The organism is Mesorhizobium album (assembly GCF_033977205.1).
Lineage (GTDB): Bacteria > Pseudomonadota > Alphaproteobacteria > Rhizobiales > Rhizobiaceae > Mesorhizobium > Mesorhizobium album.
Genome location: NZ_JAVIIW010000038.1, coordinates 1 through 57,671, shown reverse-complemented (window position 1 = coordinate 57,671; position 57,671 = coordinate 1). Strand labels below are relative to the sequence as shown.

50 protein-coding genes and 1 tRNA gene (1 of these 51 running past the window's edge) are annotated in these 57,671 nt (G+C 61.7%); 35 read left to right on the top strand and 16 right to left on the bottom strand.

Going from position 1 to position 57,671, the window contains the following annotated elements:
• The 9 genes from RFN28_RS25985 to RFN28_RS25945 all read left to right on the top strand — a co-directional run.
• Window positions 1-800, top strand: the 3' portion of a protein-coding gene (locus RFN28_RS25985; RefSeq protein WP_320290034.1) for a carbohydrate ABC transporter permease. 139 nt of this gene lie to the left of the window's left edge; 800 of the gene's 939 nt are visible here — the last part of the coding sequence; its start codon lies beyond the left edge, outside the window; it ends in the stop codon at window positions 798-800.
• Entirely contained in the window at window positions 801-1,622 is an 822-nt protein-coding gene (locus RFN28_RS25980; RefSeq protein ID WP_320290033.1) for a carbohydrate ABC transporter permease, read from the top strand.
• 37 nt (window positions 1,623-1,659) lie between these two features.
• Window positions 1,660-2,718, top strand: coding sequence for an ABC transporter ATP-binding protein (locus RFN28_RS25975; RefSeq protein ID WP_320290032.1), 1,059 nt, complete (start codon window positions 1,660-1,662; stop codon window positions 2,716-2,718).
• A 485-nt stretch (window positions 2,719-3,203) separates the two neighbouring features.
• On the top strand, window positions 3,204-3,740 hold the full coding sequence (locus RFN28_RS25970; RefSeq protein ID WP_430678882.1) for a sigma-70 family RNA polymerase sigma factor: 537 nt from the start codon (window positions 3,204-3,206) through the stop codon (window positions 3,738-3,740).
• Window positions 3,727-4,665 carry an anti-sigma factor family protein gene (locus RFN28_RS25965; RefSeq protein WP_320290031.1) on the top strand — a complete coding sequence of 313 codons (939 nt, stop codon included), beginning with the start codon at window positions 3,727-3,729 and terminating at the stop codon, window positions 4,663-4,665. The genes RFN28_RS25970 and RFN28_RS25965 overlap by 14 nt, the downstream gene beginning before the upstream one ends.
• A 234-nt stretch (window positions 4,666-4,899) precedes the next feature.
• On the top strand, window positions 4,900-6,219 hold the full coding sequence (locus RFN28_RS25960; protein WP_320290030.1) for an NAD(P)H-dependent oxidoreductase: 1,320 nt from the start codon (window positions 4,900-4,902) through the stop codon (window positions 6,217-6,219).
• 3 nt (window positions 6,220-6,222) lie between these two features.
• Complete coding sequence (locus RFN28_RS25955; protein WP_320290029.1) at window positions 6,223-7,254, top strand: thiamine pyrophosphate-dependent dehydrogenase E1 component subunit alpha; 1,032 nt, start codon at window positions 6,223-6,225, stop codon at window positions 7,252-7,254.
• The gene (locus RFN28_RS25950) at window positions 7,254-8,252 is read left to right on the top strand and encodes an alpha-ketoacid dehydrogenase subunit beta (protein ID WP_320290028.1); all 999 of its coding nucleotides are present in this window, start codon (window positions 7,254-7,256) and stop codon (window positions 8,250-8,252) included. Before RFN28_RS25955 ends, RFN28_RS25950 begins: the two co-directional genes overlap by 1 nt.
• Window positions 8,252-9,598, top strand: coding sequence for a pyruvate dehydrogenase complex dihydrolipoamide acetyltransferase (locus tag RFN28_RS25945; protein WP_320290027.1), 1,347 nt, complete (start codon window positions 8,252-8,254; stop codon window positions 9,596-9,598). Before RFN28_RS25950 ends, RFN28_RS25945 begins: the two co-directional genes overlap by 1 nt.
• An 87-nt stretch (window positions 9,599-9,685) precedes the next feature.
• Here RFN28_RS25945 and RFN28_RS25940 read toward each other — a convergent pair whose 3' ends face one another.
• Together RFN28_RS25940 and RFN28_RS25935 are read right to left on the bottom strand one after the other, a co-directional pair.
• Entirely contained in the window at window positions 9,686-10,369 is a 684-nt protein-coding gene (locus RFN28_RS25940) for an HAD family hydrolase (protein ID WP_430678888.1), read from the bottom strand.
• 20 nt (window positions 10,370-10,389) lie between these two features.
• Window positions 10,390-11,028, bottom strand: a complete 639-nt coding sequence (locus RFN28_RS25935) for a hypothetical protein (RefSeq protein WP_320290025.1) — start codon at window positions 11,026-11,028, stop codon at window positions 10,390-10,392.
• 200 nt (window positions 11,029-11,228) lie between these two features.
• Between RFN28_RS25935 and RFN28_RS25930 the strand changes: the two genes are divergently transcribed.
• From RFN28_RS25930 to ptsP, 5 genes are read left to right on the top strand one after another with little or no spacing between them, the layout of a single operon-like run.
• Complete coding sequence (locus RFN28_RS25930; RefSeq protein ID WP_320290024.1) at window positions 11,229-11,666, top strand: transcriptional regulator GutM; 438 nt, start codon at window positions 11,229-11,231, stop codon at window positions 11,664-11,666.
• A 52-nt stretch (window positions 11,667-11,718) separates the two neighbouring features.
• Window positions 11,719-12,477, top strand: coding sequence for a PTS glucitol/sorbitol transporter subunit IIC (gene srlA, locus RFN28_RS25925; protein ID WP_320290023.1), 759 nt, complete (start codon window positions 11,719-11,721; stop codon window positions 12,475-12,477).
• 20 nt (window positions 12,478-12,497) lie between these two features.
• Window positions 12,498-13,508, top strand: a complete 1,011-nt coding sequence (gene srlE, locus RFN28_RS25920) for a PTS glucitol/sorbitol transporter subunit IIB (RefSeq protein WP_320290022.1) — start codon at window positions 12,498-12,500, stop codon at window positions 13,506-13,508.
• A gap of 25 nt (window positions 13,509-13,533) precedes the next feature.
• On the top strand, window positions 13,534-13,914 hold the full coding sequence (locus RFN28_RS25915) for a PTS glucitol/sorbitol transporter subunit IIA (protein WP_320290046.1): 381 nt from the start codon (window positions 13,534-13,536) through the stop codon (window positions 13,912-13,914).
• Between the two features lie 47 nt (window positions 13,915-13,961).
• A complete protein-coding gene (ptsP, locus tag RFN28_RS25910) occupies window positions 13,962-15,944 on the top strand; it encodes a phosphoenolpyruvate--protein phosphotransferase (RefSeq protein ID WP_320290021.1) in 1,983 nt (660 codons plus the stop codon).
• On the opposite strand, the gene RFN28_RS25905 is transcribed toward ptsP, so the two are convergent.
• Window positions 15,941-16,864: a hypothetical protein gene (locus tag RFN28_RS25905; protein ID WP_320290020.1), complete on the bottom strand. Its 924-nt coding sequence runs from the start codon at window positions 16,862-16,864 to the stop codon at window positions 15,941-15,943. The two genes, ptsP and RFN28_RS25905, sit on opposite strands and share 4 nt — an antisense overlap.
• Between RFN28_RS25905 and RFN28_RS25900 the strand changes: the two genes are divergently transcribed.
• Window positions 16,864-17,913, top strand: coding sequence for a sugar-binding transcriptional regulator (locus RFN28_RS25900; RefSeq protein WP_430678877.1), 1,050 nt, complete (start codon window positions 16,864-16,866; stop codon window positions 17,911-17,913). The genes RFN28_RS25905 and RFN28_RS25900 overlap by 1 nt on opposite strands.
• Window positions 17,914-17,949: 36 nt before the next feature.
• Here RFN28_RS25900 and bioZ read toward each other — a convergent pair whose 3' ends face one another.
• The 10 genes from bioZ to RFN28_RS25850 all read right to left on the bottom strand — a co-directional run bounded on the left by bioZ (window position 17,950) and on the right by RFN28_RS25850 (window position 27,829).
• Window positions 17,950-18,933: a 3-oxopimeloyl-[acyl-carrier-protein] synthase BioZ gene (gene bioZ, locus RFN28_RS25895; protein WP_320290019.1), complete on the bottom strand. Its 984-nt coding sequence runs from the start codon at window positions 18,931-18,933 to the stop codon at window positions 17,950-17,952.
• Window positions 18,930-20,195, bottom strand: a complete 1,266-nt coding sequence (locus RFN28_RS25890) for an adenosylmethionine--8-amino-7-oxononanoate transaminase (RefSeq protein ID WP_320290018.1) — start codon at window positions 20,193-20,195, stop codon at window positions 18,930-18,932. The genes bioZ and RFN28_RS25890 overlap by 4 nt, the downstream gene beginning before the upstream one ends.
• Complete coding sequence (gene bioD, locus RFN28_RS25885) at window positions 20,192-20,830, bottom strand: dethiobiotin synthase (RefSeq protein ID WP_320290017.1); 639 nt, start codon at window positions 20,828-20,830, stop codon at window positions 20,192-20,194. Before bioD ends, RFN28_RS25890 begins: the two co-directional genes overlap by 4 nt.
• Entirely contained in the window at window positions 20,827-21,969 is a 1,143-nt protein-coding gene (locus tag RFN28_RS25880; RefSeq protein WP_320290044.1) for an 8-amino-7-oxononanoate synthase, read from the bottom strand. The genes bioD and RFN28_RS25880 overlap by 4 nt, the downstream gene beginning before the upstream one ends.
• Before the next feature lie 8 nt (window positions 21,970-21,977).
• Window positions 21,978-22,976: a biotin synthase BioB gene (gene bioB / locus RFN28_RS25875; RefSeq protein ID WP_320290016.1), complete on the bottom strand. Its 999-nt coding sequence runs from the start codon at window positions 22,974-22,976 to the stop codon at window positions 21,978-21,980.
• 140 nt (window positions 22,977-23,116) lie between these two features.
• Window positions 23,117-23,965, bottom strand: coding sequence for a carboxylating nicotinate-nucleotide diphosphorylase (gene nadC / locus RFN28_RS25870; RefSeq protein WP_320290015.1), 849 nt, complete (start codon window positions 23,963-23,965; stop codon window positions 23,117-23,119).
• Window positions 23,962-25,521, bottom strand: a complete 1,560-nt coding sequence (locus tag RFN28_RS25865) for an L-aspartate oxidase (protein WP_320290014.1) — start codon at window positions 25,519-25,521, stop codon at window positions 23,962-23,964. The genes nadC and RFN28_RS25865 overlap by 4 nt, the downstream gene beginning before the upstream one ends.
• A complete protein-coding gene (nadA, locus tag RFN28_RS25860; RefSeq protein ID WP_320290013.1) occupies window positions 25,518-26,492 on the bottom strand; it encodes a quinolinate synthase NadA in 975 nt (324 codons plus the stop codon). Before nadA ends, RFN28_RS25865 begins: the two co-directional genes overlap by 4 nt.
• 66 nt (window positions 26,493-26,558) lie before the next feature.
• A complete protein-coding gene (locus RFN28_RS25855) occupies window positions 26,559-27,527 on the bottom strand; it encodes an NUDIX hydrolase (protein WP_320290012.1) in 969 nt (322 codons plus the stop codon).
• Between the two features lie 238 nt (window positions 27,528-27,765).
• Window positions 27,766-27,829: transfer RNA gene (locus RFN28_RS25850), tRNA-Arg, on the bottom strand.
• Between the two features lie 304 nt (window positions 27,830-28,133).
• Between RFN28_RS25850 and RFN28_RS25845 the strand changes: the two genes are divergently transcribed.
• Window positions 28,134-28,661: a hypothetical protein gene (locus tag RFN28_RS25845; protein ID WP_320290011.1), complete on the top strand. Its 528-nt coding sequence runs from the start codon at window positions 28,134-28,136 to the stop codon at window positions 28,659-28,661.
• 1,080 nt (window positions 28,662-29,741) lie between these two features.
• Here RFN28_RS25845 and RFN28_RS25840 read toward each other — a convergent pair.
• Complete coding sequence (locus tag RFN28_RS25840; protein ID WP_320290010.1) at window positions 29,742-30,098, bottom strand: helix-turn-helix transcriptional regulator; 357 nt, start codon at window positions 30,096-30,098, stop codon at window positions 29,742-29,744.
• A 2-nt stretch (window positions 30,099-30,100) separates the two neighbouring features.
• Here RFN28_RS25840 and RFN28_RS34930 point away from each other — a divergent pair, with 2 nt between their 5' ends.
• The 4 genes from RFN28_RS34930 to dsr1 all read left to right on the top strand — a co-directional run bounded on the left by RFN28_RS34930 (window position 30,101) and on the right by dsr1 (window position 38,249).
• Entirely contained in the window at window positions 30,101-30,574 is a 474-nt protein-coding gene (locus RFN28_RS34930) for a DUF6634 family protein (protein ID WP_430678872.1), read from the top strand.
• Between the two features lie 656 nt (window positions 30,575-31,230).
• Window positions 31,231-33,369 (top strand): AAA family ATPase, encoded by a 2,139-nt coding sequence (locus RFN28_RS25835; RefSeq protein WP_320290009.1) that lies wholly within the window; start codon window positions 31,231-31,233, stop codon window positions 33,367-33,369.
• A gap of 92 nt (window positions 33,370-33,461) precedes the next feature.
• Complete coding sequence (locus RFN28_RS25830; RefSeq protein WP_320290008.1) at window positions 33,462-34,220, top strand: metallophosphoesterase; 759 nt, start codon at window positions 33,462-33,464, stop codon at window positions 34,218-34,220.
• 264 nt (window positions 34,221-34,484) lie between these two features.
• Entirely contained in the window at window positions 34,485-38,249 is a 3,765-nt protein-coding gene (gene dsr1, locus RFN28_RS25825; protein ID WP_320290007.1) for an anti-phage defense-associated sirtuin Dsr1, read from the top strand.
• Between the two features lie 257 nt (window positions 38,250-38,506).
• Here the strand turns inward: dsr1 and RFN28_RS25820 are convergent, their stop codons facing one another.
• Complete coding sequence (locus RFN28_RS25820) at window positions 38,507-39,166, bottom strand: FadR/GntR family transcriptional regulator (RefSeq protein ID WP_320290006.1); 660 nt, start codon at window positions 39,164-39,166, stop codon at window positions 38,507-38,509.
• A 204-nt stretch (window positions 39,167-39,370) separates the two neighbouring features.
• Between RFN28_RS25820 and RFN28_RS25815 the strand changes: the two genes are divergently transcribed.
• The 12 genes from RFN28_RS25815 to RFN28_RS25760 all read left to right on the top strand — a co-directional run bounded on the left by RFN28_RS25815 (window position 39,371) and on the right by RFN28_RS25760 (window position 50,420).
• A complete protein-coding gene (locus RFN28_RS25815) occupies window positions 39,371-40,240 on the top strand; it encodes a fumarylacetoacetate hydrolase family protein (RefSeq protein ID WP_320290005.1) in 870 nt (289 codons plus the stop codon).
• Window positions 40,241-40,324: 84 nt separating this feature from the next.
• Entirely contained in the window at window positions 40,325-41,071 is a 747-nt protein-coding gene (locus RFN28_RS25810; RefSeq protein ID WP_320290004.1) for an alpha/beta fold hydrolase, read from the top strand.
• 24 nt (window positions 41,072-41,095) lie between these two features.
• A complete protein-coding gene (locus tag RFN28_RS25805) occupies window positions 41,096-41,908 on the top strand; it encodes a transporter substrate-binding domain-containing protein (RefSeq protein WP_320290003.1) in 813 nt (270 codons plus the stop codon).
• 77 nt (window positions 41,909-41,985) lie between these two features.
• Complete coding sequence (locus RFN28_RS25800; protein ID WP_320290002.1) at window positions 41,986-42,654, top strand: amino acid ABC transporter permease; 669 nt, start codon at window positions 41,986-41,988, stop codon at window positions 42,652-42,654.
• 12 nt (window positions 42,655-42,666) lie between these two features.
• The gene (locus RFN28_RS25795; protein WP_320290001.1) at window positions 42,667-43,317 is read left to right on the top strand and encodes an amino acid ABC transporter permease; all 651 of its coding nucleotides are present in this window, start codon (window positions 42,667-42,669) and stop codon (window positions 43,315-43,317) included.
• A complete protein-coding gene (locus RFN28_RS25790; RefSeq protein ID WP_320290000.1) occupies window positions 43,307-44,074 on the top strand; it encodes an amino acid ABC transporter ATP-binding protein in 768 nt (255 codons plus the stop codon). The genes RFN28_RS25795 and RFN28_RS25790 overlap by 11 nt, the downstream gene beginning before the upstream one ends.
• 90 nt (window positions 44,075-44,164) lie before the next feature.
• Window positions 44,165-44,848 (top strand): RraA family protein, encoded by a 684-nt coding sequence (locus RFN28_RS25785; protein WP_320289999.1) that lies wholly within the window; start codon window positions 44,165-44,167, stop codon window positions 44,846-44,848.
• A 68-nt stretch (window positions 44,849-44,916) separates the two neighbouring features.
• Entirely contained in the window at window positions 44,917-46,119 is a 1,203-nt protein-coding gene (locus tag RFN28_RS25780) for a pyridoxal phosphate-dependent aminotransferase (RefSeq protein ID WP_320289998.1), read from the top strand.
• Window positions 46,120-46,165: 46 nt separating this feature from the next.
• Window positions 46,166-46,939 (top strand): class II aldolase/adducin family protein, encoded by a 774-nt coding sequence (locus RFN28_RS25775; protein WP_320289997.1) that lies wholly within the window; start codon window positions 46,166-46,168, stop codon window positions 46,937-46,939.
• A gap of 7 nt (window positions 46,940-46,946) precedes the next feature.
• Complete coding sequence (locus RFN28_RS25770) at window positions 46,947-48,065, top strand: LVIVD repeat-containing protein (protein WP_320289996.1); 1,119 nt, start codon at window positions 46,947-46,949, stop codon at window positions 48,063-48,065.
• Between the two features lie 116 nt (window positions 48,066-48,181).
• Complete coding sequence (gene aspA, locus RFN28_RS25765) at window positions 48,182-49,606, top strand: aspartate ammonia-lyase (RefSeq protein ID WP_320289995.1); 1,425 nt, start codon at window positions 48,182-48,184, stop codon at window positions 49,604-49,606.
• A 259-nt stretch (window positions 49,607-49,865) separates the two neighbouring features.
• Entirely contained in the window at window positions 49,866-50,420 is a 555-nt protein-coding gene (locus RFN28_RS25760; protein WP_320289994.1) for a hypothetical protein, read from the top strand.
• Window positions 50,421-50,622: 202 nt separating this feature from the next.
• On the opposite strand, the gene RFN28_RS25755 is transcribed toward RFN28_RS25760, so the two are convergent.
• The gene (locus RFN28_RS25755; RefSeq protein ID WP_320289993.1) at window positions 50,623-51,159 is read right to left on the bottom strand and encodes a hypothetical protein; all 537 of its coding nucleotides are present in this window, start codon (window positions 51,157-51,159) and stop codon (window positions 50,623-50,625) included.
• Window positions 51,160-51,680: 521 nt separating this feature from the next.
• On the opposite strand from RFN28_RS25755, the gene RFN28_RS25750 reads away from it, so the two are divergent.
• From RFN28_RS25750 to RFN28_RS25740, 3 genes are all read left to right on the top strand, one after another.
• The gene (locus RFN28_RS25750; protein WP_320289992.1) at window positions 51,681-53,372 is read left to right on the top strand and encodes a phospholipase D-like domain-containing protein; all 1,692 of its coding nucleotides are present in this window, start codon (window positions 51,681-51,683) and stop codon (window positions 53,370-53,372) included.
• 86 nt (window positions 53,373-53,458) lie between these two features.
• Complete coding sequence (locus RFN28_RS25745) at window positions 53,459-55,765, top strand: Dyp-type peroxidase (protein WP_320289991.1); 2,307 nt, start codon at window positions 53,459-53,461, stop codon at window positions 55,763-55,765.
• Window positions 55,744-57,486 carry a pyruvate formate lyase family protein gene (locus RFN28_RS25740; protein ID WP_320290043.1) on the top strand — a complete coding sequence of 581 codons (1,743 nt, stop codon included), beginning with the start codon at window positions 55,744-55,746 and terminating at the stop codon, window positions 57,484-57,486. The genes RFN28_RS25745 and RFN28_RS25740 overlap by 22 nt, the downstream gene beginning before the upstream one ends.
• Window positions 57,487-57,671: the final 185 nt, after the last annotated feature.

The window sequence follows — 57,671 nt, the reverse complement described above, 5'->3', positions numbered from 1 at the left end:
GGGCCTTCACGCTGTGGATGAGCGTCAACAGCTGGACGCTCGGCCAGTCGCGAAGCTTTGCCGGGATGGAAAACTATCTGCGCCTGGCGAGCGATCCGCGCTTCTGGGAATCGCTCTGGCATACCTTGACCTACACATTCCTGTCGGTGGTCGCGCCGATGTTCTTCGGCACCGTCGCCGCCCTCATCTTCGACGCCGGGTTTGCCTTGCGCGGCCTGCTGCGCGGCATCTTCGTGATGCCGATGATGGCCACACCCGTTGCCGTGGCATTGGTCTGGACCATGATGTTCCATCCGCAGCTCGGCGTGCTCAACTATCTCTTGTCGCTGGTCGGCATTCCGGCGCAGGAATGGATCTTCAACGCCAACACGGTCATTCCTTCACTGGTCGCGGTCGAGACCTGGCAGTGGACGCCGCTGGTAATGCTGATCGTGCTGGGCGGGCTGGCTTCCGTGCCGCGCGAACCGTTCGAGAGCGCCGAGATCGACGGCGCCAACGCCTGGCAGCAGTTCCGCTATCTCACCTTGCCGATGATCGCGCCGTTCCTGATGATCGCGATCATCATCCGTACGATCGATGCGCTGAAGAGCTTCGACATCATCTACGCGATGACGCAGGGCGGCCCGGGCACGGCGTCGGAAACGATCAACATCTATCTCTACAACACCGCCTTCTCCTATTACGACATGGGCTATGGTTCGGCTATGGCTGTGGTCTTCTTCATCGTCATCGTCGCCCTGTCCTTCATCCTCCTGATGCTGCGCCAGCGCTCGCAATGGGTCGAAGCGGAGGGCAAATAGATGAGCTCGCGGCTGCTCAACAAGCTGGGCCTGTTCTTCGCGGCGCTGGTGCTGGTCTCGCCGGCGATCCTGTTCTTCCTCTGGATGGTCTCGCTGTCGCTGAAGTTCGAGATCGATAACGGCGCCTATCCGCCGATCCTGATCCCAGAGCGGTTCGCCTGGTCGAACTATGCGAAGGTGTTCGAGGAGAACAATTTCCTGCTCTATCTCTGGAACTCGGTGCTGGTGACCGGCACGGCGACGCTGCTGGCGCTGGGGGTCGGCGTGCCGGCCGGCTACGGCATCGCCAGGCTCAAGGCGGAACGCTCGGCGATCGTCATCATGATCGCGCGCATGACGCCGGGGCTTTCCTATCTCATTCCGCTGTTCCTCCTGTTCCAGTGGCTGGGCATTCTCGGTACGCTTTGGCCGCAGATCATCATCCACCTGGTGGTGACGGTGCCGATCGTGGTCTGGGTGATGATCGGCTATTTCGAGACCACGCCGATGGAGCTGGAAGAGGCGGCCAATATCGATGGCGCCAGCTCGTGGCAGGTGTTCAGCCTGGTGGCGCTGCCGATCGCCAAGCCTGGCATTGTCGTGGCGTTCATCCTGTCGATCATCTTCTCGTGGAACAACTTCGTCTTCGGCGTGGTGCTCGCCAGCCGCGAGACGCGGACATTGCCGGTCGCGGTCTACAACATGCTGTCCTACGAGCAGGTGAGCTGGGGACCGCTCGCCGCCGCGGCGCTCGTGGTGACGCTGCCAGTGCTGGTGCTGACCATGTTCGCGCAACGGCAGATCGTCGCCGGGCTGACCGCAGGCGCCGTCAAGGGCGGCTGAGCGCCTGATCCGCCCTCATTCTTTTTGGAGAGACGCAATGGCATCGGTAACCATCAACAATGTGCAGAAGGCTTTCGGGAACGCCAAGATCATCCATGATGTCAGCGTCGATATCGCGGATGGCGAGTTCGTCATCCTCGTCGGGCCGTCGGGCTGCGGGAAGTCGACGCTGCTGCGCATGATTGCGGGGCTCGAAACGATCTCGGCCGGCAAGATCGCGATCGGCGAGCGCGTCGTCAACAATCTGAGGGCGCGCGACCGCAACATCGCCATGGTGTTCCAGAACTACGCGCTCTACCCGCATATGACGGTGGCCGACAATATGGGGTTCGCGCTCAAGATCAAGAAGGCCGATGCCGCCGACACCGCAAGCCGGGTCAAGCGGGCAGCAAGCATTCTCGGCCTCGAAAAGCTGCTCGACCGCTATCCGCGCCAGCTCTCTGGCGGTCAGCGCCAGCGCGTCGCCATGGGCCGCGCCATCGTGCGCGATCCGCAGGTGTTCCTGTTCGACGAGCCGCTCTCCAATCTGGACGCGAAATTGCGCGTCCAGATGCGCGGCGAGATCAAGGCGCTGCATCAGCGGCTCGGCACCACCACCATTTATGTCACGCATGACCAGATCGAGGCCATGACCATGGCCGACAAGATCGTCGTCCTGCATGACGGCCTTGTCGAGCAGATCGGTGCGCCGCTCGATCTCTACGACCGCCCGGCCAATCTGTTCGTTGCCGGCTTCATCGGCTCGCCCGCCATGAACTTCATCCACGGCCACATCGAGGAGGGCATCTTCCGCAGTGCCGGCGGGCTGACGCTGCCGCTGCCGGAAGGCATCCAGCCGGCCGAGGCCGCGGGAAGGGAACTGGTCTACGGCATTCGTCCCGAGCACATCCGGGCGACCGGCCAGGGCCTTGCCGGCACGGTCACGCTTCTGGAGGCGACCGGCTCGGAGATCTTCGCCACCGTCGACTGCGGCGGGGAGGTGATCTCCTGCCTTTTCCGCGAGCGGCTTGCCTTGAAGCGAGGCGAGGGCGTGCGGATCGAAATCGACCGCGCCTCAGCGCATCTGTTCGACGCCAAGACCGGCCAACGCGTCTGATCGCTGCCTCGCTGACTAAGCCGGACGGACGGCGCCTGGCCGTTCCGGAGTTCCTCTTGGCAAGGCCCCGGCGACCGTCGATCACGTCAGCGTGATCGAAACCAGCGATCGTTTGGGAATAAACCGACGGTTCCGCCGGTCTTCCAGGCATGCGCCGTTGACGGCGTTGCAGGAGACCGAGATGACCTATGGTGACAATGCGAACGCCGGGAGGCGGGGCGAGGGCATAGGCCGCCGCTGGCCCCTGGAGCGGCTGAGCTGGACCAAAGTGCTTTTGGCCTCGCCGTCCTGCGACCGGGCCTGACACAGCGATGCGCCGCTCCGTTGCGAGGCGCTTGACTCCGGTGACACCTATGCCTTCACCTCCACCAAAGCAGGCGAATTCGCCTGCAGCGATCTTCACCCGCACGAGCAGGGACAGACCGCCGCCACCCGTTGAAGGTGGCCGCAGAGCCCCGGCCGGAGCGCCTGACGGTGGAACGGTGTTGAGCGAGAAAATGCTGGCCGCGCGTTTTGCCGAGGTGGTGCTGCCGCATCTTGGCGACGCGCTGTCGCTTGCCCGCTGGCTGACTGGCAATGCCGCCGATGCCGAGGATGTTGTTCAAGAAGCTTGTCTCAAGGCGCATGCGGGCATTGCCGGCTTTGCCGGCGGCAATGCTCGCGCCTGGCTGCTTACCATCGTGCGCAACGCCTCCTATACCTGGATGGCGCGCAACCGTCCGCGCAACGTGGTCGCCGTCGGCGATCTCGCCGATCTCGACGACGTGTCGCCGCCGCCGGATAGCTCAGACAGCCCGGAGGCGGCGCTGATCGCCAAGGCGAATTCGGCGGCGGTCGAGGCGGCGATCGCGAGGCTGCCGGAGGCGTTTCGCGAAACGCTGGTGCTACGCGACATAAACGGCCTCAGCTATCGCGAGATCGCCGCCATGCTTGGCGTGCCGCAAGGCACGGTGATGTCGCGGCTGGCGCGGGCCCGCAGCCTGCTGATGACGGAACTTGGAGGGCACCATGAGCCCGGTTGAGGACGGATTGCCGCAAGACCCGCAGGATATGAAGCTGATGATCCATGCCCTTGTAGACGGAGAGCTCGATGCCGCGACCGCACTTGCCGTCGAACGGCGCATCGCAGCTGACCCCGAGCTTGCCGCCGAACATCAGCGCATCCTCGCGTTGCGCACGGCTCTCGCCGGCGTGCCGCGGCCTATCGTCAGCGACGACTTCCTGGCGCGCATTGCGGCCATCGCGGGTGCAGGCCGCGCTGAGGAGACCGCGGCAGCACGAGCCGAAGGCACGAAGGGGGAGCCCCAGCCTTCGGCCCAATCTCAGCCTTCGGCCCAACCTCAGCCGCAGCGCGAGGTGATCGAGTTGCGGCCGACGGCGCGGATCTCGGCACGCCGCTTCAGCTCGTTCGACTGGCGCCAGATGGCGGCCTCGATCGTGCTCGCGGCTTTTCTCGCCAGCGGCGCGACGCAGTGGCTGATGGTGGAGAATGCGCCCGACAGCTTTGCGGTCGCCGTCGCCAACGGCCATCGCCGCAGCCTGCTCGCGGCAACCCCCGTCGACATCGTCTCGTCCGACCGGCATACGGTGAAGCCGTGGCTCGACGGCCGGATCGGCGTGTCGCCGCCGGCGCCCGACATGGCCAAGGACGGCTACGCGCTGCTTGGCGGGCGCGTCGAGGTCGTCGGCGACAAGCCGATGCCGGCGCTGGTCTACCGCCATCACGAGCATCTGATCACCCTGGTGGCGGCGCCGCGGCAGAACGAAGCCAAGTCGGTGCCTGTGGCGGACGATCTCTCGGCCGGCGGCTTCCTGCTGGTCCACTGGACCGACGGCGCCTTCTCCTACTGGGCGATCTCGGATGCCGAGCGGCCCGCGCTCGACGATTTCGTCGCCCGCTTCCGTGCGGCGATCATCACCAATCCGGCGGCGGGCAGCCCGGGCTGATCGCCCATTCCGCGACTGGATATCCCAGCTTTTCATCGATCATCCGATGCTCCGGTCGGTGTTGACCCCTGCCGGCTTGGAATCGCACGGGCAACCGTCACGCCCCGCTACGACCGACACCGATCAGGCCGTAGGAGGCGTAGCGCCGAATTTGCGCGAGATTTTGAACATAACGCTTGATTGAAAGACAGATGTTCACTAGTGATGACGAAGACGCAAAGGGAGGAGTCTTCGATGAGTATCAATGTGGCCCCCATCGGGCTCGCTCGCGATTTGAAGGAGCGGCAGGCGTCAGGCAAGCCAATTCGCATCGGCCTGATCGGCTCCGGCGAAATGGGCACCGATATCGTCACCCGTGTAGCTCATATGGACGGCATCGAGATCGGTGCCATTTCGGAGCTGAGGATTCCGAACGCCCTGAAAGCGGTGGACATCGCTTTCCAGGAAGAGGGACACGCCAGGGAGGTCTCGACGGCCTCGGCGATGACCGAAACCATGGAAGCCGGCAAGGTAGCCGTCACCAACGATGCCGGCCTTGTCATCGGCAGCGACCTGATCGACGTGGTGATCGATGCCACGGGTGTACCCGCGGTCGGCGCGGAGATCGGGCTGCGCGCGATGGAGCATGGCAAGCATCTCGTCATGATGAATGTCGAGGCCGATGTCACCATCGGCGCCTATCTCAAGAGCGAGGCCGAGAGACTTGGCGTCATTTATTCGCTCGGCGCCGGCGACGAGCCATCCTCCTGCATGGAGCTGATCGAGTTTGTCTCGGCCATGGGTCACCCCATCGTTGCCGCAGGCAAGGGCAAGAACAATCCGCTCAACGTCGATGCCGTCCCGCCCGACTACGAGGAGGAAGCGCGGCGACGCAACATGAACGTCCGCATGCTGGTCGAGTTCGTCGACGGCTCCAAGACCATGGTCGAGATGGCGGCGATCGCCAATGCCACCGGGCTGGTTCCCGACAAGCCGGGCATGCATGGTCCTTCCGCGACGCTCGGGGAGTTGTCGAAGACCCTGGTGCCGCAAAAGGACGGCGGCGTACTCTCAAAGGTCGGCGTCGTCGATTACTCGATCGGCAAGGGAGTCGCCCCGGGGGTCTTCGTGATCGCCGACATGTCGCATCCGCGCGTCTCGGAACGCATGGAGGATCTGAAGATGGGCCACGGGCCGTACTTCACCTTCCATCGCCCCTACCATCTCACCTCCCTTGAAGTGCCGCTCACTTGCGCCCGAGTCGTGCTTTACGGCAAGGCCGACATGGTGCCGCTGTCGAAGCCGGTCGCAGAGGTCTGCGCCGTCGCGAAGAAAGAACTGAAGCCTGGCGACAAGCTCGATGCGATCGGCGAGTACTGCTACCGCGCCTGGATTATGACCGCGCCGGAAGCCCGTTCAGCCAAGGCCATCCCTTGCGGCCTGCTGCAGGGCGGCTCGGTCACTGCGCCGATCAAGAAGGGTGAACTGATTACCTATGCCAACGCCGCCGTGGCGCCAGGCTCGAAGATCGCCGAGCTGCGGGCACGTCAGGACAAGCTGGTTTACGGAGAGTGAGCCATGGCCACTGCCGGAAAATCGGTCGTCGCCCAGCAGCAGACGAACCTGCCCTTCGCGTACCGTCAATATTCCGCGGCGGAGCTAAAGGAAGCCCTGCGCAAGATGTACCTGATCCGCCGCTTTGAGGAGGGGGCGGAAGACGCCTACATGCGAGGCCTGATCCATGGCACGATGCACCTCTCGATCGGCCAGGAGGCGAGCGCCGTCGGCATCTGCATGCCGCTGACCGAGGACGACCAGATCACCTCGACCCATCGCGGGCATGGCCACTGCATCGCCAAGGGTGCCGACGTGAAGCGGATGTTCGCCGAGTTTTTCGGCAAGACCACCGGCTACTGCAAAGGCCGGGGCGGCTCGATGCACATCGCAGACGTCGCCAAGGGCAATCTCGGCGCCAACGGCATCGTCGCGGGCGGCATCCCGATCGCGGTAGGGGCTGCGCTTTCGGCCAAGAAGCTGAAGACCGGGAAGGTGGTCGTCTCCTTCTTCGGTGACGGAGCCAACAACGAGGGCGCTTTCCACGAAGCGCTGAACATGGCGTCCATCTGGTCGCTGCCCGTTGTCTTCGTGTGCGAGAACAATGGCTACGGCATGTCGACGTCGATCGAGCGCTCGACGGCCGTGAAAAGCATCGCCGACCGCGCTGCCGCATACGGGATGCCGGGCGTCGTCGTTGACGGCAACAATTTCTCGGCCGTGGCCGAGGCCTCCCAAGCTGCCCTCGCGCGCGCCCGGCGGGGCGAAGGGCCGACCCTTATCGAGTCCAAGACCTATCGCTACCGCGGCCATTCCAAGAGCGATCGCAACCGCTATCGCACCAAGGAAGAGATCGAGGACTGGATGACCAACCGCGATCCGATCGCGTTGTTCGAGGCCGAGCTCGTCGAGTTCGGCATCATCGACAAGGCGGGCATCGAAGCCGTGCGCGAAGCGGTCAGGAAAGAGATCGCCGATGGCATCGAGTTCGCGAAGGAAAGTCCGATGCCTGACGTGGCCGACCGCGAGCGGTACGTCTACACGGAGGCCGCGTAATGGACGCGTCCGTTCGCGAGCTGAGTTACGCCCAGGCGATTCAGGAGGCGATGGCGCTGGCCATGGAGGCCGACGAGCGCGTTTTCCTGATGGGCGAAGACATTGGCGTTTACGGCGGCGCCTTCCAGGTCACCGGCGACCTGGTCGAGCGTTTCGGTCCCGATCGCGTGATGGACACGCCGATCTCCGAACTGGGTGGCGCGGGCGTCGCTGTCGGAGCCGCGATGACCGGCCTGCTGCCGATCTTCGAATTCCAGTTCTCCGACTTCGCGACGCTGGCCATGGAGCAGATCGTCAACCAGGCCGCCAAGATGCGCTACATGCTTGGCGGCGAGGTGTCGGTGCCTGTGGTGATGCGCTTCCCGGCCGGGTCAGGCACCGGCGCAGCTGCACAGCACAGCCAGAGCCTGGAGGCCTGGCTCGGCCATGTGCCTGGGCTCAAGGTGATCCAGCCCGCCACACCGTACGATGCCAAGGGTATGCTCCTGGCGGCCATCGCCGATCCCGACCCGGTAATGATCTTCGAGCACAAGCTGCTTTACAAAATGAAGGGCCCGGTGCCGGAGGGCCACTACACCGTCCCGATCGGCAAGGCCGAAGTGCGCCGCGAAGGGCGTGACCTTACCATCGTCGCCACTTCCATCATGGTCCACAAGGCGCTCGAAGCGGCTGCCGCTCTGCAAGGCGAGGGCATCGATGTGGAGGTGGTGGATCTCCGCACGGTGCGGCCGATGGATAAGGCTACGATCATCGACAGCGTGAAGAAGACCTCGCGCCTTCTGTGTGTCTACGAGGCGGTGAAAACGCTGGGCATCGGCGCCGAGGTTTCGGCAATGGTCGCCGAGAGCGAAGCGTTCGACTTTCTCGACGCACCGATCGTGCGGCTTGGCGGAGCCGAGACGCCCATTCCGTATAATCCCGAGCTGGAGAAGGCCACAGTGCCGCAGGTCCCCGACATCGTGGCGGCCGCCCGCGACCTGGTGAAAGGGCGCAGTTGATGCCGGTCGAGGTCATTCTCCCCAAGGTCGACATGGACATGGCGACCGGCAAGATCTCGCGTTGGTTCGTCGAGGAGGGCACCTCGGTCAAGCAAGGCGACGTGCTGTTCGAGATCGAGACCGACAAGGCGGCGATGGAGATCGACGCGCCGGCCAGCGGCATCATTCGTGAAATCACCGGCAAGGAAGGCATCGACATCGCCGTTGGGGCGCCGGTGGCGTGGATCTATGCCGAGGGTGAAGAGGCGATGCCGACGCGGACGTCGGGCGGCTCGCTAACCGCGGAACCTTCCTCAGCATCCGGGGCGACGCCTGCGGCCGGGCAAACCGAGCCGGCCGGCTCGTCCGATGCAGCTCTCCCCAGCGGCCAGGCCGAGCCTTCCCGGCATGCGGATGGCCAGATTCGCGCTACGCCGCTGGCCCGTCGTATCGCACGGGAGAATCGCATCGACCTTTCCGCTGTGGCAGGGTCCGGACCGCGCGGACGCGTGGTGAAGGTGGATGTCGAGGCGGCGATCGCTTCCGGCGGCGCCAAGGCCGCACCCGCCGCCAAGGCGCCAGCCGAGGCACCAGCGGCCGCGCCGGCTGCCAAGCCGATGTCGGACGACCAGGTGCTGAAACTGTTCGCCGAAGGCTCCTACGAGCTCGTCCCGCACGACAACATGCGCAAGACCATCGCGCGCCGCCTGGTCGAGGCCAAGAGCACCATCCCGCATTTCTATCTGACGCTCGATTGCGAGCTCGATGCGCTGCTCGCACTGCGCACGCAGCTCAATGCTGCAGCGCCGGTGAAGAAGACCGAGAAGGGCGAGGTTCCCGCCTACAAGCTCTCGGTCAACGACATGGTGATCAAGGCTTTTGCCGTGGCGCTGATGGCGGTGCCGGACGCCAACGCCTCCTGGACCGACAGCGCCATGGTCAGGCACAAGCATGCCGATGTCGGCGTTGCCGTGTCGATCCCCGGCGGCCTGATCACGCCGATCATCCGCCGCGCCGACGAAAAGACGCTGTCCACCATCTCCAACGAGATGAAGGACCTGGCGACCCGCGCCCGCAGCCGCAAGCTGAAGCCCGAGGAATACCAGGGCGGCACCACGGCCGTGTCCAATCTCGGCATGTTCGGCGTCAAGGATTTTGCCGCCGTCATCAACCCGCCGCACGCGACGATCCTTGCGGTCGGCGCGGGTGAGGAGCGCGCGGTGGTGAGACAAGGCGAGATCAAGATCGCCACCGTGATGTCGGTGACGCTGTCGACCGATCACCGTGCGGTCGACGGCGCGCTCGGCGCCGAACTGCTCGGCGCCTTCAAGCGCATGATCGAAAATCCGATGGGCATGCTGGTCTAGCGGGCCCTCGCCTTCGGGAGGCGGCCGCAGCTACGCTCGCCGCCCTGCAAGACAGGCGGCTGACCGCCCTCATCCGTACCTGAGCAGCTAGGCTGCCATGACGATCCCGCCTAGATGCTCGCCGATTTCCTGCCAGGTTGCGCAGGCGATCGCCGCCCCGTGGGAAACCAGACGCTGCGCGTGCTCGGGATAGCTGTGGCTACCGCCTGTGTACCCGATTGCGGTCATCCCGGCTGCCACGGCGCCTTCGACGCCGAAGTGCGAATCCTCGATCACCACGCACCTGGATGGCTCTACGCCCATCCTCTCGGCCGCGTAGAGGAAAATGTCCGGAGCGGGCTTGCCGCGCTTGACCATCGATGAGGAGAAGATGGCCTCGCCGAAGAACCGGTCCAGGCCTGTCACCGCAAGGCTGTGGCGGATGCGCTCGATCGATGACGAGGAGGCCACGCAGCGCGGCAGCGTCAGCCGCTCCAGGAAGGACGCAAGCTCGCGGGTCGGCAGCAGCGCTTCGCTAAACAGCGCCTTGGTCTCGGCCCAGATGTCGTCATGGGCGTGGTGGGGAAACTGGTGTCCCGTCAGGTCCCGTATCTTCGCGATGATGTCGGCCTGCTTCATGCCGATGCACTGCGCGATGATGCCGTCGTGCACGCCGGGCATGCCGTGCTTCTCATAGACGCGTTCATAGGCCTTCGCGGCCAGCGGCTCGCTGTCGACAAGAACGCCGTCGCAGTCGAATATGATCAGTCCCGTGTCGGTCACGCCGGCAATTCCTTCATTTCCAAATATCGCTACGACTTGGCGATGTCCTGTCTTTCCGCTGCGTCCAGCGCAAGCCGCATCGCCTGTCGCGCGTACGCGTTGTCGGGGAACACCCAGTTCGGCTCGCCGCCGAGAAAGCGGTCGAGAAAGGCCACTGCATAGGCGGGCACCTCGGTGGCGTTCTCGCGATACGACCACCAGGTGCGCAGATCGTCGGCAGAGGCATCGATGGTGGGCGCCTTGCCGAATTCCTGCTCGTATACCGCCGAGATCGCCGCCACACAGAAGTTCGTATAAAGGAACCCCTCGGGCCAGAAGCGCACAATCTCCGCCATCGAAGCGTCCGCAGTCGGCAGTTCGGGGCGCGTCTCCGGGAGCGGAGCCTTGACCGGGTTCTGGCGAATCAGTTCGCGCAGCGCCAGGCCTGCGGCGAAGATGATGAAATCCGCCCGGTCGATCGTGGCCAGGCCCTTTTGTTTGTCCATTATCTCGGCCCAGTCGAGAAACGCCCTTGCCAGCTTGGCGTCGTCGACCTGGAATTTGACCCCGTATGCGGCCGTCACCGACTTGGAAGTGGCGAGAAACGCCGCGCGGAACCAGCGAAGCTGCCGCAATCGGTGACCGAGATCCGGAATCGTCGCCAGTTCGTCCTTCAGCCGTAAATCCATTGCGCGTTCCACCGTGTGTTAGCCCTCCAGGTCCCTCGGCTAGGCTACCATAGCGCGGCACCTATCCAAAAACAGCGGCGTCCGTTTCCGCACCCGCAAAAATTATACATATTGACAGCGAAGAAAACAAATGTTCTCTAACTCGGATACAAATCGCATGTCGGCCGGCAGTTTGCCGGCTGGTTGGGGAGGAGGCCCAAATGGCGATCTGGCAATGGGGATTGCTGCTGCTCGGGCTCGTCTGGGCTCTTCAGTCGTTGGGCGTGTGGCTGCAAATGCGCCATTACTCCGACGTGCTCCGCGGCATCACCGACAAATACAATGACGGGTTCGTCGGCGCCGGCAACACCAGGGGTCGGCTGTCCAAAGGCACCATCGTGCTGATCGTGGTCACGCCTGACCTGATCGTGCGCCGGCTGATCATCATGAACGGCCGTTCGGTGTTCACGAAATTCAAGAGACACGAACCATCCGAGGGAAAAACCCTCGATCAGCTCCGGTCCAATCCTTTGATCTTGGGAGAGGGGGAACCCGGTGTGGCCGAGGCCGTGAAGCGAGCGATCGAACAGATCGACCGTACCCGGTCCGAGCCAGGGAGGCAGCCGGGCTTGTCCGGCTTGAGCGCCGCCAGCGCATAAAAGCAACGCCGCTCGCCGGCTGGGACTCAGGTCGAGCGTGCAAGGAGGAGAAATGTCCATACTTTCATTGTTGGCGCAGCATGCCGACATGGCCGCCCAGCACCTGCACATGGCAGGCGTAACGGCTTCGGATGCTGTATTCCATGGCTTCCAGGCAGGACAGCACGCCGTCGACCACTATGTGGTCCAGGTGGCTGACAACGCCCCGATGACCGTCGATCAGTTCAGGGAGAAGCTGAAGGAGGTGCCAAAGGAAGAGCAGCTCGGCTGGCTTACCGCCGCCGGTAAGTACTTCATCGGCATCTTCCAGAAGGGCGGCGAGGTCTTCGCCGGCTTCGTCACCGGAATCATCCCGACGCTGGTCGTCCTGATGACTGCTTTCTATGCCGTGACCGAGCTGGTCGGCGAGGAGCGCGTCCATGGCGTCGCCCGCGGCGCCGGAAAGTGGTCGCTGACCCGCTACACCGTGCTGCCGCTTCTGTCGGTCTTCTTCCTCACCAACCCGATGGCCTACACCTTCGGCTCGTTCCTGGAGGAGAAGCACAAGCCAGCCTTCTACGATTCGGCAGTGTCGTATGTGCACCCGCCGCTCGGCCTGTTCCCGCACATCAACCCCGGCGAATACTTCGTCTGGGGCGGCGTGCTCGTGGCTTTGCTGGAGCTTGAAAAGAAGGGTGCAGTCGTCGCCGGATACCACATCAAGGTGGCCATCTGGTACGCGATCGTCGGCCTCATCGTCATCTTGTTCAAGGGCATCCTGACCGAACGCATCACCGCCTTGATGGCACGCCGCCAGGGCGTGGAACTCTGAGCAGGCGGGGAGCACGAGTCATGGCATACAAGCCCGTAAAGATCTCCAAGGGCCCCGGTGGCTGGGGCGGCCCGCTGGTCATCGAGCCCACCGACCAGCGCAGCAAGGTCGTCTCCGTCACGGGCGGAGGCATCCATCCGGTGGCGGCGCTGATCGCCGAAATGACCGGGGCCGAAGCCGTCGATGGCTTCAAGTCGCCTCCGATCGAAGGCGAAATGGCCGTGGTCGTCGTCGACTGCGGCGGCACTGCCCGCTGCGGCGTCTACCCGCGCAAACGGATACCGACAGTCAACCTGACACCGGTCGGCCAAGCTGGCCCGCTGGCTCAATTCATCACGGAAGACATCTATGTCTCGGGCGTCAAGCCGGCCAACGTCGTTATGGCCGACGGCTCGGAGCCAACAACAAAAGCCGGAGGGGCGGCAGCAATGAATACAAGACCTACGGATTCGGCAGCGGTCAAAGCCGCTGCGGCGGCACCTGCGGCTGAAGGCGGCGGGCTGGTCGGCCTCATCAGTGCGATCGGCCGCGTCATGGGTCGGGTTGTCGGCATCTTCTTCAACGCCGGCCGTCGCACCATCGACCAGGTCGTTCGCAACGTCCTGCCGTTCATGGCCTTCGTGACCATGCTGATCGGCCTCATCCTCTATACCGGCATCGGCGACGTTCTCGCGCAACCCATGGGCCCGCTGGCCAACAACATCGTCGGCCTGATCGTCATCTCGGCCATCTGCGGCCTGCCGTTCCTGTCGCCCATCCTCGGGCCGGGCGCGGTCATTGCGCAGGTGATCGGCGTGGCCATCATCGGTCCGCAAATTGCCAATGGCACCATCGCGCCCGCGATGGCCCTTCCCGCACTCTTCGCCTACAACACCCAGGTCGGTTGCGATTTCGTGCCTGTCGGCCTGGCGCTTGGAGAGGCCAAGCCCAAGACCATCGAGATCGGCGTGCCGGCCGTGCTCATCAGCCGTCAGATCATGGGCCCCGTGTCCGTGCTGATCGCCTGGGTCTTCAGCCTGTTCGTGCTTTGATAACAACAACAAGGAGGTTCGCCGCATCATGGTTCTGTTGGAAACGCGGGTAACCGCAGTAGGACCCGAAGTGGCGGACCTCGCGGAGGGGGGCGTCGTCATCCTGTTCGCGGATGGCTCGCCGCCAGAGCTGGCCGAGGTCTCGGTTTTGCACAAGACCGTCCAAGGCCCCAGCATCGATGCGCCACGGGTCGGCGCGTCGATCACCGTCGGCCCGGTGAAGGCCCAAGTCACCGCCGTCGGTGAAAGCGCCTGGGCGAAGGTTCGCGAGATCGGCCACGTGGTGATCTCGTTCAATGGAGCCGGGGAAGCTGAACGTCCCGGCGAGATCTGCGCAAGCGAGGTCGACGGCGAAGCATTGGTCGCGGCGCTGAAGACGGACGCCTGGATCATCATCGCCGCTTAAGAGCGGCCTTCCGGCGAACTGTACGGCTGATCTGATAAGGTAAGAAGATGGAACGCTCGACGATCGTCAGAGTGCACGAAGGCCTGCATGCCCGTCCGGCGACACGGTTCGTCAAGCTCGCGAAGAGCTTCGAGTCCGAGGTCGAGATCGTGAAGGGCGGCAAGACCGTCAGCGCAAAGAGCTCCGTCAAATTGATGCTCCTGGCAGTCAAGGAGAACGACGAGGTGACGGTCAGGGCTGACGGAGCGGACGCGATCGAGGCGGTCGAGGCGCTCATCGGCTATCTGGAAAATCCGCGCGCGGGCCTGGAGGAGAGCGGTGCTCAATCTGACGCCGCTGCGCCGCCTCAACCCGAAGCCGTACCTCCGGCAGAACCGACGCCGGACGCCGCAACGGAAGGCGAGGGGCTGCGCGGCGTGGCTGCGAGCGAGGGCGTTCATCTCGGTCCCGTATTCGCGCATTTCCCGCCGCAGATCGTCCCGAGCGCGCAAAGCCTTTTGCCGCATCAGATCGAACCCGAGATCGAGCGTCTGCGGGCGGCGATCACCGCCGTGCAGGCACGCATGGATGCTGCGCTGGCCGACCAGGGGCTTGCCGGCGGCGACAGGGGCATTATCGCTGCCCTGCGTGACATCGCGGCCGACGAGAGTCTGGTCGACGACATTGAAGCTTCCATCCGCGCTGGTTTCGACGCGGTTTCGGCAGTTGTGGCTGCCGCGGCGAAAACAGCTGCCGAATTCGGCAATGTCGACGACGCATATCTCAATGCCCGGGCCGACGACGTGGAGGCCGTCGGACGCCAAATCTGTCTCGCCCTGTTCGGCCAGGACCAGGTCGACCTGGCTTCTATCCAGGAAGGAGCCGTGCTGGTCGCCGAGGACATTGGCGCGTGGGACCTCGCGCGCGCGCCGCTAAAGCGCATTGGCGCTGTTGTCTGCGGAAGGGGAGGCGCCACGTCGCATGTCGCCATTATCGCGCGCTCGCACGGCATACCGGCCGTTTTGGGTCTCGGCGATCAGGTTGCGGCTTTGAAGGATGCCTGGGAGATCGCGGTCGATGGTCATGCCGGGCGGATTTTCGCCGATCCTGACCAGCGCATCCGCGCCCAATTCGAACAGCGCATGTCAGCGGCGGAGAAGGAGCGCGAGGCCCTCGCGGGCTTCCGGTCTTTCACCCCGAAGCGGGCTGACGGCACTGTCATCGAAGTGGCTGCCAATCTCGGATCCCTGGAGGAGATCGAAGCCGCCAAGGCAGCTGGCGCCATGGGGGTTGGCCTGTTCCGCACTGAGCTGCTGTTCATGCGCCACATGCACCTTCCTTCCGAGGATATGCAGGCCGAGACCTACGCCGCGCTCGCCAAGGCTTTCGCCCCCTACCCGGTGATCGTGCGCACACTCGACATCGGCGGCGACAAGCCTATCACGGGGATCGATTTTCCGGAGGAAGAGAACCCGTTCCTGGGCTGGCGCGGCATACGCATGTGCCTCGACCGACCTCATGTCTTCAAGCCGCAGCTCAAGGCGCTCCTGCGCGCTGCCGTCCACGGCAACGTCAAGGTCATGCTGCCCATGGTCTCGGATATCGAAGAGGTGCGGCGAACGAAGACGCTCATCGACGAATGCGCGGCCGAGCTCGACCTCGACGGCGTTCCCTACGCGCGCTTCGACCTGGGCGTCATGATAGAGACCCCGGCCGCGGTGCTTGTCGCGCCGGCGCTGGCGAAGGAAGTCGCGTTCTTCTCCATCGGCACTAACGATCTCACCCAGTACGTGATGGCGGCCGATCGCCTGAATCCGACCGTCGCCGCTCTAAACGATGTCGCCAATCCCGCCGTGATGGCCGCGATCGAGATGACCGCGCGAGCGGGAGTGGAGGCGGGGATCATGGTCGGCATGTGCGGCGAGGCGGCCGGCAGGCCGGACCTTATCCCGCGCTTCGTCGAAATGGGGCTCACCGAGTTGTCCATGAGCCCGGCTTCAATTCCGCGCGCCAAGAAAGTAATCGCAGAGCTGGCTGGGAGAGCCGCCTAGGGCAAATGCGCCAGCAGCGCCGCCAGGATCGCCGTCAGCGCACCGCGCGAATCCTTCTCGGCGAGCGCGGCCACGATGCGGTCGAGCCAGGCATCCACGGCGAGAGTAGCCGTCTCCAAAAGGTCGATCTCAGGGGCCGGATCCATGGTCGCCAGCCCGCAGGCAAGCGCCACCGGGGCCAGGCAGATTATGGCCGTTTCGCTGTCGAGGCGAGTGTTTGCGCCCGCGATGGAGCGCAAGGGGTCATGGCGAACCAGCTCGACCATCAGCTTCGAGGTAATCCCTGCGACGAGCACGACGCGTTCAGCACGGACGGTTTCACTCTCCAGGCGGGCGAACGACTGGGCCTGGTCGCGCAGAATGTCGGCATGGACTGCCGCAAACGTCGCTTCGCGCACGGCTACGTCACCCATCTGGCGGCGGGCCAGCACCGCGCGGGTGAGCGCATAGACGTCACGGCGGAAGGCACGCTCGCCGTCTATGGGGTCTCGCGCGGTGAAATAGTCGCCGAGCGGTCGAGGCGTGGCGCTGCCCGGATGGCCGCCCTTCCACTCCTGAGGCACCAGCGTTTCGGCCATCGTCATGGCATCATCGAAGGCGCTCACGGCGTGGCCGAACAAGCCCTCGATCTCGCCAAGCGGGAAAGGCGCACGAGCGCCCGCTTCCGCCTCTTGGGCGGGATTGCTGTCGTGACGGTGACGGCGGATTGCCCGGCGCACCTCACGCAGCCGATCCTTGAGGTTCGCGCGGACTTCTTCAGAGATTTCCCGCAACATGGTTCTGGAGCCTTCGTTTCTTGCGGTAAGCGCAACCTGCGAGTCACACCACTCTATTGTGTCCAACAGCATTACCCGGTCAATAGTGCGTATTGCCTCGGTGCTTGGAATCGCCGAGATTCGGCCGGGTGGGAGGGATTTCATTGCCACGGAAGCCGCAGCGCAACATCTCGGATGCCGATGCCGCGAAGACCAGCTTGCCGGCCAGCGAAAGCAAGACAGATCGACTGCGTATCCGCGCGGCCTGGATGTATTTCATCGAGCAGATGACGCAGAACGAGATCGCCGACGTGCTCGGCGTCGGCCGTGTCACCGTGGTGCGGATGCTCGCCGAGGCGCGCTCCCGAAACGAAGTCAGGATCGCCATCGAGAGCGAACTCTCAGAGATCGTCCGGCTCGAGCGGGAGCTCGAGCGGGTTTTCGGGCTCGAGCAGGCGTTCGTGGCTCCGCTCTCCAGCGTCGATGCCGATCCGACTGCAGGCATTGCTGCCCGCACGGGCGCCTACCTGTCGGAAGCGATGCGGTCCGGCATGCGCGTCGGCGTCGGCTGGGGTCGAACACTGTTCGCGACGCTTCCATTCATTGCCGCCAAGTCGCTGACCGACTTCCAAGTGATCTCCCTGCTTGGGGGCGTCGGTGTCGCCCGGCGCTTCAATCCGGCCGAGTTCGCGTGGCGCTTTGCCCAGGTGTTTCAGGGCGACGGCTACCTGATCCCAACGCCGGCCGTGGTCGACAGCGTCGAGACGAAGGTGGCGCTGGTCGAGCGCTGCGGCTTGCAGGAAGTGTTCCGGATGGCCGATACGCTCGATGCCGTTCTGGTGTCCATCGGCGGCATCGCCTCGGCCACCACCTTCTACCGCGGCGGATTCCTCGACGAGCAAGATCGTGAGGCGCTGCTGTCGCGCGGGGCTGTCGGCGACGTCCTCTTTCATTTTTTCAATCGGCAGGGCGAGCTGCTCGACCATCCTATCAACGACCGGGTGATGTCGGTCGAGGTCGATCGGCTGCGCCGCGCCCCCCTGCGCATACTTACGTCGGGCGGGCACGAGAAAACCGAGGCGCTGGTCGGTGCCATGCAATTGATCGCGCCGACCGTCTTCATCACCGACGAAGAGAGCGCCCGCCGCATACTTGCTCTGGCCGGCGAGACCGCCAAGGTCAGCAACGGCTCGAAGGACGAAATCGGCTCGTAAACGGCTGCTTCCTGACCTCGTTGATCACCTGCCGAGTTAAATGCCCACCACCAATGCCCCGCCTGTCAGGCCAGCACCCGCCGCCGCCAGCAGCAGTTTCTCGTCCGGTCGAAGGGGTTTGGCACCGTTGGCGACCGACAGCGACAGGGGAATCGTTGCGGCCGACGAGTTGCCATAATCGGCGATGGTCTTGACGATGCGCTCATCCTCGATGCCGAGCGACTTGCCGACCGCGTTCAAGATGCGGGCATTGGCCTGGTGCGGCACGAAGCGGGCGACGTCCGGCGCCGAAAGGCCGGCTGCCGCCAGCGCCTCGGTCGAGCAGCGGCTCATCATCTCCACCGCCTTGGCGAAGACTTCGCGGCCGTTCGTGATCGTCATGCGGGTGTCGACGATGTCGATCTCCTCCGAGAAAGGACGGCTGCTGCCGCCGGCCGGGATGTGGATCAGGCCATAGGCGGACCCGTCCGAGGCGAGCGAGGTGCCGAGGATGCCGTGGCTGGGGTCACTGGAAGGGGCCAGCACCACCGCGCCCGCGGCATCGGCGAACAGCACGGCGCTGGCGCGCTCGGCCGGATTGATCCGACGGCTCAATATGTTGGCCGCAATGACGATGGCCGGCTTGTTGTGCAGGCGCACGAAGCCGTCGGCGAAAGACATCGCATAGATGAATCCCGCGCAGGCGCCTGCCAAGTCGACGCCGCCCGCCTTTTCAAGGCCAAGCCTGTGCGCCACCAGCGGCGCGCTCGGCGGCAGGAGATGGTCAGGCGTCGACGTGGCAAGCAGAAGCAGGCCGATGGCCTTGCGATCGATGCCGGCGGCTTGCAGCGCCATGTCGCCCGCTTTCGTCGCCAGTGCGGAAAGCGTGTCGCCCGGCTCCGCCCAGAAACGCGATCGGATACCGGTGCGGCCCTCGATCCAGCCGTCCTCCAACCCAAGGCTTGCCTCGATCTCGGCATTGCCGACTTTTCGAGCCGGCACGTGATGGCCAAGGCCGACAATGCGCGCCGTGCGGTTCATCTGACGTCGCTCGCTAGTTCAGCCGCCTCGTCTATTGCCGCGTAGAGCCGATCCAACTCGTCCGAAGCGATGCAATAGGGCGGCAGCACGTAGATGACGTTGCCGAGCGGTCTCACGAGCAATCCGCGATCGAGGAAGAAGGCGCGCAGCCTCGGCCCGACCTCGGCCAGATAGCCGGCATTGCCGACTCTGAGGTCGAGCGCGGCGATGGTGCCGGCCGTGCGCGCATTCTCGAAACGCGGATCCTGGCTGAACCGCGTAACCTTTTCCGCCTGCATCCGCGACAGGGCGGCCACCCGTTCCGCCACGGGTTCGTGACGCCAGATGCCGACATTTGCGAGCGCTGCCGCGCAGGCGATCGGGTTTGCCGTGTAGGAACTCGAATGAAAGAAGGTCCTGGCCCGGTCCTTGGAGTAATGCGCGCGGAAGATCGCATCGGTGGCAAGCGTCGCCGCGAGCGGCAGCGAGCCGCCCGTCAGCCCCTTGGACGTGCACAATATGTCGGGTGCGATCGCTGCCTGATCGCAGGCGAAGATCGTGCCGGTGCGGCCCCAGCCGGTCATCACTTCGTCGGCGATGAACAGTGTTCCGGAGCGCTCGGCAATGCGCTTGAGTTCGGTGAGTACCCAGGCGGGATACATCAACATGCCGCCGGCGCCGAGCACCAGCGGCTCGACGATCAGGGCGGCAACTTGACTGTCGCGCGTGAGCCGTTCGAAGGCGTCGAGCGTTTCCTGCTCCCGGCCCGCGGCGGGGAAGGGGATGGTGTCGACCTCAAACAGCAGGGGCTCGTAAGCGGCGTTGAAAATGCCGCGCGCGCCCACACTCATCGTGCCGATGGTGTCGCCGTGATAGCTGTGCTCCATGACGACGATGCGCGAGCGCGGCGTGCCGTTGTTGCGGTGAAAGCCGAGCGCCATTTTCAGCGCCACCTCGACGCTGGTGGACCCGCTGTCGGAGAAAAAGACCCAGTCGAGGCCCGTCGGCGTCATGTCGACCAGTGCGGCGGCCAATTGCTCGGCCGGTTCGTGGCTAAGGCCGGCGAAGATTACCTGGTCGAGCGTTTCGGTCGCGTCGCGGATCGCCTCCAGGATCTTCGGGTGACGGTGGCCGTGGGTGATGACCCACCAGGAGGAGATCGCATCGAGGATGCGCCTGCCTTCGCGCGTCTCGACATAGGCGCCCTCTGTGCGCGCGATCGTCGGTGGAACCGGCTCGGTGGCATGTTGGGTGAAGGGATGCCAGACTGCGGAGCGGCTCAAGGTGAGGCCTCCATGAAGTCGGCGACGTTGAACGAGGCCCGCACGGCCGCGGCAAGCGTCTCAGGCTCCAGCGGATCAAGACGCGGCAGACGACCAAGCACCCGCACCTTGCCCATCTCGGCAATCGTCCTCTGCGTATCGGCCATCTCGTCGCCGATGAAAGCGACGCCGAGCAAAGGTATCGAGCGGGCGCGCAGAGCCTCGAGCGAAAGCAGGGTGTGGTTGATGGTCCCGAGCGCCGTGCGCGCGCAAAGAATGAGCGGCAGTTGCCAATCCCGGAAGATATCGATGAACCTCGTCTGCCGATTGAGCGGCACCATCAGCCCACCGGCACCTTCGATGATGAGCGGGCCCGGCAACTCCGGTAGCGAGAGCTTTGCCGCCTCGATCGCAACGCCATCGATTTCGGCCGACCGATGCGGCGACAGGGGCATCTTCAGACGATACACTTCCGGCAGGACGCGCCCGGCCGGCAGGCCGGAGAGGCGGGCAACGACCTCGCTGTCGGTCTCCTCGTCGAGGCCGGATTGAACCGGCTTCCAATAGAAGCCGTCGAGCAGGCCCGCGAGACCGGCCGAAAACACGGTCTTGCCGATGCCGGTGTCGGTGCCGGTCACGATGAAGCGTGCCGTCATCGCGTGCGCTCCCATTCCTCGGCAAGCGCATCGAACAGCGCCGAGACGTCGTCCTCGGCGACATTCAGCGTCAGCGAGATCCTGAGCCTTGCCGTGCCCTCGGGCACGGTTGGCGGGCGGATGCCGCGCACGTCGAAGCCGCGCGACTGCAAAGCCTCCGCCAGCGCCATGGCGCGTCGATTGTCGCCGACGATGATCGGCAGGATCTGCGAACCGCTCGCAGGCAGGCCCAACTCTCCAGCCTTCTTGGAGGCGAGCGCGACCAGCCCCGCCAGCCGTTCACGGCGATCCGGTTCGTCGGCGACGATGTCGAGGGCCGTTGCCGCCGCGACGGCCATCAGCGGCGAGGGTGCGGTGGCGTAGATGAAGGGCCGGCAGCGGTTGACGAGATAGTCGCACAGCAATTCTGGCGCGGTGACCAGCGCGCCGGACGCGCCCAGCGCCTTGCCGCAGGTGTGGAGCACCACGACATTGTCGCGGCCTTCGAGATCGTGCGCGAGACCGCGCCCGTCGGGACCATAGACGCCGGTAGCGTGCGCCTCGTCGACGAACAGGAATGCATCATGCCGGTCCGCGATCTCGATCAATTCACCAAGCGGAGCCCGGTCGCCGTCCATGCTGTAGAGGCTCTCGACCACGATCCACGCGCGGCCGGTGCCACCTCTCGCGCGCCAGGTTTGGATCGCATCGTCTACGGCGTCGGCATCGTTGTGCGCGGCTTCCGTCACTTCGGCGCGGCCGGCTCGCGCCCCCTCATGCGCGCTGGCATGGATGAGCTCGTCCAGCACGATCAGATCGCCCTTCTGGGGCAAGGTCGTGAGCACCGCGAAATTGGCGACATAGCCGCCGCCGAAGAACAGCGCGCGCTCGGCGCCGAAGAAGCCGGCGGCCTTGGCTTCGAGTACCTCGTGTTCGGGGTCGTTACCGCGCAGGAGCCGCGAACCGGTCGCCCCAACGGGGGTGCCGGCGGCGAGTGCCGCGGCGACCGCCTCTGCCATACGCTTCGAGCGCGCCAGGCCGAGATAATCGTTGGAGGCGAAATCGAGCCCGGCGCGGCCGCTCAGGGCCCGCAACCGGTTCTTGCGGGCCAGCCCGCGCAGGCTCGCCTCGTAGCGGTCGAGCATAGCTCGGCCGTTCACCCGCCCGTTCACTGGGCTTCGCGCTCCATCGGCTTGATGCCCAGCCGGCGGAACAGCGCGCTGTCCTTGTCCTCTCCGGGGTTATCGGCGGTCAGCAAGGTGTCGCCGACGAAGATGGAGTTGGCGCCCGCGAAGAAGCACAGCGCCTGCATCTCGTCGCTCATCGCCGTGCGCCCGGCCGAAAGCCGCACATGCGACTTCGGCATCATGATGCGGGCAAGCGCGATGGTGCGCACGAATTCGATCGGCTCGATGGGGTCGGCCTCGCCGAGCGGCGTGCCCTCGATCGGGATCAGCATGTTGATCGGCACGCTGTCGGGCGGCTCCGGCAGGTTGGCTAAAGTCACCAGCATGTCGATGCGGTCGGCCTTCTCCTCGCCCATGCCGACGATGCCGCCGCAGCAGACCTTGATGCCGCTGTCGCGGACGTTGGCCAGCGTGTCCAGCCGGTCGGCGAAGGTCCGCGTCGAGATGATCTCGCTGTAGTAGCGCTCGGAGGTATCGATATTGTGGTTGTAGTAGTCGAGGCCGGCTTGCTTCAGCCGCTGCGCCTGGTCGAGGTCGAGCATGCCGAGCGTCATGCAGGTTTCCATGCCGAGCGCCTTCACGCCCTCGACCATGGCGACGACCGCCTCCATGTCGCGCTCCTTGGGACTACGCCATGCGGCTCCCATGCAATAGCGCGTAGCGCCCGCGTCGCGCGCCTTCCTGGCCTCGTCGATGACGCGCTGAACCTCCATCAGCTTCGAGGCCTTGAGGCCGGACTGGTGATGCGACGACTGGCTGCAATAGCCGCAATCCTCAGGACAGCCGCCGGTCTTGATCGAGAGCAGGCGCGACAGCTGCACCCGGTTGGGATCGAAATTCTCGCGATGGATCGTCTGGGCCCGGAACAGCAGGTCGTTGAAGGGCAGGTCGTAGACCGCCTGGGCGGCTTCCCTGTTCCATTGAGTGGAAGCTCCGCAGGTTGAGCCCAAGGCGGCATTCACCTGTAAGTCGACGTTCATGCCATCTCCATCGTTTGGATGTCCATTCGCAACCGAATTCCGGTGAGCGAGAACTTCTATTGGCCAACCTGACATTTATGCCGGCTTATGAGCGCCGGTTTCTGTTCAAGGGCGGCGTGCGGCTTCAAAGACACGCTTCGCTACTGGCAATCCAGCCCAATATCAAGGATGGGCGCGCTGTGCGTGATCCATCCGACCGAAATCAGGTCGACGCCGGTCGCCGCTATCGCAGGTGCCGTCTGCGCGGTCACCCTGCCGGATGCCTCGGTGATCGCGCGGCTGCCGACCATCGCCACAGCACGGGTCAGTTGTTCCACGGACATGTTGTCCAGCAGCACCGCGTCTACTCCCGTCGCCAGTGCGACATCCAACTGTTCAAGTGTGTCGACCTCGACCTCGATCTTCACCATGTGGCCTGCGGCTGCCCGAGCGCGCTCGATGGCCGTGCGGACATCGCCGGCAATCGCGATGTGATTGTCCTTGATGAGCATAGCGTCGTCGAGGCCGAAGCGATGATTGCCGCCACCGCCTGCGCGCACGGCGTGTTTCTCCAAGGCACGCAGGCCGGGCGTTGTCTTTCGCGTGCACACGATTTTGGCCTTGTGACCGCGCACGGCGTCGACGATCGTCGCGGTTTGCGTGGCGATGCCGCTCAGATGGCACAGGAAATTCAGCGCCGTCCGCTCGGCCGTGAGCAGCGCGCGGGCAGGTCCATGCACCGAAGCTATGACGTCCCCGACCGAGATGCCGCTGCCGTCCGGATGGATCACGGTGGTCTCGACCCGTGGATCGGTCAGTTCGAAGGCGAGGGCGGCGACATCGAGTCCGGCAATCACGCCCGGCTGTCGTGCGGCGAGCGCCATCGTTGCGGTCGCATCCGCTGGAACGATCGCGTCGGTGGTAAGATCGCCGGCGCGGCCCAGATCCTCGAGCAGGGCGGCACGCACCAGCAGCTCGACCATCACACGCGGCAGCGGCGTCAGATTCATGGTGAAGCCCTCCTGTCGAGCAGCGCTACAGGATCGGGCACCGGGTCGGAAAGGATCGCTGCCGCCTCGAGCGTCTCGTCCATGGGCAACCGCAGCGACCGTGACCGGACATCGCGCCGGGGGAAATCGATCCGGAAGTGCGAGCCCCGGCTTTCCTCGCGGCGAAGGGCGGCGATTGTGATCATCAGCGCGACCAGCGCGGGATCAGACGCGGCATCGCGCCCGGCGGCAATGGGCGCCAGAGTCCTTGCCGCCTCGCGCAGCGTCTCGCCGTCCCGCTCGATGCAGAGCGCGCGCGAGGCGATCGGGCGGATGCGCGAGGCGTCCGGTCGCGGCGGCACGATTGCCGGCTTCAGCCGCCCTTGCGTGCCTGGCGACGCGGCGGCGACGCTTGCCGCGACGAAGGCAGCAGACGTGACGGCTTCGATGAGCGAGTTGCTGGCAAGCCGGTTGGCGCCGTGCAACCCGGTCCGGGCGACCTCGCCACAGGCCCACAGGCCGCGAAGCGCGCTGCGGCCCTCGGCATCCACGGCCACGCCGCCCATGTGGTAATGGACCGCCGGACGCACGGGAATCGGCTCCATGGCGGGATCGATGCCGGCTTCGCGGCAGAGCAGCGTGATCGCCGGGAAGCGCTCGGCGAATCTCGGCCCGAGACACCGCCGCGCGTCAAGGAACACGCGATGCCCGGCGCTGAACTGACGCCACACTGCCCGGGCCACGACATCGCGCGGCGCGAGCTCTCCTCCATGTGTATCGGCAAGGAAGCGCCGGCCGCGCTCGTCGACCAGAATTGCGCCTTCACCGCGCACCGCTTCGCTCACCAATGGCATCGGGCGCCGAGGGCCGTCGAGCGCGGTCGGGTGGAACTGCACGAATTCGAGATCCGCAAGTTCCGCGCCGGCACGCGCGGCAAGCGCCAGGCCCTGGCCGAACGAGCCGAGCGGGTTCGTCGTATGGTCGAACAGGCCGCCTATACCGCCGGTCGCAAGCACCACGCGTCCTGTCGAGAGCGTCGTCGCGTCGCCGTTTCCGACGGCGAGCACGCCGGCGATTTCGTCGTCCTCGACGAGCAGGCGTCGCACCTCGACGCCCTCGAGGATGGTGATCGAAGGCGTCCGTCGCACGACGGCGACGAGCGCGCGGATCAGCTCACGCCCGGTTGCGTCGCCGCCGGCATGAACGATCCGCCGGCGCGAATGCGCGGCTTCGAGCCCGAGCAGCAGCGTGCCGTCGGGCGCTTGGTCGAATCGAACGCCCAGTCGCTCAAGATGCGCGATCGCTTGCGGTGCCGCTTCGACAATGCGCCTCACCGACTTCTCATCGCAAAGCCCGTCGCCGGCTGCGAGCGTGTCGGCAAGATGCCGGTCCGGGCAATCATCGCCGCCGAGGCTTGCAGCAATCCCACCTTGGGCGAGCGCGCTGGAGGTTTCGCCTCCAAGTGAGGTTTTGGAGATCAGGACGACCGGTTCCGGGGCGAGATGAAGCGCCGTCATCAGCCCCGCAATGCCGCCGCCGATGATGACCGGTCGGCCGTGGAGGTGGTGCATGGTCATATGGCGAGCATCCGCTCCACGGCCTGTCGTGCGCGGTCAGCGACATCCGGATCGATCGTCACGACGTGGCGGCTCTCCTCGAGGGCCGCGCGGATGTTGGCGAGCGTGATGCGCTTCATGTGCGGACAGAGATTGCATGGCCGCACGAAGTCGACCTCAGGATGCTCGACGGCGACGTTGTCGCTCATCGAGCATTCGGTCATCAGCACGACGCGCGCCGGCTTGTGCCGTCCGACATAGTCCGACATCGCCGCCGTCGAGCCGGCGAAATCCGCCTCCGCGACAACCTCCGGCGGGCACTCTGGGTGGGCCAGCACGGTGACGCCGGGATGCGCCTCGCGCAGCTCGCGGATGTCAGCGGGGCTGAAGCGCTCATGCACCTCGCAGTGTCCCTTCCAGGCGATGATCTCGACCGCTGTCTGCGCCGCGATGTTCTTCGCCAGGTACTCGTCGGGCAGCATGATCACCCGCGATGCGCCGAGCGACTCCACCACCGCCAGCGCATTGCCTGAGGTGCAGCAGATGTCGGATTCCGCCTTCACGGCCGCGGAGGTGTTGACATAGGTCACGACCGGCACGCCGGGATAGCGCTGCCGCATCAGCCGCACATCAGAAGCGGTGATCGAGTCGGCCAGCGAACAGCCGGCGCCGAGATCCGGAATGAGCACGGTCTTGCCGGGATTGAGGAGCTTCGCCGTCTCGGCCATGAAATGCACGCCGGCGAGCACGATGATATCCGCATCGACCGCCATCGCCTTGCGGGCGAGCGCCAGGCTGTCACCGACGATGTCGGCCACGCAATGGAAGATCTCGGGCGTTTGGAAGTTGTGCGCCAGGATCACGGCGTTGCGCTTGGCCTTCAGCGCCAGGATGGCGTCGATGTCGCCGGTGAAGGCTGGCCATTCGATCGGCGGGATCACCCGCTGGACGCGATCGTAGAGGGATGCGGCGGTCGGCAGCGAAACGGACATCGGCGCTCCAATTATTCTCGAAATGAGTATAATTTCGATATATTCTTATTATGAGAATAAGGCTTGTCAAGCGCGCGATAGTGGTAATTTCGTTCCTGCGACAGCCCGCTCGTCGAGAACGGCATGGCGGAAGCGGAAGAGCTTCGCCGGCCGCCCGACAGTGTCGGCGGTCGTCTCGCCCGTCTCCTCGACAAGGTCCTGTTGCTCGATGAGGCGCCGGAAGTTCGGTTTGTGGACCAGCCTTCCGGAGAGCGCTTCCACGGTGCGTTGCAATTGGAGAAATGTGAAAACCGGCGGCATCAGCTCGAACACGACAGGGCGGTATTTGATCTTCGAACGCAGCCGCGCGATCCCCGTGGCCAGGATGCGGCGATGGTCGGCTATCATCGAGGTCCCGGGTATCAGAAGGGATGCGCTTTGCTCCGATCCGCGCGTCGCCTCTTCGACCAGGCCTGCCTCGTAGAGGAGTTCGTAACGCTGCAGAACGAGATCTTCGTTCCAGTCGCGGCCATCGAAGCCGAAGGCAATGGCTGCCCGCTGTCGGCGCTCGCGTCTCAACGAATCCTGACCAGCCTCATCCGCCCAGGCCAGCAGGCGCGACTGCAGTATGTCCGAGACCATCGGCGGGGCGCCGGAACGGTGGTCTTCCCAAGGAAAATAGTCGTACCAGCTCCGCCAAGCGCGTTTACCCGAGGCAGCGGCATGCTCCGCACGCGTCAGGGCAAGGTAGCTGATCGAGATCACCCGCTGCTGGCGCTGCTCGCCGGTCCGGTCGCGGTCGGCGAAAGTATAAAGCTGCTCGATATAGCCGAGCTGGTGACCGGTCTGCTGTTCCACCCATGTCCGCAGGCCGAACTGGAGGGAGCGATGGCCGAGCTCGAACGGCCCCGAGGGCAGGGCATTGGCCTGGCCGACGGTAAGAACGCTCGGTCCTTGATCCGTCACCGCCACGACCACCGCGATCAGGTCCACGTTCGCATCATGGGCCTTGCCCGAATGCGTTGCTTTGCTGCTTGCCGATATGGAGCCTTTCATATTCCCCCGAGCTATTCGGCCAGCCGCTCTGGGAAGGCCGGATCGAATCCGCTGCGAAATTGGACCGGGCTCGTAAGCCCGTCAATGTTCCAGAGCCATTTGCTGCGACGTGGGAATCGAAGCCGGATTCCGGTCGCGTGGCCATCGTTGACCAATGCCGGAACCACAGGATCTGCAGAATTTGACGTCTAGACCTTGGAAAAAGTTGGCGACCTTCTCGCCAACCATTTGAAAAGATTGGTGATCCCGACAGGAATCGAACCTGTGACCTACAGATTAGGAATCTGCCGCTCTTTTAAGCGCGAACAAGTAGTTACCGAGACTTACCGAGGCGCGGTCGCGTACGGAGTCGTGCTGCCCAGCAAACATACGAATTGTGCTCACTCGAGACCGCCGATCGCGTTCGGCGACCCAAGCGGGTGGGGGCGGCGCACTACCCAAATTGTGCCGTAGCCGCCCCCACCCGCGTACCTTGGTGGCAGATCGCGAGTGGTGTGCCGCGACGGTGAATGCAGGTCTCCCGAGCCCGCCGCAGGCGCTTTGAGAGCAGGGTCAGAGGCGGTTCCATCGAAGGCCCCGCGCTTGCGCCGGTTAACTTTCGAGTAGGTGGACCGCAACAACCTGATGGAGTTGGCCGCGTTCGACAGGGGTACCTCAATTCGTCCAGCTAATGAAAAAACCAGCGCCGCCAGGCGCGGCGTTGCTGCCCTATTAGGCAAGCCCACAGGCGACGATTCGCCCACCGCGGGCAATTGGAAGGCAGCGCGGGGGCCAAAGCCCATCAAGACGGCCGGGGACCGCCAGGGCAACGCCGCAAGCCTGATCCCCAACGATCGGACCAAGTTGCTGGCGGATTCCATTGACCGGGTATCGGCGGCGTGCGTGCTTGGGCAGTATTCTCTCTGGTGCCTTCGCAGGATATTTGGTTGCGCTTCCCGAGCGTTGTCGTTTGGCTTTTGGCCGCGATTGCCCCACAGTAAGAGCGAGACGCGTTCTCAGGAGCTTGCAGCCATGACGTTCGATGTCTTCTTTTGGTACGTTTTCCCGCTGATCGTGGCCGTTGGCGCCTTCGGCTGGATCGCCTATGACCGCCACTTCAGCCGCAACGATCACCACCTGCGCCCAGGCGAATAGTTTGCCGCCGCGCCTTTACCGCCACTTTCGCCGCAGCTTTTCCACGCACGGCGGAACATAGATAGCCCGGCCCGCTTATCGTAGTGACACAGGATTCGCGGGACCGGACTACCCAGCGAGGCCAGGTCCGCTAGTCTGCCTTTTCAAGCTCTACCAATAGTTGATCAGGGTCAATTATGCCCTGTCCGAAAAGGTCCATTACCTTCATCGCTATCTGTTCGCGGTCATCCACGCGCGCGATCTTGTGCTTTGCGCAATAATCGCTCACGGCTTTTGAGAGGATTGCGATCTCGGCGGGTTCCGCTACACCGTGCCTTAACATTCCTGGCCTCTGTTCCGGAACGGACGACCGGAAGACGATACACCCAAAAAAAGTCAGCCACGAGTCAATTAACTCGGACTGAGGTCCGAGGCCCCTGCGGAAGGGAAAGCCCGCCGCCTCAGGGAGAGAACGACGGGCTTGTGCTTGGGCTTAAATGCTGGCGGCCTAAGGGGGACGACGACCGCCTATCTGCATAATGGCGGGACCGGCGTTCAGTTCCGAACAATTTTACGAACCGGGTTTGTCAAACACATAATCGCCTGCCTGGATCGTGACGCGTCTCTGGCATCTGGAGCGCCTAGAACGCCAGGGAACGATTATTGGCATTGACCGACCGCTACCCGGTTAGCGGAACGAAGCCGACGATCATGCCCAGCCGTTTCCGGGCGGGCCTCTGGCGATGCCTGCGTTCGCCCGTCCGACCCCTCCCGTATTGCCGGCGGCTCAATGCCCGGCAACTCCGTTCCGGAGTCTATGACGAAGTCGGCGGCCGTATCGCGATGACGGCGCCGGCGGCGAGAGAGGGCAAGGTTCCCCCTCGTCGACCCAGAATACACCAAGCGTCTGGCCGTGGTCGCTCAGGGCTCTGCTGTATCCGCTTCCGAAGGGACATCATCGACGCGCCTGCACCGATGTCGGTGTGAGAGGGATGAGGGCATGGCTTTCGGTGCGTCAGCTTGAGGGAGGAGCCCGTGCTACGGACTGTTGTGGCGTTGGCGCGATATCCCCGCCCCTTCAGCACTCAACTGCGGTCAATGTCAGGTCACATTGCCGGACTTGCGGCGAGCCACGCCGGGGCCATGCTCGGCCGTAGACGGTAGGAAAACAACGCCAGCCTTCTCAAGGGCAGTTCGAACCTTGTCAACCACGTCGAATGCTACTCCCTTTCCGCCGGCTTCGATCCTGACAATCGTTTGACGGCCAACGCCAGCGAGCTCAGCCAGTTCATCCTGGCTCAACTCGAGCATTGCCCGGGCAACCCGCATCAATCGAATGGTTTCAGAGAAGGACTCCATCGGCGAACGAAGCGGCCGACAATCGACGTTGTCAACAATTGGAGCAAAATGTACCAGATGATGGACATAAGGATTCGAATCAGATACGAAGTGAACCAACCATGAGGCAGCCGCTCGGGATTCCGTGTGACGTCATTGCGATTCGGATTCCGATCGCGGCCGCCTCGAAAATGAAACGCGACGGACCGCGAGATGGCAATTCACCGTCGGCAACGCGAAAAGAGAAGGCCATGCTGCGCTTTGAGCCAAACATCGATCGCGATCTTGAGGCTTTCGGTACGGAAATCAGCCGTCTGGAAGCCTTGGTCGCCGATCTATGGCACGTCAGCATCCATAGGCGTCCGGAACATGGTGCCACGCGCGATGCCCCAATCTTGGAGAATTGGCGTTTGGCGTTTCGTCCAACTCCGTGCCTCGTAGGATTGGCTACGGGCCATCCGAAACTTCCGGGCAACCAGCGGGAGATCGTTACATCCCGCCTTCGGATGCTGTCGGCGCAGCTCGGTTTAGGAAGGACTGAATCCCGCTGGTACCAGCTTGGACGACCAGCGAGTCCTGTTTCGCAGGACTCGTAATGGCTGCCGCTCGGGCATTCGTCGTTGGGCGCTCAGATGTCCGACGACACCGCGTCTTAGGCCCCGAAGGAACTGATCGGGCTGTAAGCATGAAACTCTGGATCTGGTCCGACCTCTACCCTGAGATGCAAAACCCGACGTCCGTGGACCGCACTCCTGAGGCAGACATCATCACCTGCGCAGGCGACCTCCACCTAGCCGACCAACTTGGACAACGGGCGCAATCGCCCCTTGAGCGATACAGGCTGCCGATCGTGACGTCAGACCTGTGCCTGCATTCGCAAGAGCTCGGATTGGCTCGATCACTGTCCCGCTGTTGCCGCCTCGGCGAGTCCGCCCAACAAGCGCCCAAGGAGTCCTGACATGGCGAATCGCAGACGTACAGCGGCACGGCGACCCAATGGCGTTCCAGAACGCGGAATACGCCTGACTGGGGGCCATGCCGAGTACTGGAACCAGATCGTCGACCTGTCCCTGGACGTGCTCCAAGGCGGCGAAGAGCGGCCGTCTGCAAACCCGGCGAGAGCTGCAGAGAAAGATGAGGACCTGCCATGAAGGCACCGTCGGCCGCGCGGGCGAATGCCCTCAAGAGGGATCTCCTTGCGAGGGCTTATCTCGACATTCTCGCCCGCGAGGAGGGCGTGAATTCCAAGCCGATGCTGCGCGCCGGTTCCGGCGATCCGTCCGATCCGGTAGAAGTCCTTCTGGATGACTTGATGGACACGCCAGTCGAAGAGCGCGTTTCCATCCGTCCGGATCTGGCCGCGATTGCCGTGCTGACGGCACGTTCGATCGAAGCTGAGCCGGGGCTGACGAGGATCTTGCGCCGCGGCGCGCCGGTAGTCTCGATTGCCACCCACACCGCCGACCGGGTCGCGTATGTAGGCAAGGTCGTTGCGAAATGTGCGCTGCCGTCGGAACAAAGCGTCGTCCAAGATCGCAAGTTCAGGCCCGTCCAAGACCAGGCGCTGATCATGGCCCGAGACGGCACCGCCAAGGGCGACAAGCCCGATAGCGGCAACGACGTGGTCGCCGATGCCTTGCATGCGCGCTCGACCATCATCGGCATTGCACCTGACCCCCGTCGTCAGTTGCCTCGAGACCTCATGCGCTCGGCCGAGTTCCATCTCACGCTCCCGGAAATGGACCAGAGCGCCTTGACGCTGGTCATCGAGGCGGTCACGGGCAAACGTGCGGCGCGTTCGCTCGATGAGGCGGCGATCCGCTTGCTCGACATCGCTGACCTGGTTCTGGCGCTGAGGCCGGATCGCAGCCCTGAAGAATGCCTCTGCCGGCTCGAAGAGCTGATCGAGCGCAAGAGCGAGTTCCATTCCGACGGACCAGCGCTGGAGGAGCTTGATGGCTACGGCGAGGCAAAGGATTGGGGCCTCGAACTGGCCGCCGATTTCGCCGACTACAAGGCGGGCCGGATCAGTTGGGACGAGGTGGACAACCGAGGCCTCCTGCTGTCTGGCCCTCCAGGCGTTGGCAAGACGAGCTATGCCCGGGCGCTTGCGAAATCCGCACGGGTGCCGCTGGTGGCTACAAGCGTCGCCGACTGGAACTCGGCAAGCCACCTCGGAGGCACTTTGCAGGCTATAAAAGAGGCCTTTGCGCGCGCACGGAGGCTGTCGCCCTCGATCCTGTTCATCGACGAACTCGACGGCATCTCCGACCGCGCAAGGCTGAGCGGCGACTATGTCGAATACTGGTCGCAGATCGTCAACCTGTTCCTGGAGCTGCTGCAGGGTATCGATGACCGGCCGGGCGTGGTCGTCATCGGGGCAACCAACCATCCCGATGCGATCGACCCGGCGGTGAAGCGGGCGGGACGGCTCGACCGCGAGATAGCCATTGAGAAACCGGACGCAAAGACCCTTGCCAAGATCTTCCGCCATCACCTTGGCCTTCAACTGCCCGATGCCGACCTGATGCCTGCGGCGCTCGCCGCGCGCGGCGCCACAGGCGCCGATGTTGAGGCCTATGTACGCAGGGCCCGAGGTGCGGCGCGGCGCTGCCGCCGACCACTGCGACTCGACGACATCCTGGCCGAAGTGCGCTCCAAAAGGGAACCGCCGTCCCGGGAGGTCCGCCGTCTGCTTGCCGTTCACGAGGCGGGCCATGCCGTCGTTGCCACCGTGCTCGGCTGCATGGAGGTGGTTGGCGTCTCGATCGGCGACCGCAGCGGCCTCACCGAAATCGCCCAGGTCAGCGGTAACACCTCCCTGCAACACTGCCACAACATCTTGATCATGCTGTTGGCCGGCCGCGCGGCGGAGGAACTTGTGTTCGGCAGCCCGTCCGCCGGCGCCGGCGGCATGCCCGGCTCCGACCTGGAGCGCGCTACCGAGCTGGCGAAGAATATCGAGCTTAGGTTCGGGCTTGGCGAACTGGGCCCGGTCTTCCTTCCCGACGGGCTCCACGACCCGCTCACGGTCGTGCCCGGGCTGCTCGCCAGCGTAAGGAAACGCCTCGATGGTGCCCTGTCGGACGCAAGAGGCCTGCTGGAAGAGAACCGGACGGCACTGGACGCGGTCGCGGAAGCCCTGGAACGATCGGGCTATTTGTCCGCCGCCGAAATCTCCGAACTCGTCAGTGCCGCGAACCACCCAAGCAACGGCGACGATCTCGCGAGGGAACCCAAAGACGCGCTGGGCGCCTCGTTGAGGATCGTGCGGGAGCGGATGGAAGCCAGTCTGGACGGACACGAAAACGAAGGCGGGGATGGAGAGAACGGGGAGGATGAGACCCGTTCCGGCAATGCCGGGCAGGCAGCCGGCGATCGCTCCGGCTAGGCATCGCGGATCGAGAACCTGACACCGCCCGCTCCGTAAGGATTGGCCTTCAAGTTCCGTCGCGTGCAAGCGCCGAGCAAGGACTCGACTATATGAAAATCTGGCTGTTTTCCGATCTGCATCTGGAAGTCGCCGACTTGCGGCCGCCGCTTGCCATTCCCGATGCCGACGTCTGTGTCGTCGCCGGAGACCTCTGCCGCGCCGCGGCCAACGGGGTGCATTGGCTGGCGGCAAATATCGCTCCTTCGATGCCTTGCGTGTATGTCGCCGGGAACCACGAGTTCTACAAAGGCGCGATCAAGGAAGGATTGGTGGACGGTCGCGCCGCAGCAGCGCGCTTTGCCGCAGTTCACTTCCTCGAAAACCAGGCTGTCGTCATCGGCGACGCCCGATTCCTCGGGGCCTCGCTCTGGACAGACTACTGCATCATGGGGCATCAGCGATTGGCGATGATGTATGCCAAGGAGCGGATGAACGACTATCGCCAGATCGCGTTCCGGCGGAATCCTTGGCAGCGCTTCCTGCCGGAGACAGCTTACGGGCTGCACCAGGAGTCGAAACGGTTTATCGAGGCCAGCTTACGGTCGCCCAACATTCCCACCGTGGTGGTGACGCATCACCTGCCGCACCCGGCATCCATTCCGGAACGGTTCGCGAGAGATCCCCTTAACGCGGCCTATGCCTCTGACTTGACCGGAGTTATCCAGTCTGGGCGGCCGACGCTATGGATCCACGGCCACACCCACGATAGTTGCGACTACTGGCTTGGAGGGACGCGCGTCGTGTGTAATCCGCGAGGATACGATGATGAAAACAGAAGATTCGATCCTGCCTTTGTGGTGGAGATATGAGCGAGGCGAAGGGCCTGACCCAAGGCGGGATACCCTGCCGTAGGTAGATCATTTCCTCACGGCAGACGCGGCCTGCGACTCGGCAAACGCAAGCCGGACCAGTGGCGACAGGATGCTCATCGGGCAAGTCGATGCGCCTGGCAGCATGCACTTGAGATTAGGGGCAGCCGACATCTAAGGTGCCTGTCGTTCTGCCATCGGGTGCGTTGTGGCACAGCGCCAAGAGCGCGACTGGCATTGTAATTCCCAAGGGGGCACCAGGTAGTGCAATTCGTAAAGAACGGCCCTGATATTCCGGAACACCTGATCCAGAAGCACGAAGAAAGCCGGGTGATTTTCTTCTGTGGAGCCGGAATCTCCTATCCGGCAGGACTCCCAGGGTTCAGGGGATTGGTTCAAAAGCTCTATGCCGGCCTTGGAGCGGACCCCGATAACCTCGAAAGAGCCGCGTTCGCGGAAGGCCGCTATGATACGGCTATCGGACTGCTCGAAAGCCGGTTTGCAGGCGGACGAAAGCCGGTACGTGAGCAATTGGCCCGGGTGCTCACGCCCGACCTGACCAATCGTCCGCACGCTACGCGAACCCATGAAGCCCTGCTTACCCTCAGTCGAAGCCGCAAAGGTCAACACCGGCTGGTGACAACCAATTTCGATCGGTTGTTTGAAAAGGTCATCGCAGAAAGAGGGATCGATGCTCCCCGATTCACGGCCCCGTTCCTACCTGTTCCCAAGAATCGCTGGAATGGCCTTGTCTACCTTCATGGCCTCCTTCCTGAGAGCCCGACCGAAGAAGATCTCAACCGGCTGGTCGTATCGAGTGGTGATTTCGGGCTTGCTTATCTGAACGAGCGGTGGGCCGCACGGTTCGTGGCCGAACTGTTCCGCGGCTACACCGTCTGTTTCATTGGGTACAGCATCAACGATCCTGTCTTGCGCTACATGATGGATGCCTTGGCTGCCGACCGATTGATGGGCGAGGCGCCGACAGAAGCCTTCGCGTTTGGCAGCTACAAAAAGGAAAAGAGACGGGCCGCGGAACAGGAGTGGAAATCGAAGAACGTCACGCCGATCCTTTATCCGGAAACCAAAGAACACACGTATCTTCACAAAACCTTGCGCGTCTGGGCCGAGACCTATCGGGACGGCGGCCGCGGAAAAGAGGCCATTGTCACGCGATACGCCATGACCGTTCCAACCGGAAGCACGGCTCAGGATGATTTCGTCGGCCGGATGCTGTGGGCACTCAGTGATGAAACCGGGTTACCCGCAAGACGCTTTGCCGAATTTGATCCCGTTCCTCCCCTCGAATGGCTGGAGGTTCTTGCAGACCGGCGGTTCGGTTACCAGGACCTGCCTCGCTTCAGAGTGCAACCGAATGCGGAAAAAGATGAGAAACTCACCTTCAGCCTTGCGATGAGGCCTTCTCCTTATACGCACGCGCCGTGGATGGCGCCGGCGTTACACTACGGCCTCGCGGGACAGTGGGACGACGTCATGGAGCAGATCGCCCGCTGGCTAGCGCGGCATCTGGACGATCCAAAGCTCCTGCTCTGGCTAGCGACCCGTGGCGGGCAGCTTCACCCCAGGTTTCTTACGATTGTTTCGACGTCGATCGCAGAGCGCCAAAAGAACGGGCAGCCATTGTCCTCGCCGATGCAGCGTCTGTGGCGGGTGGCGCTCGCCGGCCGACTGCGGCCGAGCGGCCACGATCATGCGGACCTTTATCGCTGGATGGCGGATTTCGTCCGTGACGGCCTATCACCTTCGCTGAGATGGCGCCTGCGGCAGGCTCTTACGCCCTATGCCGAGATCAGCGAGCCGTTCCGTTATTCACTTGAGGAAAGTGATGGCGAAGAAGAAGACAATACCGCCTACGAGCGCCGTGTGTCCGATCTGGTGCGATGGGAAATCGTTCTCGCTACGAAATACGTCCACTCGGCCCTGAAGAACCTTTCAGCTCGCGAACAGTGGCAGGAGGCGCTGCCGGAATTGCTCCCGGATCTGACTGCCCTGCTCCGGGATACCTTGGACCTCATGAGGGAGTTCGAAGGCGCTGACGATCATCATGACAATTCCTACATCAACCAGCCTTCGATCAGCCCGCATGAACAGAACAAGGAATTTGACGACTGGACGGCCCTGATCGATCTGGCGCGCGATGCCTGGCTGGCAGCCGCCGAAAGCCAGCCGGACGCTGCCCGAAACATGTCCAGACACTGGACGGCGATTCCGTATCCCCTGTTCCGGCGGCTGGCCTTGTTTGCCGCCGCGCAAAGGCCGGATCTCCTTCCTCCGGACGATACCATCCCTTGGCTTCTGGAGGATGATCGCCGCTGGCTTTGGGCTGTGGGAACCCAGCGAGAGGCCATCAGGCTCCTTGTGGCCCTGGCGCCCATTGTGACCCCGGAGCAGAATAACACGTTACAGCAGGCCATTCTTCAGGGGCCGCCGCGTCAACTGTTCCGGGATGATATAGAGCCCGATCGTCTTCAATACGTCATTGAGCGGGAAACGTGTCTGCGTCTTGCCAAGTACCAGACGGCAGGCGCAAGCCTGATCCCGGATGCTTCGGCGCGACTTCGGATATTTTCCCAACAACACCCTCAATGGCAGGTGGCTCCCGATGAAAGGGACGAATTCCCCTTCTGGATGGGCAGCGGTGATGAGTTGCGGACGTTTCAGCGTACGCCGAAATCGCGCCGGGAACTGGAAGCCTGGCTCAAGGAAAATCCGTCAACTGATGATTGGCAAAGAGAGGACGATTGGACTGATCGTTCGGCCAGTGATTTCCCGCGCACGGCCGCGGCCTTGTTCGGCCTGGCCAGGCAGGGAATGTGGCCCGTTGATCGCTGGCATCAGGCTCTTCAAGCCTGGGCGACGGAAAAACTCCAGAAGCGATCATGGAAATATGCCAGTCGCGTCCTCACCGATATTCCCGATGACAAGCTGAAGGAGCTTGCCCGCCCCGTTAGCTGGTGGCTGGATTCGATCGCCAGAAATTTCGTCGGCAATGAAACAGCTTTCTTCGGTCTTATTCGGAGAATCTTGTACTCGCAGAGAAATGAGTCCGTCGACCTGTCCGACGATGTCGTCTTTCACGCCATCAATCACCCTGTTGGTCTTGTGACTGAGGCGGCGCTGCGCTGGTGGTACAGGCAGAACCTGCAGGACGCCCAAGGATTGCGGCAAGAGGTAGCTTCGCTGTTCACGGACATATGCGATCCGGATTCGGTGGGTCTTCGTTATGGCTGCATTATCCTGGCTGGGAACGTGATCTCCCTCTACCGCGTTGACCGCGCATGGGCTGAACGGAACCTCTTGCGCTATTTCGATTGGGAACAAGACCCCGATATTGCCCGCGGTATATGGCAGAGTTTCCTGCATTCGCCTCGTCTGTATTGGCCGTTGCTGGACGCGCTCAAAGCGTCGGCTTTTGCGACCGCTCAGCACTACACTGATCTGGGAGATACACACGGCAGGCAATACGCTGCGTTTTTCATATATGCAGCCTTGAGCCCCGACAGAACATACAGAGATCAGGATTTCAAGATCGTGTTTACTGCACTCCCACCAGCAGCGCTCGCACACTCGGCGGAAACGCTGTTTCGTGCCCTGCAGGGAGCCGGGGAGCACCGGTCTGAATATCTCCGAAATCGAATTGACCCGTTCATGAGGCGCTTTTGGCCAAAAACGCTGGAGGCCAGAACGCCGGAGGTTTCAAAGTACTTTGCCAAGCTGTGCGCCGTTTCCGGAGAGGCATTTCCTTTGGCGATGAGCCTCTTCAGGGATTGGCTTCAGCCCATCGGTGACGTGAGTTATACCATTCAGCTGTTGGATGAATCGGGATCGTGCGCAACCTTCCCAGGGGAGGCGTTGGATTTCCTGGCTCTGATCATTCCGGACAACGTGCTGTGGCTTCCACAAGAGTTGAGAACTTGCCTTGACGCCATTCGACTCGCTCGGCCCCGTCTGGAGGCAGATCAGCGATATCAGCGCGTGGACACATTGCTGCGTCAGCACGGGCAGTAGGATGCCAGAGACCGAACCGGGATTCATTAAGCAGGCTAACACCGTCGTGCGACCTAGGCTGATCGTCGAGCCGCAGCCCGGCCGCCCAAGTTCAAACCTGCCCTCTGTTTGACGCACCGATGCTGGTCGTTGAAGTCAGGTCGTGCATTCCGAAAGCGGACTTCACGGCGGCTCGCAGATTGTGCCGGTTCGAGCGAGCTATTTCGGATATTCGGTCTCAGTGCGGCTAAGGTGGTTATCGCCGCGTCAATGAAGGATCATTGGCGCAGCAGGTTCTGTTTCACAGATTGCAAGTGCTTCAGCATCGAAGTTCGTGCCCCGTGCGAGTCTCGGCTTAAGAGGTGCTCCACTAGCTCTCCGTGCTCCCGACAGTAACACTGGCGAGATTCCTCGGAGAATGTCCGGGCTTTCATATCGAACCACAAAGGCTGGGTGCGGACTATCCCGATCAGATCGTTGATATCCTTGAGCAGGCTGTTGCCGCAGCCAGCAAACACGCGGCGGTGAAACTCGGCGTCCCACTGTTCAAAAGTGCGGACGTCTACCGACTCCACAGCGCGCTCATGTGCGTCACGAATACGTTGAAGGTCCGTAAAGCTGGCATTCGTTGCAGCAAATGCGGCAGCCGAGGGTTCTATCAGCAACCGCGTCTCCATCACGTCGGCTGGGCTCGCGCCTTCCATCCTTTTGACGATGGCTGCCAGCGTCGGAGACTCTTCGGCTGCCAAAAATGTCCCCCTGCCAACTTGGCGCACTAGGGCGCCGACTTCTTCCAGCCGCTGAAGGGCAAGCCGGATTGTATTTCGTGACACGCCAAACTCGCCCGCGAGGTCCCGCTCGGCTGGCATGCGCAGATTGTCTCCCCACTGACCGGAGGCAATGCGTTGTTTCAGGGTCGCGGCAATTTCATCAGCCATGAGTTTCCGCATATCGGGTCCTTTTTATACCATTCATGAACCAATTCCTATGTTCATTGCTGCCGAATGTAAATGCATCGGTTGGCGTTTAGGGTCATTTTTTTGCGATCAGGTCGAATTTTTCCGATTGCAACATCGAAAGCACGTTGCTAACGTGGTCCTTAGTCGGACCACAATTGGTACTAGAATGGTTCAGGAGCAGCCATGAAAGTCGCAGCAGTCCTCTGGCAAGACAGGCGCTGGGTAGTGCGTGTTGATGAGGATGCCGGAATGGCATTTCCATTCGATATGCCGGAGTCGCAAGCGCAGTCCGGAGTGATCTGTTTGCTACATGAGCCGTCTTTGCCCAAGACCTTGCCGGGTGTCAGTCTGCGCGACGTCAAGCTTCTCGCTCCCATTCCGCTTCCTGGCCGCAACATCTTCTGCGTCGGCAAGAACTATCACGAGCATGCCCGAGAATTTTCGAACAGCGGGTTCGACTCGAGCGCTGCCGCCGGCGTGGTACCGAAACATCCGATCATTTTCAGCAAAGTCCCGGATTCGGTAATTGCGACCAACAGCGACGTTCTCATCGACCCCCATGTTTCGACCTCGATCGATTATGAGGCTGAACTTGCCGTGATCATCGGAAAGCCGGGCAGGGGCGTCTCAAGGGAAAGCGCTTTTGATCATGTCTGGGGCTACACGATCATCAACGACGTAACGGCCCGCGATATGCAGGGGCGGTACAGTCAGTGGCTTATCGGAAAGTCGCAGGACACATTCTGCCCTATGGGGCCATGGGCCGTTACCAAAGATAGCTTTGACCTAGAAGCCGCCTCGGTGCGGTGCTTCGTCAACGGCGAGATCCGCCAGAATGCAAAGGTCTCGCAGCTGATCTTCGACATTCCGACGATCATAGCCACCCTCTCGGAAGGCATAACGCTGAAGCCCGGCGATATCATCGCAACAGGAACGCCGGCAGGTGTTGGCATAGGTTTTGATCCGCCGCGTTACCTGCGAGAGGGCGACAAAGTTCGTGTCGAAATCGACGGTATTGGAGCCTTGGAGAACCGCTTCATGCACATAAGTTGAGGATGCGCAGCTATCGCTGGGCCGAGACCTCAATGTGCCGACTAACGGACCGAGATAGCTGGGTTCTTACGAGACAGGATGGTAATGAAAGTGGCAGATTTCGTATTGGTTCACGGCGCTTGGCACGGCGGCTGGTGCTACGATCTCGTAGCAAAGCGGCTGCGGTCCGAAGGGCATGAGGTGTACACGCCTACCCTTACGGGTTTGGGCGAAAGATCGCATCTTCTTGACGACAAAATAGATCTCAACACGCACATTCAGGACGTTCTGAACGTCATCAGGTGGCAGGACCTGGATCGCTTCGTCCTCTGTGGCCATTCCTACGGTGGCATGATTATTACAGGCGTCGCAGATGCGGTGCCTGAGAGAGTTACCAGCCTGGTCTATCTTGACGCTTACGTCCCCAAAGATGGCGAAGCCATCTGGGACTACATGGGCGATGAGCGACGGAAGGTATTGCTTCGGGATGCCGAGCCATACCGTGGGCACGCTGTTGCCGCCCCGCCTCCCTCGCATTTCGGCGTCGATCCCAGGAACCAGGCATGGGTGGCGGACAAGATGACGCCGCAACCCATGCTGACGCTGACCCAGCCCATCAGGCTTCGCACAGATCAAAGCCGCATCGGCAAGCGCATCTATGTCTTCGCCAAAGGACCGTCTTCCATGGAGGGTTGGTATCCCGAACTGAAGACCGATCCGGCCTGGGAGGTCCTGGCCACGGAATGCGGCCACGACCAGATGGTGGACGCTCCAGATCAGGTCGCGGAAATCCTCAGTCGTGCGGCCAGAGTTACCAAAGAACAACAAAAAGACCTGAGGAAACCCGAGTAAGCACTTATCAACAGGGGAACTAAAATGAGAAAGATCAATATTCTACTCGCCGGTATGTTAGCTCTGATCATGGCCGGGTCATCAGCACTATCCGCCAAGGCTCAGCAGTCAAACATCTATGCGGACGTCAAAAGCCGGGGAACCTTGCGCATTGCAACAGTCGCTGGCAATCCGCCCTACAGCTCGGTTGGGACGGACGGTCAGCCGACGGGCTATGATGTCGACATAGGCAAAGCGCTGGCAGAAGCTTTGGGCGTAAAGCCCGAGTTCATCATCGTCGACGTGCCGGGACGCATTGCCGCACTTCAAACGAACCGTGCTGATGTCACGATCGCGAACTTCACCGCGACCACCCAGCGGTCGACCGCCGTGGCCTTCAGCCGGCCGTATGTGGTTGTGGGCAGCGTATTTCTCACCCAGGACGCGTCGCCCGTTAAGACCGTCGAGGATTTGAACAACGCAAAATACAAGGTCGCCTACGCTCGCGGCGCGACGTCCGAACAGACGACGGCTGCGGTTGTTCCGAATGCGCAGAAACTCAGGTTTGACGCCAACAACGACGGCATTCTGGCGGTGCAATCCGGACAGGCTGACTCGGTGTTTATGGACAGCCTGCAGGCCGCCGCGGTGGTCGCGAAAGAACCCGGCAAGTATCGGATTCTTCCGGGGAACTTCTCCTACGAAGAGATTTCGATCGGAATGCCAACCGGTGATTTCGACTGGTGGCGAATTGTCGACGGATGGGTCGCACAGTTCAACGCTTCCGGCGAGAACAACAAGCTGTTCAAGCAGAACTTCGGCTTCGATAACCCATCCCTGAAAGGCGACAAGCCCTGACCACAAGCTGGGGCTGCGCGCTTGCGAGCAAGCGGGCAGCCCCAACCCTCCTCAGTCGCATAGCACGAGCTGCTGTCATGTATCAGTTCAACCTCCACGTCATACTCGGCTACCTCCATTTGCTTCCCTTCGCGATCGGGATGACGCTGCTGATCAGCGTTCAGACGATCGTGCTGAGCCTGGCCATAGGTATGGTGGGTGCGATCTGTCGCCTGAGTGATAACCTTCTGTTGCGTTTCCTGGCGGGCGCGTACGTGGAAGTTTTTCGAAATATTCCGGTACTCGTCCTGGTCTACATCGTCTTCTTCGGAATGGCCCAGGTCGGACTGCGGGTCAGCAATTACTATTCGGGATTGATTGCGCTTACGCTGAACGGATCGGCCTATATGACAGAAATCTTTCGCGGTGGGCTGATCGCCATTCCGCGAGGGCAATATCTGGCGGGTGAATCCCAAGGTATGACGCAGCTTCAGTTGTATCGATACGTGATCTTGCCTCAGGTCATTCGCATCATTTATTCGCCCATCGGCAACCAGTTTATCGCAATCGTCATCGGGTCGTCTTTGGCAGCGGTGATCGGCGTTGAAGAGGTGGCCAACTGGATGTTCTCAGTCGGCAACGACACGTTCCGTTACATGGAGTCGTTCCTTGTGGCGGGAGCCGTCTATGTCGCCCTAGCCCAGACGATCAACGTTTGCCGTATCATCGTTGGCCGCACGCTAATGCGCGCGCCGGGCCCGCGTTAGGAAGGACTCATCGTGATCACGTCCGTCCTCGACTTCTGGCCAGTATTTCTGAGAGGTGTCGGAACGACACTCTGGATCAGCTGGCTCGGCCTTATTCTTGGTGGCCTGCTGGGTGCACTCGTCGGTGTGGCCGCAGACTCCCGGTTTTCGGTGCTGCGAGCATTCGCGACGATATACACGGAGCTTTTTCGTTCGATACCTCCCTTGATCCTGTTCTTTGGCTGCTTCTACGGGATTTCGTTTGCTTTCAAGGTGGACCTGTCTCCGTTTACATCCGCGACGATCGCACTTGCGCTAGAGGCAAGCGCGTTCATGGCCGGTGTTGTGAGCGCAGGCATCGCCAGCGTAGGCCGTGGTCAATGGGAGGCAGCACAGGCCTCAGGCATGAAATTCTTGCAGATCATGCGGTACGTTATAGCCCCGCAGGCGTTGCGGGTGATGCTGCCGCCCACGGTCGGCGTCTACATTGGAACGCTGAAAGACTCCTCCCTGGCCTCGGTGATCGGGTTTGTCGAACTCACCAAGTCGGGACTTCTTGTCCGCGAGTCCTCTGGCGCGAGCTTTCAAGCATTCCTGGTCGTCGGCGTCCTGTACTTCGTCATAAACTATTCGATCTCGCTAGGCGGGGCCGCGCTAGAAAGGAAGTTCCACATTGCAAAATGATGCAGGAAACAGGTCTGGCGCCTCACCAGTGCTCAGGATCACCGGGCTGGTAAAAGAGTTCGGAAATCGCACCGTGATCAACGGGGTCGACCTCGATGTCATGCCTGGTGAAGTGGTCGTCATCATTGGCCCCAGCGGCACCGGCAAATCCACGATGTTGCGCTGTGTCAACGGCCTCGAGGACATCAATGGCGGCACTATCGCGTTTGAAGGCGAACTGGTGCGCGCAAAGAGCCGTGAAATCGTAAATCTACGTCGACGGATCGGGATGATCTTCCAGAATTTCAACCTCTATCCGCATCTGACTGCGCTGCAGAACGTGATGCTCGCCCCGATGAAGGTGCTTAAGCAGCCCAGGAAAAAAGTCGAGGAGCAATCACGCGAGCTGTTTCGTAAAGTCCGGTTGGAACACCGCTGCGATGCCTATCCAAACCAACTCTCGGGCGGTGAGCAGCAGCGTGTCGCGATTGCGCGCACCCTCGCTATGGAGCCGCATCTGATGCTGTTCGATGAACCAACCTCGGCGCTCGACCCCGAGACTGTTGGCGATGTCTTGCGTGTGATGGAGGATCTCGCGAGCGAGGGCCGGACGATGTTGGTTGTCACCCACGAAATCGGCTTTGCCCGACATGTCGGCAGTCGGATGATCTTCATGGATGGTGGAAAGATCATCGAGGACCGCCCGCCAAAAGACATGATCGCCGATCCGGCCAATCCGCGGACCAAGCAGTTCCTGAGCTCGATTCTTCAACATTGAAGTGACAGCTCGGAAGACGATCAAAAACCGAAGCCGACAGCGGCTCAACCACCATTTACAGGCTCACCACGTGCTCATGGAGTATGAGAAATGACGAGAAGGTTTCCGCAGGAAATAACCGACGGATATCACAAGGTCTCCGCATCGAACGTATCGGATGCCTGCGACCGCCTATCGATAAATGGCGCCGTCAGCGGCATTTTGCCGATCTATCCCTGCGCAAAAATTGTGGGTCACGCAGCCACACTGAAGATGGCCAAACCCGCCGACGGCGTCAAAGAATCCGTTATCCCTGCAACGTTCACGCTGATCGAAACCGCCGGCGCTGGCGCGGTCCTTGTTATCGACTCGCAAGACAATCCTGCAGTCAACTGCCTCGGCGGCATTACTGGAGCCGCGATCCGCCACAATGGTCTCGTGGGGTGCGTTGCAGACGGCATAATGCGGGACGTAGATGAATACAAAGGCTATGGCCTGCCGGTCTACGGGACAGGGATTACTCAGCAATCCATTCGTGGCCGGTCAGTCGTGGCCGGCGTCGATGTCCCGGTGAAGCTGGGTGATGTGACCTGCAATCCTGACGATCTGGTCTTCGCAGATGACAACGGGGTCGTTGTTGTCCCGCGCGAACATACAGCCGAAGTCCTTCGTATCGCGCTCGAAATCAAGGCGGCTGAGGATCGAGTGATCGCCGCCATTCGATCTGGCATCAGCGCCATCGAGGCGATGAACAGTGCCAACTATGAGAGCCTCAACAAGCCGCAAAACAACTGAAACGGGAGTTCCCGCTCTCGTATGCGATAGCGGGCTCCACCTGATCATCAAAGATAGAGGACCTAACGATGGGAAAGCTTTCCCGGCGGGCCGATGAGATTCGGCCATCTCCAACGATCGGTATGAATATGCGGGCAGAGGAGCTAAGGCGGTCCGGGCGAGATGTGATTCCGCTCAGCCTCGGCGAACCGGATTTCCACACGCCTGAGAATGTCAAAGCTGCAGGCATAGCGGCCATTCAAAAGGACTTCACCAAGTACACGGCGACCGAGGGCTACCGTGCTCTGCGGGAGGCCCTGGCTGCCAAACTCAAGAAGGACAACGGTCTGAACTTCACCTGGGACCAGATTGTCGTCAGTACAAGCGCCAAGATCGTAATCTATTCGGCCTTTCTGAGCATTCTCGACCAAGGCGATGAAGTCATCATTCCCGCGCCGTTTTGGGTCTCATACCCGGATTTGGTTGGACTGGCCGGCGGTGTCCCGAAGATCGTCCCCTGCTCGGATCAAGCGAATTTCAAACTAACGGCCGATCAACTTCAGAAGGCGATCACGCCGAAAACCAAGGCGCTCGTTTTCAACTCACCGAACAACCCATCGGGTGCGATTTACACCGCAAGTGAGATCAAGGAACTGGCCGCGGTTCTCGCCAAACATCCCGACATCTGGGTGGTCACGGACGAGCTGTACGAGCACATCGTTTATGACAACCACAAGGCCAATTCGTTCGCCAGCATCGCGACGGAAATGGCTGATCGGGTTATCACAATCAACGGTTTTTCCAAGGGCTATGTCATGACCGGATGGCGGCTGGGCTTCGTGGCGGCCGACAAACGCGTGATCAAGCCGATGGCTGACTTTATCAGCCAAATGCAGGGTAGCCCCAGCAGCATTTCGCAAGCCGCGGCGCTTGAGGCGCTTACGGGCGATCAGTCGTTTATGGCGAAAAACCGTACGACCTTCCAGGCACGTCGGGATCTTGTCGTTGAACAGGCAAACCGGATCAAGGGGCTTTCCGCCCTGCGCCCGTCCGGATCGTTCTATGCCTACATCAACTGCGACGGATGGATCGGCAAGACCACCGCCGAGGGCCGTCTGCTTGCGACGGATCTGGATGTCGCGGAGGGATTGCTGATGGAAGCCTCGGTGGCCATTGTTCCGGGAACCGTCTTCGGGCTTAGCCCCTATTTCCGGATCTCCTACTCGCTTGAGGTCAATCTCATCAAGGAAGCGATGAGGCGCATCGCCGAATTTGCCGACGGCCTGCGGTAAGCGGACCGTGCCTTGAGCGATCAGGTTTGCAGGTAGCTGGCCATAAATGGAACTGGGTTCGATGCAGAAATTAGCTTCAGATCTCCGCCGCGATATCGTCCTGGCAACCAGAATGCTCGTCAATGAAGGCGTGATGGACGCATTCGGACATATCTCGGCGCGCATCCCCGGCGACCCTGGGGGATATCTGATGTCGCGCGCCTGCGCGCCCAACCTGATCGCCGCCGGGGATATCCTCGAGTTCACCTTGGCATCCGATCCTGCCCGGCACAGGGGAGCGCAACTGTTTGCCGAACGGGTGATCCACGGCGAAATCTACAAAGCCAGGCCGGATGTCATGGCAATCGTCCATTGCCATCCGGCCTCGCTGCTGCCGTTCTGCATCTCGGCAAGGCCACTGGTGCCGGTCTTCCTCATGGGAGCGACGATCGGGCGGCATGTTCCCTTTTGGGATCAGCAGGAAGAGTTCGGGGACACGACCCTGCTGGTGGTCAAGCCCGAAGAGGGGCGTTCGCTTGCGCGGGCGCTTGGCCAGGATTCGGTCGTGCTGATGAAACGGCACGGTGCCACCATCATCGGAGCCAGTTTGCCGGACCTCGTGTTTCGCGCGGTCTATGCATGTCGCAATGCCGACGCCCAGTCTGCCGCTCATGCATTGGGAAATGCGGTCGCTCTGTCCGACGGCGAAATCGAGCGTGCGGGGGCCCTCTGCTCCCGCGCGGGTGGATTTTCGTCCCGTACCTGGGATTTTTGGCAGCATCAGCTCGAGCTCTCAGGGAACGGTCCGGCGCGGAGTGACCCTGTCGGTCGCAGTCGGTGACGACGATATGAGCCAGGTCAACACTAGGTTAGTCCATCATATTGATTGTCCGGGAGGTGGGCAGGTGTGGGCCAATGGCACTACGCTTTACGTCGGCCACATGTATCCCCCGGCAGGCACGTCGATTTTTGACATTGCCGATCCCGGGTCGCCCAGCCTGGTAGCCGCTATCACGGCAAGGCCAGGCTGGCACTCGCATAAGGTGCGCGCGTCGAACGACCTTATGATCATAAATCAGGAAAGCATCGGTGGCCCCGCCGGGGATGGTGGCATCGACATCTACGATGTGTCGGTCCCCGCAAGGCCCAGACTCATCACGCGCTGGCGGACGGGCGGCAGGGGTGTGCATCGTTTCGACTTCGATGGCCGATACGCCTACATATCACCCACCGTCGAGGGATACATCGGCAACATCGTCATGATCCTAGATCTTGTCGATCCTTCTCGCCCGACCGAGGTAGGTCGCTGGTGGATTCCGGGCCAATGGAACGCGGGTGGCGAAGAATATCCCTGGCAAAACTGGGTGCAGCCACGCTGCCATCATCCGCTGCGATGTGGTGACCGTCTATACGTCAGCTACTGGCACCACGGCCTCTTCATCCTTGATATCTCCGACATGTCAAAGCCGCGGCTCGTCTCTGGATTCAACACCAGTCCCGCTTTCCCCCATCCGACACACACCTGCCTTCCCATGCCGCAGACGATCAAAGGTAGGCGGCTCCTCGTTGTGGCCGATGAAGATGTGGCCGAACTTTGGCCGACATCTCCCGCATTCACCTGGACCTTCGACATCACTGAAGAGAAGCACCCGGTACCGATCTCAACTTTTCAGGTGCCGGGGCTTGATCGTGATGGCAATCCCCAATCCGATATGACCGGATGCCATCAGCCGTCCGAGCGGCTGGGGGGAACGGTGGTACCTTTCGCATGGTTTGCGCAGGGGCTGCGGCTGGTCGATTTTGCCGATCCTTTCGCACCCAAAGAAGTTGGCCATTTCGTGCCGGAGCCCGCGCCGGGAGAACATCGCCCGTCATCCAACGATGTTACCTTGGATGATCGTGGTCTGATCTATCTCGTCGACCGTGTAAGGGGCGTCAGCATCATCGAGACGCCGCTGTTCACATGACAGCATCGGAGTTCACACATCGCTTCGGTCGCCGGGGTGAGTAATTCCTCCGAAAAGGGCGTCGCAGACCCGACCAATTGCCGACACAACTGCCTGGAATTTCGCTGGAGCCTGAAATGACCGTCGAGACCCGGATTGAACACGACCTGCTTGGCGATCGTATGGTGCCGGATATGGCATACTGGGGCATCCACACGTTACGTGCGCAGGAGAATTTCCCGATCAGCGGTCAGACGCTTGCCAGCGCGCCGAGGCTCATTCAGGCGCTGGCTTCCATCAAACAGGCGGCGGCATTGGCGAACAACGAGCTGGGCTTGCTGGACAGCAGCCGGTGCAGTGCGATTGTTGCTGCCTGTGTTGAGATCCGCAATGGCTCGCTGCACGACCAGTTTGTCGTCGATCTCATTCAAGGCGGGGCAGGCACCTCGACCAACATGAACGCGAATGAGGTGATCGCAAACCGAGCGTTGGAGATCATAGGCTCTTCGCGCGGCGAGTACCGCCATCTGCATCCCAACGAACATGTCAACATGGGGCAATCGACCAACGACGTATATCCCACTGCGGTTAAGCTTGCGTCATGGTTCGGCGTCCGGAATCTGATCGATGCAATGGCGCTCCTGCGCGGCAGTTTCTCAGCGAAGGCAGAGGAGTTTTCGGAAATTTTGAAGATGGGGCGCACGCAGTTGCAGGATGCGGTGCCCATGACGCTCGGGCAGGAGTTCGGCACCTATGCGTTAATGTTGCTGGAAGACGAAACCCGGCTCAATGAGGCAGCCGCTCTGATCTGTGAGATCAATCTCGGAGCGACCGCAATCGGTACAGGGATCACGGCTCATCCCGCCTATGCCGCGTTGGTGCGCGACAAGCTCGCCGAAATTACGGGCGTCCCGGTGGAAACTGCGATTGATTTGATCGAGGCCACCCAGGATTGCGGCGCCTTCGTGCAGCTCTCGGGGGTTCTGAAGCGCGTGGCGGTCAAGCTGTCGAAGATTTGCAACGATCTGCGGCTGTTGTCGTCAGGTCCTCGAGCAGGCTTGAATGAAATAAATTTGCCCGCACGTCAGGCGGGCTCGTCGATCATGCCCGGCAAGGTGAATCCCGTGATCCCCGAGGTGGTCAACCAGGTGGCCTTCGAGGTGATTGGCAATGATGTGACCATTTCCTTTGCGGCCGAGGCCGGCCAGTTGCAGCTGAATGCCTTTGAACCGATGATTTTTTACAGCATGAATCGCAGCCTGACACACCTAACAGCGGCCTGTTTAACACTTGACGAAAACTGTGTGCGCGGGATTACCGCAAATCAGGATGTGCTGCGCGGATATGTCGAGAACTCGATCGGGATCGTCACCGCCTTGAACCCCCACATTGGTTATCACAACGCGACGGAGGTCGCGATCGAGGCGCACCGGACGGGCCGAGGCGTTTATGAGCTCGTACTGGAACGAGGCCTGATCTCCAAGGAGCGTCTGGACCTGGTGCTCCAACCAGTCCACATGACTCGTCCATATTCGCCGGACCACTCCGATATACCGGCATAATATACTGGCCAGAGAGCCTCCTGCTGCCTAACGCTCGAGCGTTCCCCTCAGAGGTGCTCTTCAGACTGTGTAAGCCTTGGTACGAGGTGGGCTGGAGGGTAAGGACAGCCTTCTTAACTAACCATCCGAAAAGCGGACGTTCCGATGATACCAAAAGCCGTCATTCGGCCGCATGTAGGCGGCACGGTGAATTGAGGAGGCGATTTACACCTAGAATCTGTTACAGGACCAAACTGGAGGCGATCGGGGGAGACGGATTTTGAAGAAGGCGCATTCCAGCAACATAATCCGCGCATTTTTTGCGCGAAGCGACTACCTGGACCGCATGACGTTGAGGCCGCTGAGCCACATCACTTTAAGTTGGGAGGTGCAGTGGGATCTCGAGAGCGAAAAATACGAGCCCGAATACGACAGCTTCGCCGACGATCTAAATGTGGTGATCGAGCAGTTGGCGAACTGCGCAAGACCCGCTTCATACCACTCGCATGAAGACCAGCTTGCCGAGAACACACTTCGCCTACTCAAGTGGCCGATACAAAAGAAAAAGGGGCGCTGGATCGGTGCGGACTACGCCGCCATCCTAGAGCAAGGCGCGTTTGGAGAGATGTCAACCTTGATCTCCGCCGCCTGTGGCCGCGTCCATGCCGCTATCGACCATGGGCAGGCACATTTCGACGAGATGGAAGATGGCCATCTTGTCATGCTTGCCGCCTTGATCACGATCATCATTTATCATCGCGATTGTAACGGAACGTCGTTGAGATTGGCTCTTCCCGACCCTAACGCGTTGGACGGAGCGGTTGTCGCGAGCTGACGATTCTTAAGATCAGTCGCACCACGGACTGGGGGATGGAGGGCAGCGGTTTCCGGAACTTTGGTACGCCTCGGCCTGCGCCAGCCGCGTCTGCGACAGTCGCTTAGTGACCCGACTGATGGTGCGGAACAGATCGCACGGGGTCGCCGACGGCAGCGATCAGCTTCGGTAAAGCAGGCGTTAGGATAGCCGAAAAATGCGTTCACGCTGCCTGCACTTCGCGGTCGTCGATCGGCCGGTACCCGATCCAGTCAGCCCATAGTTTTACGAATACTAGGAATTCGTCCTCGGTTGTGATGATTAGCCTGTAAGTCTCTGATTTGGCGCGCTGTGCGTCATCCTCTTCATACCGAGACAAGAACGCGAGATAATGCAGCATATCGCCCTCGCGCTCCTGACCGTCTTTGTTGAGATAGATAATATTGCCGTGCGCAAGCGCGTTTCGAACGATGCGCAGCACTTCGCTTGCCGTTTTCCTCGGTAAGAAATCTTGGGCGCCTTGCGCAAACGGGTGCTTCCCGTCCCGAGCGATCCAATGCTCGACTGAGTTCACGTTGGCCACGATGTGCGATTGACGCCAGCCGACAGGTGCCCGACCGCCCCAGAACGGGGCGTTGACGAACTTCACCTTTTCCAACCCATCAACTAATTGAGTGATAGGGTCATCCACCGGGCGGTGCAGGAAATGCTTCGTTTTTGCGCGCTCAAATGGAATGGTGAGAACGGCAGCTGCCGCCAACAATGAAAATGACCCGATGAGTCTCCGATCGCGAGCGTAGCCTTCCACTGACCTTATTAGCTCAAGACAACGGATCGGATACTCGGCTGCGAGTCTTTCGGAATGCCCACGAGCTAACTCCATTTATTATATGATAGCGGAAAATATCATATGTAACGCAGCCGTGCTTGGCGCGCTTGCTCGCGGCACTATTGGCGACTCTGCGACGCAATGTCGCCGCTCCAGCCGTCCGCAGATGATCCTGGAAGCCGCCATCCGTCATCTGGAGATGGATCCTAATGATCCAGCAACAGATGGAAATAACCTAGCGGTCCGCTCTACAGGCCAAAGTGCAATGAAGCGCGCGCATCTAAAAGGATCGACTTTGTCCTTGCTTGAGGGACAATAATGAGCAATCCTCAAATGCTTGGGAGAGAACTGACGGCCTCACCTTTAGGGCGTGGGCGTAGATTTTCGGTAGATCATCGACGGATAGTGACCGGGCGACATGTGTCCGCGCTGATTGAGAGGGGGTTTGAAATATGCCTTCCGATCGTGACAAAACCGAAGCTATCGCGCCCCGCGAGGCTCTGCCGGGGCCTGAGGCGGTTCAAGCAGTGATGGACGCGGAAAAAGCCCGCTTCGACCTGCCTGGCGTCATCAAAATCTACGCAGGATGGCATTTCGAAGATCGCTGGATCACCCATCAGCGGGCGATCGTCGTCTATGTCCACAAGGAGTTTTTCGAGCCAGTCAAGGCGCAGTTGCCCGACCAACTCCAGGGCTTTCCGATCGAATATGTGGTCGCCCCCAAGCGAAAGAAGAAGTCGGCGGGTGATGAAGCGAGCGGGGCAATTAAGTTTGATGCGACGGCTGACTTCGTCGTGCCCATATTGCGCGAGGAGGATTTGCAACCGTCCTTTCCGGGCGAAATCCTGTACCATACGACGCCGGCGCCGCTCCACATTAAGATCAGCGATCTCTGGGTAGCGGCCCGTCCCGGCAACAGGATTCGGTATGAGCCCCCGGCTGGCGTCAGCCTCGCCGAACGCGAGTTCGAGGTCGAGGAACTGACGGTCAATATCAGTCCGGAACAAGGCTGGGCGTGCCTCAAACCATTCCTGGCGGCGACGGAACGCAATCTGACTGTCGGCATGTACGAGTTTACGGCGCCGCACATCGACACGCTTGTTTGCACCACGATGGCGCAGGGGGGCCGCACGCTTGAGCTGGTCCTTGACTCGCCAAGCGAGCCTCTGGGTAAGCGTGAGCAGACGGTCGAGGACACCGACCAGCATTTGAAAACGACGATAGGACAGCGTCTGGACTTTGCCTGGGCGCTTTCTGGACAAGGCACTGAATCGCCCGCCAACGAATTCACCACATCGTACCACATCAAGGTCGCGGTGCGTGATGACGTCAGTTTCTGGCTATCGAGCGGCAACTGGAACACCAGTAATCTGCCTGATCTCGATCCTGCCAATGTTGAAGAGGTCAAAGATAGTTTTTCGCATAGCGACCGCGACTGGCATGTGGTGTGCCGTTGCGACGAGCTCGCCGGCATCTTCAAAGCTCATATCGAAAACGATTTGAAGGTCGCCAAGAAAGCCGCGCATTCGGGGTTCCTGTCAGCGACGTTCGGCGCAGAACGCTTGAAATCCTTGGCCGACGAGACGCCGGATCCGCCCAAAGAGCGGCCGCACCGCCCGGCGAAACTTTTCGGGCCAAAAACAATCAGCGGGAAAATCACGATTCAGCCGCTGTTGACACCCCAAGCTTATCGCGAACCGATAATCGAGTTGATCAAGAGCGCACGCAGGCGCTTTTATATGCAGACCCAGTACATACACACGGGCAGCGACGGGGCGGGCGAGGATCGCGCGCCTATTGATCACATGGCCTTGATCAGCGCTGTCGCCAAGCTCTATCAAGACGGCTGCGACGTACGCATCATTACCAGCGAGTATCAGTCGCGCATGTGGATCGACAGCCTGCAGAATGCGGGCGTCGACGCCACAAATTGCCTCAAGATCCAGCCCAACGTCCATAACAAGGGCATCGTCGTCGATACCGAGACCTCAGTGATAAGCAGCCAGAACTGGTCGCCAGCCGGTACCGAAACCAATCGGGATGCGGGACTGCTCATCCGGAGCCCGGAGCTGGCGATTTATCTTGAGGAAATATTCTTGCACGACTGGGAGCACCTCGCACAGCAACGAATCGCCTTTGATTGAGGGTGCGAGCGCGGGCGGATGACAACTCAAAAATGACGTGAGGGGGCTGCACCATGGGAGATTCCTCGTCCACAGACACTGGCTCGTTGCCGGTTATCGACTTCTTCGACGTCAAGCTCGACGGCGGCGACACCACAAGGCCCGGTAAGGAGTGGACGCTGCTGGCTTGGGGCCCCGATCGCAGTCCGGAAGATATCCTTCGAGCCCGCGCCAACGCAACGCTCAGCTGGATGCAGCCCGGGCTCATTTATCCCGCCCCTCATCAATGCAGACTTTCTGTCGCAGCCCTTCCCGACACGGTCGATCGCGCCGTCATTGCAGATCTTGTGTCCACGATCCGCAAGCAGATTCACAATGAGTTTGGTGGAGTTCGCGGGAGTGTCTGTGTCGGCTTTTCGTTTCGAACCTGGGCGCGGTTTTGCAAAGCCGAAGGCCGCCCCGTGCCTGAAGGCATGCAGTTTGCCGAACCCGGCCCCGATGACGACGTACCCGGTGTGCTGAGCCGAGCGGCCGCACTTCACGCAAGCGGCGCTCAGGTCTGGTTCCTCATCAAGGCTGACAGCGCCGATGCCGTGTCGGTTTTGGCCGATCGGGTCAGCAAGGAGCTGACCGCGCTTGGGATTACCGAGGAGCCATGGCGTGTCATAATGCGCAGCCGGACCAATCCCACGATACCCAAGGGTGGCATGGGCGGCCGTATCATCGGCGGCCGCTTTCAGGAAAACCTGCGCAACCCGACGGCGCCTGTCGAGATCCTCGAGCACGTCCTGATCGGCGACGAGGATCCCGCGAGCATGGGCGGAGCCTTCGTATTCACCCAGCGGTTCAACCTCAATTGGCCGGAGCTGCATTCCAAGAGCCCGACCGAGATCGAAACGCTGATCGGCCGCCATGTCGTCACGGACGGTCTTATCCAGACATTGGACAAGCGATCACACGTCCAGGCGTCGCACGCGCATGATGCTACGGGCAATACGATCAAGCTGTTGCGCATCGGCCTGCCGTTCGGCTTGCGTGAAGCTAGAGATGAAGCGACGCCGCTGATTGAAAAGGCGGGATCGAGCGCTGTTACCGACGAGGCCGGGATCTACTTTATTGGTATCGCGCGCTCCGCGTCGCGGATCGAAAGCGTGTTGCAGTCGCAGTTTGGCGGCGCCGGCAGCAGCTTTGCCCATGACCGGATGCTCTCGGGTAGTATCGCCCGCTCGGATTTGGGTGGCTTCTTCTACGTGCCAAGCGTCCGCGAACTCGGGGCCGCTGCGCTTGTCGAGGACTTGACGGCGAGAAGCGCGGCCGGGTTCTCAGGCTGGTCCAATTTTCCTGCGGTCGATTGGAACCGTCTGAACCGGCACTACGATTTGCGGTCGAAAAATGGTCGCATGTTCTACAACCATCAGGATTACCTGTTTTCGGTCGGAACGGGGCAGGGACCGGCAGATCAGCCAGCGCTTTCGCTGCGCATTCAGTTCCTCTTGGAGCGACTGTTCAGCAAATGGGACGATACCTGGTACCGCGCACAAAAGCCGGCGGAACTCGATCCCCTTCGGCCACAATTGGTCAAGTTCCTGTCGCAGCCCCGCAATTTCGCTGCGCGGCAGGAGCTGTGCGCCGCGGCCGGTGTCGACTCGGACGGCAAGGATGCCAACCATAAGGCTGCGGCCTGGATAATGGGTAAGTCCGCCACGATTCGTTCGGCGTGGTCGGTCCGCTTGCTTTGCAACTTGGCCAGCCGCATCGACGGCATTGGCCATCGGGGCGACGGTGGCATGGACACCTGTGACATTCATCCGCTCGACCTTCTGGCTGGCTCAATGCCGGCCCAGTCCCTCGCGGAAGGCCGGTACCTGATCGACTATACGCGCGACGATGATGATGAGGACGAGCGATTTAAATGGTACAGCATGTCGCTGGGACCTAATTCGGGTGTCGGCCATGTCGTGCCCGGCTACGAGGAGCTTCTCCAACTTGGCATTGGCGCGATGCGGCAACGCATCGATGCTGCTCAGGTAGCGCAGAGCCCGTCGTCTGATGCCGCTGCTCGAGCGGCCGCCACGTTCTACGACGGCGCGCGGCTGGCGCTCACCGGGTTGGCTGAATATCTGACGGGCTTGGCTGAAACCGTTGTAGCCAAGGCCGCGACCTATCCGGAAAGCTCGTTCGAACATGAAAGCCTCGGTGCGCTTGAAGGACGTTTGAGGCGGCTGGCACAAGGGGAACGTCCTGGAAGCGTTCTTGAGGCGCTACAGCTATTGCTGGCCAGCCATGCTTGCTTGCATCTGTGCGGCGAACCTGTTGCGATCGGGCGCCTTGATCGAATGATCCGGCCATTTGTCGAGGAAGAGGGGGTCTTGGCGATGACGCCTTGCAGGAGATGGTGGACGCATTCTGGCTGAAGATCGGTGAGAAAGTCCTGCTCAACCGCATCTTCCTCGATGATCGGCAAGAGCAAGGCAATCTCGCCATGGGCAACCGCGCCGGTCCCTACGCAAAGGGTCAAAGCGTCAATCAGTGGATTCAGCAACTCACCATCGGCGGTAAAAACCCCGACGGCAGCTGGGAATATTCGCAAGTGACGCTGGCTTGCCTTCGCGCTGCTGGACGGCTGCCTTTTAATGCGCCGGTCCTATCTCTTCGCGTATCAGCTCACATGCCCGGAGAATGGCGCGAAAAACTGCTGGCGGAAGCCGCCAAAGCACAGCTGAGCGGCGGGGCGTCACCGATCCTGTTGAACGATGACAAGATCATCCCCGGCATGGCCATGTCCTGCGACAATATCGGGCCACGCAGAAGCGACGACTGGGGTGACCTCTGGAGTTCGAAGGTGCGGGAAGAGGATGCTCACAACTACGCTTGCGACGGCTGTTATGAGCCGCAGTTCGTCGGGGCCAACTGGTTTCATCTGGGCGGTATGACGTTACTGCAGCCTCTCGAATATGCCCTTAATCAGGGGCGATCGATCCAGTCGGCCGGCCCTGTCGACTTACTCGGCAAGAACATGTCGTTCCGTTCCAAGCCGGCGTCTGAATTTAAGGACTACTTCGAGCTCGAGGCGGTCTTCCTCAAGCACTTTGAGTGGCTTTTTGCCAGGCAAATGGAATCGACTGTCGGTGACTTTGGGCGGATGCAAGACGTGTGCCCGTCCCCACTTCTCAGTCTCTTCATAAACGACTGCCTGGCGAAAGGACAAGACATCTACGCCGGCGGCGCGCGCTATAACGTATTCGGACCATGTTTCACCTCGCTCGCCAATACCATCAACTCGCTATGGGCAATTCGCAGCATGTGCTTTGGCGAGGAAACGGCCGTCACCAGCCTCGGTGAGCTGGTTGCCGCGCTGCTCTGCAACTGGGGCGAAAACATCATTGACCCGCTGGTCCATCCCGCCGTCATGGCGACCGACACGGTGAGGACCGAGGAAGCGACGAGGCGCTTCAGGCAATTGCGCGAAATCGCATTGTCGCTCCCGCGCTGGGGCCGCGGCGATTCTCAAATCGACCCGTTCGGCAACCGGATCTGCGAGCGAATTGCGACCATTTGTGTTGAGGTAATGACCAAGCCACGATCTGGTTTAAGTGACCAGTTCAAGAAAGCGGCGCAGCGCTTCGGGACCGAGAAGCAACCTTTTGGCGGTTTTTGCATGCAGCCGGGCGTTGGCACTTTTGCGAGTTATGTAGAAAATGGGCTGGGCTGCGCTGCGTCAGCCGATGGTCGGCTATCCGGCCACGCGATTGGCACGGACATGTCGCCGGCTCCTTCTCCCATAGATCGGCCCGCGCTCCCCTCGACGCGTCAGTTTGCCGATGCAGTCAAAGTACTTGATGGCGTACGATCTTCAGCCGCGTTTGGTTTTGCTAACGGTGCACCAATTGACCTGAATATTGAGGAAGGAATGGCCATCGATAGGCTCATGGAAATTCTTTCGGCATTCGTTGACGGAGCCGGGTCCAACATTTTGACGGTGACGACTGCTGATCAGGAGACATTTCTGGCGGCTCCTGGCGCGCCCGAAGCGCATGATCTGGTCAGGGTGCGTATGGGCGGTTGGACGGAGATGTTCGTCGCGATGCATGCCTTGCACCAAAAGGTTCACCCGCGCAGGCCATACAGCACCTAGCTCTCATGTTCCCTGTCAAGCAGAGGGCGAGAGGAGATCGGCTGCTTGGCAGGTTTTGCGAAGCAGTCGGATCGTGAAGCTGCACAGGGCTGGGGGTGGAGCTCAGAGACGACGGTTGATCAGACTCTCATCCGCGGGTTGGGTACCGGCCTTCCGTGTCTTCGTCTCGGGGCTGTCCTCGGTCT

Bases quoted from the DNA above. Each gene is read 5' to 3' on its own strand.
- RFN28_RS25980 (WP_320290033.1), top strand. From the start codon at position 801: ATGAGCTCGCGGCTGCTCAACAAGCTGGGCCTGTTCTTCGCGGCGCTG.
- RFN28_RS25975 (WP_320290032.1), top strand. From the start codon at position 1,660: ATGGCATCGGTAACCATCAACAATGTGCAGAAGGCTTTCGGGAACGCC.
- RFN28_RS25965 (WP_320290031.1), top strand. From the start codon at position 3,727: ATGAGCCCGGTTGAGGACGGATTGCCGCAAGACCCGCAGGATATGAAG.
- RFN28_RS25960 (WP_320290030.1), top strand. From the start codon at position 4,900: ATGAGTATCAATGTGGCCCCCATCGGGCTCGCTCGCGATTTGAAGGAG.
- RFN28_RS25955 (WP_320290029.1), top strand. From the start codon at position 6,223: ATGGCCACTGCCGGAAAATCGGTCGTCGCCCAGCAGCAGACGAACCTG.
- RFN28_RS25950 (WP_320290028.1), top strand. From the start codon at position 7,254: ATGGACGCGTCCGTTCGCGAGCTGAGTTACGCCCAGGCGATTCAGGAG.
- RFN28_RS25945 (WP_320290027.1), top strand. From the start codon at position 8,252: ATGCCGGTCGAGGTCATTCTCCCCAAGGTCGACATGGACATGGCGACC.
- RFN28_RS25935 (WP_320290025.1), bottom strand. From the start codon at position 11,028: ATGGATTTACGGCTGAAGGACGAACTGGCGACGATTCCGGATCTCGGT.
- RFN28_RS25930 (WP_320290024.1), top strand. From the start codon at position 11,229: ATGGCGATCTGGCAATGGGGATTGCTGCTGCTCGGGCTCGTCTGGGCT.
- srlA (WP_320290023.1), top strand. From the start codon at position 11,719: ATGTCCATACTTTCATTGTTGGCGCAGCATGCCGACATGGCCGCCCAG.
- srlE (WP_320290022.1), top strand. From the start codon at position 12,498: ATGGCATACAAGCCCGTAAAGATCTCCAAGGGCCCCGGTGGCTGGGGC.
- ptsP (WP_320290021.1), top strand. From the start codon at position 13,962: ATGGAACGCTCGACGATCGTCAGAGTGCACGAAGGCCTGCATGCCCGT.
- RFN28_RS25905 (WP_320290020.1), bottom strand. From the start codon at position 16,864: ATGAAATCCCTCCCACCCGGCCGAATCTCGGCGATTCCAAGCACCGAG.
- bioZ (WP_320290019.1), bottom strand. From the start codon at position 18,933: ATGAACCGCACGGCGCGCATTGTCGGCCTTGGCCATCACGTGCCGGCT.
- bioD (WP_320290017.1), bottom strand. From the start codon at position 20,830: ATGACGGCACGCTTCATCGTGACCGGCACCGACACCGGCATCGGCAAG.
- bioB (WP_320290016.1), bottom strand. From the start codon at position 22,976: ATGAACGTCGACTTACAGGTGAATGCCGCCTTGGGCTCAACCTGCGGA.
- nadC (WP_320290015.1), bottom strand. From the start codon at position 23,965: ATGAATCTGACGCCGCTGCCGCGTGTGATGGTCGAGCTGCTGGTGCGT.
- RFN28_RS25865 (WP_320290014.1), bottom strand. From the start codon at position 25,521: ATGACCATGCACCACCTCCACGGCCGACCGGTCATCATCGGCGGCGGC.
- nadA (WP_320290013.1), bottom strand. From the start codon at position 26,492: ATGTCCGTTTCGCTGCCGACCGCCGCATCCCTCTACGATCGCGTCCAG.
- RFN28_RS25855 (WP_320290012.1), bottom strand. From the start codon at position 27,527: ATGAAAGGCTCCATATCGGCAAGCAGCAAAGCAACGCATTCGGGCAAG.
- RFN28_RS34930 (WP_430678872.1), top strand. From the start codon at position 30,101: ATGAGGCAGCCGCTCGGGATTCCGTGTGACGTCATTGCGATTCGGATT.
- RFN28_RS25835 (WP_320290009.1), top strand. From the start codon at position 31,231: ATGCTGCGCGCCGGTTCCGGCGATCCGTCCGATCCGGTAGAAGTCCTT.
- RFN28_RS25830 (WP_320290008.1), top strand. From the start codon at position 33,462: ATGAAAATCTGGCTGTTTTCCGATCTGCATCTGGAAGTCGCCGACTTG.
- RFN28_RS25820 (WP_320290006.1), bottom strand. From the start codon at position 39,166: ATGGCTGATGAAATTGCCGCGACCCTGAAACAACGCATTGCCTCCGGT.
- RFN28_RS25815 (WP_320290005.1), top strand. From the start codon at position 39,371: ATGAAAGTCGCAGCAGTCCTCTGGCAAGACAGGCGCTGGGTAGTGCGT.
- RFN28_RS25810 (WP_320290004.1), top strand. From the start codon at position 40,325: ATGAAAGTGGCAGATTTCGTATTGGTTCACGGCGCTTGGCACGGCGGC.
- RFN28_RS25805 (WP_320290003.1), top strand. From the start codon at position 41,096: ATGAGAAAGATCAATATTCTACTCGCCGGTATGTTAGCTCTGATCATG.
- RFN28_RS25800 (WP_320290002.1), top strand. From the start codon at position 41,986: ATGTATCAGTTCAACCTCCACGTCATACTCGGCTACCTCCATTTGCTT.
- RFN28_RS25785 (WP_320289999.1), top strand. From the start codon at position 44,165: ATGACGAGAAGGTTTCCGCAGGAAATAACCGACGGATATCACAAGGTC.
- RFN28_RS25780 (WP_320289998.1), top strand. From the start codon at position 44,917: ATGGGAAAGCTTTCCCGGCGGGCCGATGAGATTCGGCCATCTCCAACG.
- RFN28_RS25775 (WP_320289997.1), top strand. From the start codon at position 46,166: ATGGAACTGGGTTCGATGCAGAAATTAGCTTCAGATCTCCGCCGCGAT.
- RFN28_RS25770 (WP_320289996.1), top strand. From the start codon at position 46,947: ATGAGCCAGGTCAACACTAGGTTAGTCCATCATATTGATTGTCCGGGA.
- aspA (WP_320289995.1), top strand. From the start codon at position 48,182: ATGACCGTCGAGACCCGGATTGAACACGACCTGCTTGGCGATCGTATG.
- RFN28_RS25750 (WP_320289992.1), top strand. From the start codon at position 51,681: ATGCCTTCCGATCGTGACAAAACCGAAGCTATCGCGCCCCGCGAGGCT.
- RFN28_RS25740 (WP_320290043.1), top strand. From the start codon at position 55,744: ATGGTGGACGCATTCTGGCTGAAGATCGGTGAGAAAGTCCTGCTCAAC.